Source organism: Thermophilibacter sp. ZX-H3 (assembly GCF_052599055.1).
The window spans coordinates 1-57,260 of the sequence record NZ_JBQXES010000019.1 but is presented as its reverse complement, the minus strand read 5'-3'; the positions used below and the strand labels follow the sequence as shown (position 1 = coordinate 57,260).

Annotated in this window: 52 protein-coding genes, 5 tRNA genes and 1 pseudogene; 30 read left to right on the top strand and 28 right to left on the bottom strand. The window is 64.9% G+C overall.

The annotated features are described in order from the left end of the window. The first annotated feature begins 108 nt into the window (after window positions 1-108). Complete coding sequence (locus ACULPM_RS08875; protein ID WP_445331693.1) at window positions 109-411, top strand: hypothetical protein; 303 nt, start codon at window positions 109-111, stop codon at window positions 409-411. Continuing rightward, window positions 404-901 carry a type II toxin-antitoxin system VapC family toxin gene (locus ACULPM_RS08870; RefSeq protein WP_445331694.1) on the top strand — a complete coding sequence of 166 codons (498 nt, stop codon included), beginning with the start codon at window positions 404-406 and terminating at the stop codon, window positions 899-901. Before ACULPM_RS08875 ends, ACULPM_RS08870 begins: the two co-directional genes overlap by 8 nt. On the opposite strand, the gene ACULPM_RS08865 is transcribed toward ACULPM_RS08870, so the two are convergent. The 7 genes from ACULPM_RS08865 to ACULPM_RS08835 all read right to left on the bottom strand — a co-directional run bounded on the left by ACULPM_RS08865 (window position 898) and on the right by ACULPM_RS08835 (window position 6,532). Then, window positions 898-1,812: a TIGR02452 family protein gene (locus tag ACULPM_RS08865; RefSeq protein WP_445331695.1), complete on the bottom strand. Its 915-nt coding sequence runs from the start codon at window positions 1,810-1,812 to the stop codon at window positions 898-900. The genes ACULPM_RS08870 and ACULPM_RS08865 overlap by 4 nt on opposite strands. 143 nt (window positions 1,813-1,955) lie before the next feature. Then, window positions 1,956-3,590: a DNA repair protein RecN gene (gene recN / locus ACULPM_RS08860; RefSeq protein ID WP_445331696.1), complete on the bottom strand. Its 1,635-nt coding sequence runs from the start codon at window positions 3,588-3,590 to the stop codon at window positions 1,956-1,958. Between the two features lie 52 nt (window positions 3,591-3,642). Beyond that, a complete protein-coding gene (locus tag ACULPM_RS08855; RefSeq protein WP_445331697.1) occupies window positions 3,643-4,500 on the bottom strand; it encodes an NAD(+)/NADH kinase in 858 nt (285 codons plus the stop codon). Window positions 4,501-4,572: 72 nt separating this feature from the next. Beyond that, window positions 4,573-5,304, bottom strand: a complete 732-nt coding sequence (locus tag ACULPM_RS08850) for a TlyA family RNA methyltransferase (protein WP_445331698.1) — start codon at window positions 5,302-5,304, stop codon at window positions 4,573-4,575. A gap of 1 nt (window position 5,305) precedes the next feature. Further along, window positions 5,306-5,608, bottom strand: a complete 303-nt coding sequence (locus ACULPM_RS08845; RefSeq protein ID WP_445331699.1) for an exodeoxyribonuclease VII small subunit — start codon at window positions 5,606-5,608, stop codon at window positions 5,306-5,308. Next, the gene (nusB, locus tag ACULPM_RS08840; RefSeq protein WP_445331700.1) at window positions 5,608-6,168 is read right to left on the bottom strand and encodes a transcription antitermination factor NusB; all 561 of its coding nucleotides are present in this window, start codon (window positions 6,166-6,168) and stop codon (window positions 5,608-5,610) included. Before nusB ends, ACULPM_RS08845 begins: the two co-directional genes overlap by 1 nt. A gap of 1 nt (window position 6,169) precedes the next feature. Continuing rightward, the gene (locus tag ACULPM_RS08835) at window positions 6,170-6,532 is read right to left on the bottom strand and encodes an Asp23/Gls24 family envelope stress response protein (RefSeq protein WP_445331701.1); all 363 of its coding nucleotides are present in this window, start codon (window positions 6,530-6,532) and stop codon (window positions 6,170-6,172) included. 418 nt (window positions 6,533-6,950) lie between these two features. Here ACULPM_RS08835 and ACULPM_RS08830 point away from each other — a divergent pair, with 418 nt between their 5' ends. Together ACULPM_RS08830 and ACULPM_RS08825 are read left to right on the top strand one after the other, a co-directional pair. Then, window positions 6,951-7,415 (top strand): hypothetical protein, encoded by a 465-nt coding sequence (locus tag ACULPM_RS08830; protein ID WP_445331702.1) that lies wholly within the window; start codon window positions 6,951-6,953, stop codon window positions 7,413-7,415. A 103-nt stretch (window positions 7,416-7,518) separates the two neighbouring features. Further along, window positions 7,519-7,845 carry an HIRAN domain-containing protein gene (locus tag ACULPM_RS08825; RefSeq protein ID WP_075279910.1) on the top strand — a complete coding sequence of 109 codons (327 nt, stop codon included), beginning with the start codon at window positions 7,519-7,521 and terminating at the stop codon, window positions 7,843-7,845. A 50-nt stretch (window positions 7,846-7,895) separates the two neighbouring features. Here the strand turns inward: ACULPM_RS08825 and ACULPM_RS08820 are convergent. Beyond that, a pseudogene (locus ACULPM_RS08820) lies at window positions 7,896-8,201 on the bottom strand (peptide chain release factor-like protein); the annotation flags it as partial. A 168-nt stretch (window positions 8,202-8,369) separates the two neighbouring features. Here ACULPM_RS08820 and ACULPM_RS08815 point away from each other — a divergent pair. The 9 genes from ACULPM_RS08815 to ACULPM_RS08775 all read left to right on the top strand — a co-directional run bounded on the left by ACULPM_RS08815 (window position 8,370) and on the right by ACULPM_RS08775 (window position 20,294). After that, the gene (locus ACULPM_RS08815) at window positions 8,370-10,484 is read left to right on the top strand and encodes an LTA synthase family protein (RefSeq protein WP_445331703.1); all 2,115 of its coding nucleotides are present in this window, start codon (window positions 8,370-8,372) and stop codon (window positions 10,482-10,484) included. 624 nt (window positions 10,485-11,108) lie between these two features. Next, window positions 11,109-12,329: a tyrosine-type recombinase/integrase gene (locus ACULPM_RS08810; protein ID WP_445331704.1), complete on the top strand. Its 1,221-nt coding sequence runs from the start codon at window positions 11,109-11,111 to the stop codon at window positions 12,327-12,329. A 70-nt stretch (window positions 12,330-12,399) separates the two neighbouring features. Further along, complete coding sequence (locus ACULPM_RS08805; RefSeq protein WP_445331705.1) at window positions 12,400-13,497, top strand: hypothetical protein; 1,098 nt, start codon at window positions 12,400-12,402, stop codon at window positions 13,495-13,497. Further along, window positions 13,497-14,507, top strand: coding sequence for a helix-turn-helix domain-containing protein (locus ACULPM_RS08800; protein ID WP_445331706.1), 1,011 nt, complete (start codon window positions 13,497-13,499; stop codon window positions 14,505-14,507). The genes ACULPM_RS08805 and ACULPM_RS08800 overlap by 1 nt, the downstream gene beginning before the upstream one ends. Before the next feature lie 339 nt (window positions 14,508-14,846). After that, entirely contained in the window at window positions 14,847-15,089 is a 243-nt protein-coding gene (locus tag ACULPM_RS08795; RefSeq protein WP_445331707.1) for a hypothetical protein, read from the top strand. A 96-nt stretch (window positions 15,090-15,185) separates the two neighbouring features. Continuing rightward, window positions 15,186-17,834 (top strand): phage/plasmid primase, P4 family, encoded by a 2,649-nt coding sequence (locus ACULPM_RS08790; RefSeq protein WP_445331708.1) that lies wholly within the window; start codon window positions 15,186-15,188, stop codon window positions 17,832-17,834. A gap of 320 nt (window positions 17,835-18,154) precedes the next feature. Continuing rightward, entirely contained in the window at window positions 18,155-18,565 is a 411-nt protein-coding gene (locus tag ACULPM_RS08785; RefSeq protein ID WP_445331709.1) for a hypothetical protein, read from the top strand. A 60-nt stretch (window positions 18,566-18,625) separates the two neighbouring features. Further along, entirely contained in the window at window positions 18,626-19,024 is a 399-nt protein-coding gene (locus ACULPM_RS08780; protein ID WP_445331710.1) for a hypothetical protein, read from the top strand. Next, on the top strand, window positions 19,011-20,294 hold the full coding sequence (locus ACULPM_RS08775) for a PBSX family phage terminase large subunit (protein ID WP_445331711.1): 1,284 nt from the start codon (window positions 19,011-19,013) through the stop codon (window positions 20,292-20,294). Before ACULPM_RS08780 ends, ACULPM_RS08775 begins: the two co-directional genes overlap by 14 nt. 2 nt (window positions 20,295-20,296) lie before the next feature. Here the strand turns inward: ACULPM_RS08775 and ACULPM_RS08770 are convergent, their stop codons facing one another. Continuing rightward, complete coding sequence (locus ACULPM_RS08770) at window positions 20,297-20,908, bottom strand: hypothetical protein (protein WP_445331712.1); 612 nt, start codon at window positions 20,906-20,908, stop codon at window positions 20,297-20,299. Window positions 20,909-21,164: 256 nt separating this feature from the next. Between ACULPM_RS08770 and ACULPM_RS08765 the strand changes: the two genes are divergently transcribed. The 8 genes from ACULPM_RS08765 to ACULPM_RS08730 all read left to right on the top strand — a co-directional run bounded on the left by ACULPM_RS08765 (window position 21,165) and on the right by ACULPM_RS08730 (window position 33,648). Beyond that, window positions 21,165-22,511, top strand: coding sequence for a hypothetical protein (locus ACULPM_RS08765; protein WP_445331713.1), 1,347 nt, complete (start codon window positions 21,165-21,167; stop codon window positions 22,509-22,511). Between the two features lie 3 nt (window positions 22,512-22,514). Beyond that, window positions 22,515-22,646 carry a hypothetical protein gene (locus tag ACULPM_RS08760; protein WP_445331714.1) on the top strand — a complete coding sequence of 44 codons (132 nt, stop codon included), beginning with the start codon at window positions 22,515-22,517 and terminating at the stop codon, window positions 22,644-22,646. A gap of 398 nt (window positions 22,647-23,044) precedes the next feature. Beyond that, a complete protein-coding gene (locus ACULPM_RS08755) occupies window positions 23,045-24,778 on the top strand; it encodes an N-6 DNA methylase (RefSeq protein WP_445331715.1) in 1,734 nt (577 codons plus the stop codon). Between the two features lie 2 nt (window positions 24,779-24,780). After that, complete coding sequence (locus tag ACULPM_RS08750; RefSeq protein ID WP_445331716.1) at window positions 24,781-25,299, top strand: hypothetical protein; 519 nt, start codon at window positions 24,781-24,783, stop codon at window positions 25,297-25,299. A 54-nt stretch (window positions 25,300-25,353) separates the two neighbouring features. After that, a complete protein-coding gene (locus ACULPM_RS08745) occupies window positions 25,354-27,189 on the top strand; it encodes a type I restriction-modification system subunit M (protein ID WP_445331717.1) in 1,836 nt (611 codons plus the stop codon). After that, on the top strand, window positions 27,186-28,394 hold the full coding sequence (locus tag ACULPM_RS08740) for a restriction endonuclease subunit S (RefSeq protein ID WP_445331718.1): 1,209 nt from the start codon (window positions 27,186-27,188) through the stop codon (window positions 28,392-28,394). The genes ACULPM_RS08745 and ACULPM_RS08740 overlap by 4 nt, the downstream gene beginning before the upstream one ends. A 6-nt stretch (window positions 28,395-28,400) precedes the next feature. After that, window positions 28,401-31,517 (top strand): type I restriction endonuclease subunit R, encoded by a 3,117-nt coding sequence (locus ACULPM_RS08735; RefSeq protein ID WP_445331719.1) that lies wholly within the window; start codon window positions 28,401-28,403, stop codon window positions 31,515-31,517. 28 nt (window positions 31,518-31,545) lie between these two features. Next, window positions 31,546-33,648 carry a GmrSD restriction endonuclease domain-containing protein gene (locus ACULPM_RS08730; protein WP_445331720.1) on the top strand — a complete coding sequence of 701 codons (2,103 nt, stop codon included), beginning with the start codon at window positions 31,546-31,548 and terminating at the stop codon, window positions 33,646-33,648. Window positions 33,649-33,959: 311 nt separating this feature from the next. On the opposite strand, the gene ACULPM_RS08725 is transcribed toward ACULPM_RS08730, so the two are convergent. Further along, a complete protein-coding gene (locus tag ACULPM_RS08725; protein ID WP_445331721.1) occupies window positions 33,960-35,036 on the bottom strand; it encodes a hypothetical protein in 1,077 nt (358 codons plus the stop codon). A gap of 193 nt (window positions 35,037-35,229) precedes the next feature. On the opposite strand from ACULPM_RS08725, the gene ACULPM_RS08720 reads away from it, so the two are divergent. From ACULPM_RS08720 to ACULPM_RS08680, 9 genes are all read left to right on the top strand, one after another. Further along, window positions 35,230-35,724 carry a hypothetical protein gene (locus tag ACULPM_RS08720; RefSeq protein ID WP_445331722.1) on the top strand — a complete coding sequence of 165 codons (495 nt, stop codon included), beginning with the start codon at window positions 35,230-35,232 and terminating at the stop codon, window positions 35,722-35,724. 12 nt (window positions 35,725-35,736) lie between these two features. Beyond that, complete coding sequence (locus ACULPM_RS08715; RefSeq protein ID WP_445331723.1) at window positions 35,737-36,750, top strand: hypothetical protein; 1,014 nt, start codon at window positions 35,737-35,739, stop codon at window positions 36,748-36,750. A 3-nt stretch (window positions 36,751-36,753) separates the two neighbouring features. Continuing rightward, a complete protein-coding gene (locus ACULPM_RS08710; protein ID WP_445331724.1) occupies window positions 36,754-37,095 on the top strand; it encodes a hypothetical protein in 342 nt (113 codons plus the stop codon). A 50-nt stretch (window positions 37,096-37,145) separates the two neighbouring features. Beyond that, window positions 37,146-37,421, top strand: coding sequence for a putative minor capsid protein (locus ACULPM_RS08705; protein WP_445331725.1), 276 nt, complete (start codon window positions 37,146-37,148; stop codon window positions 37,419-37,421). Continuing rightward, on the top strand, window positions 37,418-37,807 hold the full coding sequence (locus ACULPM_RS08700) for a hypothetical protein (protein ID WP_445331726.1): 390 nt from the start codon (window positions 37,418-37,420) through the stop codon (window positions 37,805-37,807). The genes ACULPM_RS08705 and ACULPM_RS08700 overlap by 4 nt, the downstream gene beginning before the upstream one ends. A 160-nt stretch (window positions 37,808-37,967) precedes the next feature. Beyond that, on the top strand, window positions 37,968-38,681 hold the full coding sequence (locus ACULPM_RS08695; RefSeq protein ID WP_445331727.1) for a phage distal tail protein: 714 nt from the start codon (window positions 37,968-37,970) through the stop codon (window positions 38,679-38,681). Next, a complete protein-coding gene (locus ACULPM_RS08690; protein WP_445331728.1) occupies window positions 38,681-39,901 on the top strand; it encodes a phage tail spike protein in 1,221 nt (406 codons plus the stop codon). Before ACULPM_RS08695 ends, ACULPM_RS08690 begins: the two co-directional genes overlap by 1 nt. Window positions 39,902-39,954: 53 nt before the next feature. Beyond that, window positions 39,955-41,097 carry a BppU family phage baseplate upper protein gene (locus tag ACULPM_RS08685; protein WP_445331729.1) on the top strand — a complete coding sequence of 381 codons (1,143 nt, stop codon included), beginning with the start codon at window positions 39,955-39,957 and terminating at the stop codon, window positions 41,095-41,097. Between the two features lie 101 nt (window positions 41,098-41,198). Next, window positions 41,199-42,590, top strand: coding sequence for a hypothetical protein (locus ACULPM_RS08680; RefSeq protein WP_445331730.1), 1,392 nt, complete (start codon window positions 41,199-41,201; stop codon window positions 42,588-42,590). A 64-nt stretch (window positions 42,591-42,654) separates the two neighbouring features. Here ACULPM_RS08680 and ACULPM_RS08675 read toward each other — a convergent pair whose 3' ends face one another. From ACULPM_RS08675 to gap, 18 genes are all read right to left on the bottom strand, one after another. Continuing rightward, a complete protein-coding gene (locus ACULPM_RS08675) occupies window positions 42,655-43,074 on the bottom strand; it encodes a hypothetical protein (protein WP_445331731.1) in 420 nt (139 codons plus the stop codon). Continuing rightward, on the bottom strand, window positions 43,071-43,382 hold the full coding sequence (locus ACULPM_RS08670; protein WP_445331732.1) for a hypothetical protein: 312 nt from the start codon (window positions 43,380-43,382) through the stop codon (window positions 43,071-43,073). The genes ACULPM_RS08675 and ACULPM_RS08670 overlap by 4 nt, the downstream gene beginning before the upstream one ends. Before the next feature lie 271 nt (window positions 43,383-43,653). Next, window positions 43,654-43,728: transfer RNA gene (locus ACULPM_RS08665), tRNA-Val, on the bottom strand. Between the two features lie 150 nt (window positions 43,729-43,878). Then, the gene (locus tag ACULPM_RS08660; protein WP_445331733.1) at window positions 43,879-45,372 is read right to left on the bottom strand and encodes a lysylphosphatidylglycerol synthase transmembrane domain-containing protein; all 1,494 of its coding nucleotides are present in this window, start codon (window positions 45,370-45,372) and stop codon (window positions 43,879-43,881) included. A gap of 123 nt (window positions 45,373-45,495) precedes the next feature. Further along, window positions 45,496-45,975 carry a YbaK/EbsC family protein gene (locus tag ACULPM_RS08655; protein ID WP_167929697.1) on the bottom strand — a complete coding sequence of 160 codons (480 nt, stop codon included), beginning with the start codon at window positions 45,973-45,975 and terminating at the stop codon, window positions 45,496-45,498. A gap of 86 nt (window positions 45,976-46,061) precedes the next feature. Then, window positions 46,062-47,141, bottom strand: a complete 1,080-nt coding sequence (mnmA, locus tag ACULPM_RS08650) for a tRNA 2-thiouridine(34) synthase MnmA (protein WP_167929698.1) — start codon at window positions 47,139-47,141, stop codon at window positions 46,062-46,064. Then, on the bottom strand, window positions 47,141-48,376 hold the full coding sequence (locus tag ACULPM_RS08645) for a cysteine desulfurase family protein (RefSeq protein ID WP_445331734.1): 1,236 nt from the start codon (window positions 48,374-48,376) through the stop codon (window positions 47,141-47,143). Before ACULPM_RS08645 ends, mnmA begins: the two co-directional genes overlap by 1 nt. Further along, window positions 48,373-49,353: a putative ABC transporter permease gene (locus ACULPM_RS08640; protein ID WP_445331735.1), complete on the bottom strand. Its 981-nt coding sequence runs from the start codon at window positions 49,351-49,353 to the stop codon at window positions 48,373-48,375. The genes ACULPM_RS08645 and ACULPM_RS08640 overlap by 4 nt, the downstream gene beginning before the upstream one ends. A gap of 81 nt (window positions 49,354-49,434) precedes the next feature. After that, window positions 49,435-49,510 (bottom strand) — tRNA-Gly (locus ACULPM_RS08635). A gap of 150 nt (window positions 49,511-49,660) precedes the next feature. Next, window positions 49,661-49,734 (bottom strand) — tRNA-Cys (locus ACULPM_RS08630). Window positions 49,735-49,775: 41 nt separating this feature from the next. Beyond that, window positions 49,776-49,851: transfer RNA gene (locus ACULPM_RS08625), tRNA-Gly, on the bottom strand. Between the two features lie 102 nt (window positions 49,852-49,953). Next, window positions 49,954-50,727, bottom strand: a complete 774-nt coding sequence (locus ACULPM_RS08620; RefSeq protein WP_445331736.1) for an anti-sigma factor antagonist — start codon at window positions 50,725-50,727, stop codon at window positions 49,954-49,956. 29 nt (window positions 50,728-50,756) lie between these two features. Continuing rightward, window positions 50,757-53,045: a SpoIIE family protein phosphatase gene (locus tag ACULPM_RS08615; protein ID WP_445331737.1), complete on the bottom strand. Its 2,289-nt coding sequence runs from the start codon at window positions 53,043-53,045 to the stop codon at window positions 50,757-50,759. A 100-nt stretch (window positions 53,046-53,145) separates the two neighbouring features. Beyond that, window positions 53,146-53,236, bottom strand: a tRNA-Leu gene (locus ACULPM_RS08610). Between the two features lie 341 nt (window positions 53,237-53,577). Then, window positions 53,578-53,829, bottom strand: coding sequence for a preprotein translocase subunit SecG (gene secG / locus ACULPM_RS08605; RefSeq protein ID WP_075279900.1), 252 nt, complete (start codon window positions 53,827-53,829; stop codon window positions 53,578-53,580). A 104-nt stretch (window positions 53,830-53,933) separates the two neighbouring features. Next, on the bottom strand, window positions 53,934-54,701 hold the full coding sequence (tpiA, locus tag ACULPM_RS08600) for a triose-phosphate isomerase (RefSeq protein WP_445331738.1): 768 nt from the start codon (window positions 54,699-54,701) through the stop codon (window positions 53,934-53,936). Continuing rightward, window positions 54,694-55,884, bottom strand: a complete 1,191-nt coding sequence (locus tag ACULPM_RS08595) for a phosphoglycerate kinase (protein ID WP_167929704.1) — start codon at window positions 55,882-55,884, stop codon at window positions 54,694-54,696. Before ACULPM_RS08595 ends, tpiA begins: the two co-directional genes overlap by 8 nt. Before the next feature lie 96 nt (window positions 55,885-55,980). Continuing rightward, window positions 55,981-57,006 carry a type I glyceraldehyde-3-phosphate dehydrogenase gene (gap, locus tag ACULPM_RS08590; RefSeq protein ID WP_075279897.1) on the bottom strand — a complete coding sequence of 342 codons (1,026 nt, stop codon included), beginning with the start codon at window positions 57,004-57,006 and terminating at the stop codon, window positions 55,981-55,983. Window positions 57,007-57,260 lie beyond the last annotated feature (254 nt).

Sequence of the window (57,260 nt, the reverse complement as noted above, 5' to 3'; positions counted from 1 at the left end):
CATGCGCGAAACAAAGGGACACGGGGAAGAAACGTGGGGGGTGTGACTCGATGGCGGCGGCGTGATGGTAACACGCGTGTTATACTCTTGAGGACGGAGGGAGGAGAGATGGCCGAGATGCTGACCAGGAGCGTCAGGGTAAGCGAGCCTGCGCTGAGGCTTGCCGAGAGGGTGATCGCCGAGAGGGGCACCACGTTCTCCCGGCTCGTCAGGGACGTCGTGGACTTCGTGGCCCGGACGGGCACGCTGCCCACGCTTGACGCCGCGCCGACGCTCTCCCCCGACGAGCGGATGCTCGAGTTCGAGGCGTGGGCCGACGAGCTCACCCTCTCGCGGCGGGCGGAGGGCGCCTATGCGAGCGCGAGCGCCCGGGACCTCCTCGAGGGCGCGCTGGAGGAGCACTATGCCTAGCAAGGGAGGGAGCATGACCGTGCACGTCGGCGCCCAGGCTTCCGAGGGGGATGCCCTCCTTGAGCCACGGCGCGTCCTTCTCGACATGAACATACTGCTCGACTATCTCGACGCGCGCCGCTCTGAGCACGACACCGCGCGCGGACTCGTGCGCGCCATTCTGTCGCGCGGCGGCGCTCCCGTTGCGCCGGCGTCGTCATACAAGGACGTCTACTACATCCTCCGCCGGTCGCTGGGAGGCGAGAAGGACGCGCGGGCCCTCGTCAGGGGCCTTGTGGAATGCGTGCCCATCTCCCCCATCGAGCTGCGCGGGGCGGACCTCGCCCCGGCGGTCGCAAGCGACGAGCCGGACTTCGAGGACGGCCTCGTGAGGCAGCTCGCCGAGCGCGAGCGCCTCGCCGCGATCGTCACGAGGGACGCGTCGGTCTTTCGCTCGTCGCTCGTCCCCGTCTTCACCCCGCAGGAGATGCTGGGGCTGCTGTCCGGCTAGAGGTAGCGCCTCCAGTCGTCCTCGCCCTCGTCCTCGACGGGCTCCGCGGCGCGAGCGCGCGCCGCCTCGGCGGCCCGCTCGGCGCGGGTGCGGTACGGCTCGGGGTTGGCCTCGGGGAAGGTGGCCAGCGCGTGCTGGAAGACCTCGAGGTTCTCGTCGGCGCGGCCGCGCGGGATCGCGAAGGTCACCTCGGAGGCGACGTGCGCCCCGCCGGCGAGCTCGGCGCGGAAGGCCTCCGCCACCGTCGCGGCGTCCCAGCCGAAGACCCCGCAGCCGAAGGCGCCCAGGACGAGCTTGTCGTGCCCGAGGTCGTCCGCGATGGCCATCACCAGGCGGACGCGGTCGCGCAGGGCGGAGAGAAGGGGCCCCTCCCCCACGTGGTACTCCTCGCGGGCGCGCCGGGCGTTGGGGGCCGCCGCCACGATGACGTCCGCGTACGAGTGGAAGCCGTCGCGCTCGAAGCGCACGCGCGGCACCACGAGCGCGCGGTTGCGATAGAGCTCGCAGTTGATCTTGCGGCGGCGGTTCTCGGCGTACCAGGCGCGCTTCTCGGTGAGCACGTTGTAGAGGAAGCTCTCGGCGCAGAGGGACTCCTCCTGTGCCATGGTCCCCCGGTCGTAGCCGCCGCCGGGATAGGTGAACGAGGCGAAGTCCAGGACGGCAAGGTCGCAGGCGGACGCCAGGCCGCGCCCGCGCGCGAGGACGGCGGCGACGGAGTCCTCCTCCACCACGGTGACGACGGGCACCCGCCCCTCGACGGACGCCCTCGGGGCGCCGTCGTAGGCGCGCGTGTCGGCGACGGCGCGCTCGATCTCCGACGCAAAGCGCCGGGCCATCTCGCTCGTGTGACGCCTCGCCTCCGCGGCGCGTCCGCCCCCGCGGGCGTCGCGCCGGGCGTTCCTCTCGGCCATGGGTGCTCCTTTCGTCGCTTCGGGCCATTCTCGCACAACGCGCGACGCGCGGCCCGGCTGTGCGCCCCCCGAGGCCCAAGCGGGCACAAAGACGAAACATAGCGCGCCCTTGGGCGCAAGGCGAGAGGCGCCGGCGATGGCGACTACGAGGCGCGACGCGCCAGCATCTCCCGCGCGAGGTCGCGGCTGGCCTCGCCCGTGTCCCCGGAGAGCATGCGGGCCACCTCGGCCACGCGGTCCTCGCCGGAGATCTCGACGAGCGAGGTCTCGGGCACGCCCGACTCGCCCTCGGACTTCCGCACGAGGTAGTGCCGCTCGGCCGCGACGGCGACCTGGGCGAGGTGGGTGACCACGATGACCTGGTGGGTGGCCGCGAGGCGGGCGAGCACGCTCGCGAGCGCCACGGCCGTGGCGCCGCCCACGCCGGCGTCCACCTCGTCGAAGACGAGCGTCTCGCAGTCGTCGGCCTCGCCGAGGACCACCTTGCAGGCGAGCATCACGCGGCTGACCTCGCCGCCCGAGGCGATCTTGCGCAGCGGCCGCGCCGTGAGGCCCGCGCCCGGCCGGTAGAGGAACTCCACGCGGGAGGCCCCGGCGTGCGTCCACTCGGCGCGCGGCAGGCGCTCCTGGGACACCACGAGCTCGGCTGACCCCATCTCGAGAAACGCCATCTGCTCGGAGACGGCCCGCGCCAGGCGCGGGGCGGCCTCGGCGCGCACGGCGTCGAGGGCGTCGGCGGCCTTGGCGAGCGCGGCCTCCCTGCGGCGGAGCTCCTCGGCGGCGCGGCGCTCGAGCTCGCCGCCGTCGCTCGCCGCCTCGACGACCTCGCGCGCCTCGTCGCGGCGGCGCAGCACGTCGGCCATGCTCGGGCCGTACGCGCGGCGAAGCCCCTCGAGGCGGGCGAGCCGCTCCTGCAGCCGCTCCAGCTCCTCGGGGTCGAAGTCCACCCCGTCGGCGTAGTCGCGCAGCTCGGAGGCGACGTCCTCGATGTCGATGAGGGAGCTCTCGAGGGCCTTCGCCCACGAGCCGAGCGCCGGGTCGAAGCGCGCGGCGTCCACAAGCGCGCTCACGGCGTCCCCGAGCGCGTCGCAGGCCCCACCGTCGCCGGAGAGGAGCTCGCGCGCCCCGGAGGCGGCCGACATGAGGGCCTCGCCGTGCTCCGCGCGCGGAAGCTGGGCCTCGAGCTCCTCGAGCTCGCCCTCCCGCGGGTCCACCTCGTCGATGCGGCGCAGCACGAAGGCCGCCTCGTCAAGCCGCTCGCCCGTGGCGCGGCCCATCTCGCGGACGCGCTCGAGCTCGGAGGCGGCGGCCTCGGCGGCGGCGAGCGCATCGCGATAGGCACCGAGGGCGTCGGCCGCCGGGCCGCCCGCCCACGAGTCGAGCATGTCGACGTGCGTCTGCACGGAGAGCAGGCGCTGGTGCTCGTGCTGGCCGCAGAGGTCAACCGTCGCGCCCACGCGCTGGGCGAGCTCGCGCACGCTCGCCATGTGCCCGTCCACGTCCACGCGGCCGCGGCCGTCCGCGCCCACGCGCCGGCGCACCACGGTGCCGTCCTCGTCGTCTCCCGGGAGGAAGAGCCTGCCCTCGACCTCGAGCGCGGGCGCGCCCTCGCGGACCATGCCCGCGTCCGCGCGCTCGCCCACGAGGAGCTTGATCGACGAGAGCAGCGCGGTCTTGCCCGCGCCCGTCTCGCCGGTGAGGACCGTGAGCCCGGCCGCCGGCTCTATGGAGGCGTCGCGGATGAGCGCGACGTTGCGAACGTGGAGCTCGTCGATCATCTTGCCGCCTGCCCGCCCTTCTCGCCGCGCGCCGGGCCGCCCCAGCGGGGCCTCACTTCCCCACCTGCCCGTAGAACACACGCGAGACCGAGTCGTAGAAGCTCTGCGTGCTGCGGTCGAGCAGGATGACGTCGCCCCGGCCGCGCCGCACCGTGGCGCGCACGCCGCGGCTGTGCTTCTCGCGCGCGATGGGCTGGCCGTCGACGAAGAAGTGGCGCATGGACGGCCGCTCGGGGCTCATCTCTATCTCGACCACGTCCGAGGGCGACGTGAGGAAGGCCCGCGCCATGATGGTGTGCGGCGCGATAGGCACGCACACCATGCCGGTGAACTCGGGCGTCACGATGGGCCCGCCGGAGGCGAGCGCGTAGCCGGTGGAGCCCGTGGCCGTGGAGACCACGAAGCCGTCCCCGCGCAGCCGGTCGATGTGCTTTCCGGAGACGGAGACGTCGAACTCGATCATGTTGCCGGCGCCGCCGCGCGCGACGGCGAGGTCGTTCAGGGCAAAGCCGTGGCGCACGTAGGTGCTCCCGTCCGCGCGCTCGAACTCGCACTCGACGTCGAGCGTCGCCCGGCGCGAGACGTGGAGCTCGCCCGCGAGCGCGTCCTCGACCGTCGCCACGAGGTCCTCCGGGCCCGCGGCCGTGAGGAAGCCGAGGTGGCCGTAGGAGATGCCCACGATGGGGATGCCCTCGTACCCGACGATCCGCGCGGCGCGCAGGAGGGTGCCGTCGCCGCCGAGGGAGACCACGAGGTCGCAGCCCTCGGCCGAGTCGTCGACCCCCGGGAAGAGCTTCTTGTCGTGCGCCCAGAGCACGTCCACGCCCTGGTCGAGCAGCCACCCCTCGAGCGAGCGGGCGCCCTCGAGGGCGTCCGCGCGAGAGAAGTTGGGAACGATGAGGACCTTCACGCGCCTGTCTCCTCCTTCTTGGTCGACGACTCAGAGTGTAGCATCACCCGGAGCCCGCCCGGCGGCGCGCCCCTAGGCGAGCGAGCCGCAGAGGAGGTACTCCACGTTGCCCTTGTGGCCAGTGATGGGGCTCTCGCACGAGCCGCGCACCGCGAGGCCCGCCTCCTCGAACGCCGCGCGCACCCGCTCGAGCGCCGCGAGCCGGACGGCCTCGTCGCGCACGACGCCGCCCTCACCCACGTCGTCGCGCGGGGCCTCGAACTGGGGCTTCACCAGCGTGAGGAAGGTCGCGCCCGGGCGCAGGAGCTCGAGCACGGCCGGCAGCACGGCGAGGACCGAGGTGAACGAGACGTCGCAGACGGCAAGGTCGACCGCCGCCGCGCCCACGATGGCGGGCACGTCCACGATGTTGGTCCGCTCGAGCAGGCGGACCCGGGGGTCCTGGCGGAGGTCCCACGAGAACTGCGCGTACCCCACGTCGACGGCGATGACCGACGCGGCGCCGCGCTTGAGCAGGCAGTCCGTGAAGCCGCCCGTCGAGCATCCCACGTCCAGGCAGGCGAGGCCCGCGGGGTCGACGCGGAAGGCCTCGAGGCCGCGCTCGAGCTTGAGGCCGCCGCGGCTCACGTAGCGCGACCTGCCGCGCACGTGCAGGGGGATGCCGGGGCGCACGCGCTCGCCGGCCGACGTCATGCGCCGGTCGCTCGTGGAGACCTCGCCCGCCATCACGGCGCGCAGGGCCTCGTCGGTCGTTGAGAAGAACCCCTGCTCGACGAGCTCCTCGTCGAGGCGACGGCGCGGCACGCTACTCCCCGTCGGGGGCGGTGGCCTCGGGGTCGCCGTCCTTCTCGGCCTCGCCCGTCTCGGCGCCATCGGCGCCGCCCTGCGCGGAGCGGTGCTCCTCGACGAGGCGCGCCTCCTCCTCGGGGGAGAAGTCGGTGGCGTCGACGAGGCTCACGGCCTTGGAGCCGAGCGCGATGGCCTCGTCGAAGAGGTCGAGCGAGTGCTCGAGGGAGACGTCCTTGTCGCGCACCTGCGCGACGATGTCGTCCAGGCGCTCGGTGATGTCGCCGAACGTCTGGTAGCGGGAGACGTCCACGCGGGCCATTACGCGTCCCCCGCGGGGGCGTCAGCCTCGTCCGAGGGTTCGGGGGCGGCGGCTGCGGGCTCGTCCTCGGCGGCTGCGGCCTGCGCGGCGCGGGCCTCCTCCTCGCGGCGCTCCATCTCGGCGCGGGCTGCCGCGACGACGTCCACGCCGGCCTCGAGGTCGTCGGCCACGCGGCCGAGGAGGCCGTTCACGAAGCGCGAGGACTCGTCGGTCCCGTACGCCTTGGCGAGCTCGACGCACTCGTCGATCGTGATGGCCACGTCGACCTCGTCGACGTAGAGCATCTCGTAGATCGCGAGGCGCAGGAGGTTCCTGTCCACGCCGTTCATGCGGCTGATCGACCAGCTCGCGGAGCGGGTCGAGATGACGGCGTCGATCTCGGGGCGCGCCTCGTCGGCGCCGAGGGCGAGCCGACGGGCGTAGTCGTCGAGCGGGCCCTCGGAGAGGGCGTAGTCGCCGTCGAGGACCGAGAGGACCGCGCGAGAGTTGGCCTCCGCCTGGAACAGCAGCTGGAGGGCCTGGCTGCGGGCGAGGGTGCGCCCGCCGAAGTGAGTGCTCAAGTTACTCCTTGGGGAAGACGAGGCTGTCAATGCACACGTCGACGGCGGAGACGCCGACGCCGATCTGCTCGGTCACCGCGTCGGCGACCGCCTGGCGGACGTCGGCGGCGAGCTTGGTGAAGGGGTAGCCGTAGAACACGGCGAGGTGCACGGTGAGGTGCAGCTCGTCGCCCTCGACCGTCGACTCGACGGCCTTCTCGGGAGCCACGCTCCGGCTGGTGAAGACGGAGATGAGGCTCGAGGCGATGTCGTTGCCCCCCACGGAGGCGACGCCCTCGACGCGGCGGGCGGCGATGGAGACGATGGTGGAGACGACATCCTTGGAGATGCCGATGCCAGAGACGTGAAGCTCGCTTTCGGCCATTGATGACCCCCTTGTCGAACGGTTGCGTCCCAAACAGTATACCCTCTGGCCGCGACGGAGCGGGCCGCGACCGGCCCGCTGCGCGAAAGCGTGACACTCGGTCGCCCGGGCGCTGCGGGCGACGCCCCCGGCGCTGCGGAATCGGGGCCTGTGGCAGCCGCGGCCCGGCCCGCGTTGCGCCGATTGGGGTTGTGGCAGCCCGCACTTCTCGCCACCTGCGGCTCTTCTCGGCACCGTTGCGCAATCCGGGGTCATGGCAGGGCCGATCCTGCCATGACCCCATTTCCGGCAACGGCCGGGCGGCGCGCCCTGCCACGAGGCCCGATTTCGCAACGTCCGCCGGAGCCCGGCGCGTCGCCGCCCCCGGAAGTGAGATACTCTGGGGCGCGGGCGAGAAGGACGGGAGGTCGTGGGTCCCATGGAGCAGTCAAGGTCGTTCTGGGCGGCGTTCGCCCTCCTCTGCGGCGCGTGCGCGCTCGGCGCGGCAAACCCGTGCGTCGGCGTCTTTGCCCTCGTCTACCTGGCCATCGCGCTCGTCGCCTGCGCGGCCTACCTCGTCATGCGGGCAGACGTCCGCAGGGTCTCGGACGCCTCCCACGAGGCGTCGCGCGACGAGGCGGGCCGGAGGGCCGACGCCATGAGCCGCGCCGCCCTCGGGTTCTGCTCGGTCTTCGCGGTCTTTGCCGCCGTCGGCACCTGCGTGCTCACGATGCTCGGGCTGGACCCCGAGCGCGGCGGGCGGGCGCTCCTCCCCGTGCAGCTCGCCCCCTTCGACGCGGCCCTCGACCTCTGGGCGCTCTCCGCCGTCATGGCCGTCGCGGCCGCCGTGCTGCTCGTGTCGGCCGGCGCGGACGTCCGCCGCTGGCTCCGGCGCGCCCGATAGCCGCGACCGCCCCGGTCCCATTATTGTCCGGTCCCTCCCCTACTCTGGTCCCAGCAGCCGGCGGGGGCGCCGCCGGCAGGAGAAGAGAGGCTGGGAGGCCACCATGTACGAGCCGTCACGTCATGTCTCAACGTTCTACGTCGCAGGGTTCCAGTATTGGGACGGGGCAAGCGTCATAGGCGAGCTCTCCTCCGGGATGGGGCTCGACCTCGCGCCGGAGCGCGACAACCCGCACGACCCCGAGGCCGTGGCCATCAGCTGGAGGGGCACCAAGCTGGGCTACGTCCCCGCCGACGAGAGCGGCCTCGTCTCCACGCTCGCCTATTACGGCCACGCGGACGTGCTCGAGTGCCGCGTCCTCAAGGCCGACCCCACGCGCAGCCCCTGGCACCAGCTCATGGTGGGCATCTACGTGCGCGACGCGAGATAGGGGCGGGGCTCCGGCACCCGGCGCAAGCGGGGGGGGCGAGACGCGGCCGGCTACTCCCCCTCCACGCGGCGGCGCAGCTGCTTCACCTGCCCGCGGGCGCGCTTTGCCTCCAGGCGGCGCCGCTTCTGCGCGGCGGAGACGCGCGTCTTCTTGCGCGGGCGCGGCGGGCGGGAGCGCCGGCGGCAGACCTCGATGATCTTCTCGACGCAGCGGCGGCGGTTCTGAAGCTGGCTGCGCTCCTCGCGGGACACCACGACGATCCCGGTGGGCCGGTGGCGCATCCGCACGGCGGAGTCGGCGGTGTTGACGCCCTGCCCGCCCGGGCCCGAGGCATGGAAGACCTGGACCTCGCAGTCGCGCGCGATCTCGTCGGCCGTCTGCCGCGCGAAGGCGGCGTAGTCGCGGTATGTGAGCCCGTTCGTCTCCATGGGAGCATGGTAGCAGAGCCCGGGGGCATCACAGGACGCACAGGCGCATGCCGTATCATGATGGCCGTGTAAGCGTCGCGTCATGAAAGGGTCAGGATGTCCCTCGCTCTCATCCCGCTCGTCGCCCTCTGCGCCCTCACGGCCGGGTCGGTGCTCTTCGTCCGTCGCTCCCTCGCGAGAGGCGGCCTCCCCCGCCCGAGCGCCTTCTGCTGGCTCGCCGTGCCCGCGCTCACCCTCATCGCCGCGATCGTCTGGTGCGGGAGCGGCCTCTACCTGGGCGGCGCGCCGGAGCTTCTCGCCCTCTGCGCGGCGGCGCTCGTCGCCGGGGCGACCGCGCTCCTGCGAGACCCGCTCCTCGCCGCGCTCGACGTGCGCGCCGCCGCGGCCGGCCTCCCCCGCCGGGCGCCGCGCGCCCTTCTCGCCGTCCTGGCGATAGCGGCCGGCGTGGCGCTCGGGTTTCTTGCCATGGAGCTCCCGTACGCCGAGGGCGGGATCGCCGTGGAGCCGAGGTTCGCGCTCATCGAGGCGCTGCTCGTCCTGGGCGCGCTCACGTTCCTGTACTTCCTCTTCCAGAGGCGGGGGTCGGGCATCGCGCTCGGCGTGGGAACGTGCGCGTTCATCGGCCTCACGCAGTTCTTCGTCGCGGGCTTCAAGGCCTCGGCGATCCTCCCCAACGACCTCTTCGTGCTGGGGACCGCCGCCGCCGTGAGCGGCAACTACGTCTATGCTGTCGACGGCAGGGTCCTTCTCGGCCTCTCGTGCCTGCTCGTCTCGCTCGCGCTCTGCGCGCTCGTGCTCCCCGTCCCGGCCGAGGGGCGCGCCGGGCGCGCCCGCTCAGCCGCCGCCAACCTCGCCGCGGCGTGCCTCGCCTTCGTCGCGCTCTGGGCGGGCGCCACGGTCCCGAGCTACTTCGACGACCTTGGCGTGGGCATGGAGTACTGGTACACGCTCACCTACTACCGCAGGCAGGGCTTCCTCACGTCCTTCGTCGCCGTGGCCCAGGACCTGCCCGTCGAGGAGCCCGAGGGATACTCCGCCTCGGCCGCCGAGGCCCTCGAGGCGTCCTACGCCGCGGAGTACGACGAGACGCGGGGCACCGAGGGCGGGCGCTCGGCCGCCGCGGCGCAGTTCGACGAGAGCCGCCCGACCGTCATCTGCATCATGAACGAGACCTTCGCCGACCTCTCGTGCCTGGACGGGGCCAGCTGGGGCTACGAGGGGCTCGACTACCTGGGCCAGCTTCCGGGACGCGTCCTCTCGGGAGACCTCTCCGTCTCCGTCCTGGGCGGCGGGACCTGCAACTCAGAGTTCGAGTTCCTCACGGGCATCCCGCTCGCCTACGTGGGAGACGGCAAGTACCCGTACTCGCTCTACGACCTCTCCGAGGCGCCGAGCCTCGCCAGGCAGTTCTCCGGGCTCGGCTACCGCACCACGGCGATGCACCCCAACTACGCCACCAACTGGAACCGCGACCGCGTCTACGAGGCCCTCGGCTTCGACGAGTTCCTGACCATCGACGACTTCCCCGGCGCGGAGTGGTACCACAGTGGCGTGTCCGACGCCGAGACCTACGACCGCATCCTGCGCCTGCTCGACGAGGACGCGGGCCCGCAGTTCATCTTCGACGTGACCATGCAGAACCACTCGAGCTACGACCAGAACAACATCGGAGACGTGGAGCAGTACCACGTCGACGGCGTGAGCGACTACGACAACGGGCGCCTCTCCGAGTACCTGGGCTGCATCGCCGAGTCCGAGCGGGCGCTCGAGGGGCTTCTCTCCGCGCTGGAGGAGCTCGACCGCCCCGTGGTCGTGCTGTTCTTCGGCGACCACCAGCCGGCGCTCTCCTCCATCGTGAACGACGCGGCGTACCCTAACGAGTCCGACGAGCTGGCCCACAACCTCAGGGTCCACGAGACGACGTACTTCGTCTGGGCCAACTACGACATCGCCGGAGCGGGAGGGCTTGACGAGGAGGCGACGAGCGTCTGCTACCTGGGGGCCCTTCTCGCCGAGAAGATCGGCGCGCCCCTCACGGACTATCAGAAGGCCCAGCTCGTCTCCTGGGAGGAGATGCCCGCCCTGAGCCTGCTCGGCGCGTGCGACGCGAGCGGCACGTGGACCCCGCTCGACGAGACCGACGCGCTCCCGAGCGTCTACGACGACCTCGCGAAGATGAGCTACCTGGAGTTCGCCAGCAAGCTGGAGTAGCGCGTGCGCGCGGCCATGCCGCCGCCGGCCGGCGTTGCGGAATCTGGGGTCGTGGCAATCCGGACCCCCGCGGCGCTGCGGAATCTGGGGTCGTGGCAGAATTCGCCCTGCCACGACCCCAGATTCCGCAACAGGGCGAGAAGAACGCCCAGTTGAGGCCAAGCCACGACTGCCACAACCCCCAACGGGACAACGCCACGGGACCGGGAATTGCCACGACCCCCGATTCGACAACGCGCAGCCATGCCGCCTGCCTGTCGCCCCCCGCAGAAGCATCCGACCGCTCCCCCGGCGCGTCTGTTGTCCAGCAAGCCCCCGATCCCTGAGTCCCTGCCGCGGCGAGCGCTCGGGGCAGACATGAAAACAGCTCAGAGCCGACATGCTCTGAGCTGCGAGAATTTGGTGGGCGTTACAAGATTTGAACTTGTGACCTCTTCCGTGTCAGTTATCTAACTTGCAAGACAGGCAGAATCAACAAGGACATAATAGCACATACTAGCCATGTTTACCTGCACATTTAGGACAATCTAGAATCCAATAAGCCACGGTGGTAGAATGGGGACAACAACTTTTGGTGTCCGTTTGGTGTCCTGATTTGGTGTCCCAGAGTGGAGGTATCGAATCATGAAGTTCACGCATTACACGAGTGCAAGCATCCGCAAACGCAAGGGCAAGGGCTGGCAGGGCATCCTCAAGTACAAGGACGAGGACAACAAGTGGAAGTCCAAGTACAAGACCTTCCCCGACGCCGAGCTCAAGCGCGAGGCCACTGCCGCCCTGGCCGAATGGCGGGAGCAGGAAGAGCGTGCCTGGCACGAGACGCGCGGCGACGTGAGGGTCCTCGCGTCGACCGTCGCCGAGTACGTCGAGCATCACATCGAGACGCTTGAGAAGACGGAGTCGGCCGCGAAGTCGACCACCACCGGCTACAGGTTCATGCTCGCCCACATAAAGTCAGACCCCATCGGCAACGTCTCCATCGACGAGCTGACGGCTGAGGACGCCGAACGATGGATCGGCAACATGCTCTCGAGCGGCAAATCCGCAGCAACGGTGCGCAAGGCATTCAACGTGCTTCACGTTGCCGTTCGCCATGCGGTCGAGGTTCATCGCCTTCCCTACGATCCCCTCTCGGCGGTCAAGCGTCCGAAGCTCCCCAAGAAGGAACCGAACTCGCTGGACACCATGCAGCGGGCTCGTTTGGTGTCCTATCTCGATGCGACGGGGTGCTCACCCGTGAACGTCGCCATTTCGCTCGCCCTCTATACTGGCATGCGCGAGGGCGAGGTGTGCGGGCTCCGCTGGGCCGACGTCAACTTCAAGACGAAGACCCTGCACATCCGGCGCACCATCGCGCGGGACGGCTCCCGTACATATGTAAAGGAACCCAAGACGGCACGCTCGATGCGCAACATCCCCATCGACCAATCGCTCTCGGATCTGCTCACCACCCGTAAGGAAACCGTGAACGCCGAGTGCACGGTGGCGGGCATCAAGTTCTCCGAGGACATGTACGTGGTCGGCGGCATCGGTGACGGCGTCGCCTACGCCTACATGGACCCGCACTTCCTCTGGCAGTCCTGGAAGGCCATCGCCAAGTCCCTCGACCTAAAGGGCACGCAGGGCAAGGTGCCCACCTTCCACGACCTTCGCCACACGTACGCGACCGCCGCAATCGCCAACGGCGCAGACGTGAAGAGTGTGCAGGGCCTTCTTGGCCACGCTTCCGCCAAGACCACGCTCGACATCTACGCTGGAAACGATGACGAGGCTATGCGCAAGGCGGCGGAGAGCACGGCTGCGGCCATGCGCGAAGTACCGGAGGGTGCAAAGACGTTCAAATAGCCGGTTTCAACATACTGCTGGCCGCCTTTGTCATCGAAGGGCGGCCAGCTTGGCGGAAAGCGAGGATGGTATGAACAGCAAGCAGACCGATATATGTACCGATGAGGTCATCGAGGAGAACCTGACCGAGGAAGAAGAGAACGAGCGCGTTGAAGCCGCCATGAGAAAGGTAGCACGCAGACGGGGTGCTGCAAAACCAGTCGGCGCATTTGCGCGCAGCGATTGGTTCTGGACTTGGAGCAAGGGCGTGGATCTTCTCGATGCCGTCTACATCGAGTCCCCTGAAGACCCAGAGGGCGAAGATACCGAGCCCAAACCTTATGACGCCCTCGGCATCGCGAGGGCGAGACTCAACAGCGAGGTAAACGAAATCTGCGATGCGGCGGCTTGGAACATAAATGAGTACCGCAAAATCTTCCACGTAACACTGGCAGAGCTGGCCTTGGCCATAGACGTAAGCGAATCGACGCTGAGAAAGAAGATGAAGGACGGCACTCTTACGCTCAAGGAGTTTCTGACCCTCTGCGCTGTATGTCTTACCGACCCTTGCGTTATCCTCGGTTACGTCGACAGCGAGGACATCAAATTCGTTCAAGCACTTCACTACCTGGACAAAGCGAGCGACCATCGCGCAGTTGGCGAGCTGGTTGAGGTGCTTGCCAACAAGCAGAACGGTCGAAACATGATACGCCGGTCGGTGTCGCCCATTGTCGAGCAGGACCTTGGCTGGGATGACGATGAGACGATCGAGGATGGAGACGTTATATCGGACAACGCTTCCAATCTTAACTGGAGCAGGGTGCTTCGGGAGATGCTTCCCTCCTGGCCGCTTTGGTGGAGGACCGATTTCGACTATACCGAGTTCAACTTGCTCGTAGACGCGTATCTGCAGATTGCAAATCACGGTCAGCCCTGGGTGGCGGGATATGAGGCCAAGGCTGAAGCTGCCGCAAAAGTAGTCAAGGCGCTCAAAGCTCGGCCCGAGATCAGGAGTAAATTCGACCAGTGCAAACGCATTAAGGAAACGATCACCGAGCTTGAGTTCGATGGCAACGAGCAGCAGGCAAATAGCCTGAAGGGATTGGCGCACGAGCTCGGTGCAGAGTTCGCCCGAATGCTTTACAACGCAGCAAATGACATTGACGACGCTGAGGAGGATGAGGGCTGATGGCGAAAGGACGCACGCGCGGCCCCAACAGGCCGTCTGGCAAGTTTGTACGGCATGACTGGATGTGGCTGTGGATGGCCGGGTCCAAGTTGAAAGACGAGATTCTTTTCAAAAGCACCCACGGTGCACCCGGCGCTACGCCGAATGCAAAGGTTCAGTTCTTCAGCCACGACAACGCCATCAAGACAACGGTCGAAAACGTGGAGCGTGCCGCCGGAACGACCGACGCGCCAGCATACGACGAGCCGTACGACTTCGATGCCGAGATAGAAGCAGCCCGCGCCAACCTCGACGAAGAAGTGAAGGACGCCTGTTCCGTCGCCGCCGAGAACCTTGAGGAGTACAGGCGCTTGCGCCAGATAACGGCGGCACAGGCCGGAGAAGCCATAGGTGTGAACGAGTCGACCTTCCGCTCCAAGATGCGGGCGGTCGAGAACATGAAGCTGGGAGAATTCCTCGCCTTGTGCGCGACCTTGGAGGTCGATCCCGGCGTGGCCCTCGGCTTCATCGACGGCGAGGATGCCTCTGCTGTAAGAGGCATGCACCGGCTGGGAGACGTCGAGGACCATAGGTACATTGGAGAGATGGCAGAGTTCCTCACTGGGAAGTCTGGCACATATATTCCAAGACATGCCGTCATCCCCCATGCGCTCGCAGACGCAGAGCACACAATCAGTGGTGACAAGACGGACGAGGACGATCGGTGGCCGAGATGGTACGAGACCGACGAATCCTACAGCGACTACGGTCCCTATTTCCATGGTGAGTGGCGCGACGACGAGGACGAATACGGCCCGAAGGTCTCGGACATCACCGGTTACTTCATGGAAGCCGACGGAAGCATCTATGACCCCGAGCAGGAAGAGGCCGACGCAAGAGCTGCCGACGAGCTCATGGAATACTTAACTGAACAAGGATTTGCGGTTCAGCGTGTTGGGTCCAACAAGATATCAATGGGTCTCCGAAACGAAGAAGATGGAGATAATGTGGAGACCGAATCCGAGGAGTGATGGAGCAAACCGTCTACCAGCGAACGGTTTGCTTTTAGGCTGACTCGACACCTTCCCGAAAGCAAACCGCTCGCCAGATAACGCTTTGCCCGCCGATGTAAGCGCCGCCCCAAGGCATTCCGCCGACAGGGTGGCGCTTTGCTTTTTGGTCTATCCAAGAACAATGAGATTTGATACAGGGCAAACCGTTTCCATGCGCGCGGTTTGCTGGTCATACATGCCTGTTTACCTGCGGTTTCTTCGATTGCACCATTTGTGACAGCGCCGTATATTCGAGTTGCTAGCAGACAAGAAGGACGTGCACGATCCGGCCATTGCATCACGAGAACGGAGTCAATAATGACCGCGATCAAACAGAAGAACGACCAGGCGCAGGCGATTGTCGTGGGTTACACCCAGAGCGAGATTGACGCCCTTCCCGCCATCATCGGCAAGAGGGAGGTTGCCCGCATCGCGTGTGTCTCCGAGCGCACCGTTACGCGCGAAGCGTGCAAGGGCAATCTTCACGGCAGTTTCCGCATCGGCAACCAATGGCGCTTCAACACGAGCGCCATCTGTGCCCAGTTCGGCCAGGTTCGCTAGGCGGCGATACCTATGAATCAGATGGAAAGCGCCACCGGTGGCCGTATGCTTGCAGGCCAGACCACCGGCAGCGAGATGGCAGACCAGGGGCCTACCGTGGTTGCATCATACACCGATGTCACGAACCCCGATAGTTTTGGCACCGCCGAGCAGGAGCTTCAGGCGGAGGCCAACCGCAGGAACCGGAATGACGGGACACGCGACGAGCTCACCTACGCCGCCTTCCCTCAGGCTCTCAAGGACAGGCCCCAGTGGGTCTGCTGGAAGTGGGCCATCCGGACGGGCAAGAACGGAAACGCGCCCGAGCTGACCAAGGAGCCCTATGCTCCCGGCGGTATGCGTAAGGCTAGGGCTGGCGACCCTTCGACCTGGGGGACGTACGACGAGGCCGTGCGCACGTGGCTGTCTCAGGACGTGGCTGGCATCGGCTTTGAGTTCTCCGACGAGCGCGACGTAACGGGCGTCGACTTCGACCATGTGGTCGCCGACGGAACCATCGTTGACGAAGAGCTCGCAACCATCATCGACTGCTGCGAGACCTACGTGGAGTACTCCCCGTCCTGGGATGGCCTGCACATGTTCTCGCTGTGCGGCAAGCCGGAAGGCAAAAACCGCTGCAAACGTGGCGGGTACGAGATGTACGACCATGGGCGCTTCTTCACCGTAACCGGTGCCGTGTACGGCAACCACTCAGAGATCAACGCCGTGCCCGACGCGCTCTTGTACATATACGAAGTGTATCTTGGCGACAGCGAGCCCCAGCCAGCGCAAGGGGCTGCTGGAGGTACGCAGGGCTCGTTCGCCGACCATGACCCCGGCGAGGATCGCGCGGACGACCCCAGCGTGATTTACGGGAAGCTCATCGACACCAACAACGCAAAGCTGCAGGCCCTGCTGTCTGGCGACATATCGGGGTACCCGAGCCATAGCGAAGCCGACCTGGCGATGTGCAACTACATCATCTTCTATGCGGGCAACGATGCGGTTCTCGTCGATGCCGTTTTCAAGATGACCGCGCTCTACCGGCCTGACAAGTGGGACCGCGCCGACAGCGGCAGCACTCATGGCATGCGCACGATCGGGAAGGCTCTGTCGAACTACAGCGGGGACTACTACTGCTGGAGCCGCAAGCCCCTCGACTGGAACGACCAGACGCCCGCGAATGGTGCGGCTCCGTCAGGTGCTGACCTGAAGCCCGGCAAGAAGGAGCCCTTCTCGATGCCCGACATCATCCCCGAGGGCGAGGAGAAGAGCACGCTCTTTCGCTACTGCTGCCATCTGCGCGCCAAGGGCTATTACGCCGAGGACATTCTGACCGCCGCCCTCGATGCGAACTCGGCACGCTGCCAGAAGCCCCTGACGGAAGCCGCCACCGCTGACATCGTTAAGCGTTCGACCAAGTACCAGCGTGGTGGCCGCAGCTCCGCCATTGCCGAACGGGACTGGTCCGCCGGCATGTCGTGGCAGAGCAGCTACTTCGACCCCAGCACCAACCGCTTCATGCACGAGTGTCTGGCTGAGGACATGGCACGCGAGGCCCATGCTTCGCTCATCGACGGCTCGCCAGCGATATTCGCAGGCGGTCTCTGGCGCTTTGGGTACGGAGCCATGGAAAGGCTCTGCAGCGACGTGCAACCCCGCCTGACCAGCAGCCAGCGCAACGAGGTGATCAAGGACATCAACCTGCGCCCGCACGTGACCACCGCCGAGGACTTCGACGGCAAGTGCTACATAGCCTTCGCCAATGGGGTGCTCTGCGTTGAGACCGGCGAGTTCGTCGAGCCGGGACCGGAGATGTACGTGATGGGGATGATCTCCATCGAGTTTGACCCGGACGCACCCGCAGGGCTTGCAGACGAGTTTCTCGATGCGGTTACGGACGGGGACGCCGAGGCACGGCTCGTTCTCGAGGAATTCGTCGGGCAGTCCATGTGCGCTCGACAGGTTATCAGGCAGTCGCTCATGCTTACCGGCGACATCTCGGACGACAAGCGCAACGCATCGACCGGCAAGTCCACCTTCCTAGGGTTCGTCACCGCCCTGCTCGGCGACGACAACGTCTCGAGCCTCAAGCCCTCTATCCTCGGCGATCGCTTCCAGGCAGTGCAGCTGGTCGGCAAGCTCGCCAACATCGCCGCAGACATCCCGGCCGACGAGCTTTCGGGCAAGGCGCTCGCCATGTTCAAGTGCATGGTCACCGGCGACATGATCTACACCGACGTCAAGAACAAGCAGGGTTTCGGGTTCCGCTCCCATGCAACGCTCGCCTTCGCCATGAACATCGTTCCGCACTTTGCCGATACGACGGACGGCGTCTGGCGCAGGCTTTGCTTCATCCCCTTCACGCATCGCTTCACGCCTGGCACCGAGGGCTACGACCCCAACATGGACAAGAAGCTCGCAAAGCCCGAGAACCTGCAGAGGCTGGCACTGCTCGGAGTCAACGCCCTTCGCGGGGTAATCGAACGTGCGACCGATACCTATTCACGCTGCGGGGCCGGAGAGCTGGTCAAGCAGCGCGTCATCACCGAGAACGACACGGTACTCATGTGGCTTCACGTCGAGCGCATGGAGGTCATAGGCTGGCGGCCCGCAGTCTGCTACAGCAACTACCGAGAATGGTGCCGCAGGATCGGCATCGAGCCAGTGACCCCGAACCAGTTCACCCGCAAAGTGAACGAGCACTGCCACACGAAGACCCAGGCGGACAGCGATGGCAAGCGGATCTTCATTCTCAAGACTTAGGCGGTGATGAGGATGCTAGACAACGTAAACGCTGAGCGCATCATCGCCACAATCTGCGCGAGCATACTGGCGCGTATTGAAAAGGCGGTACATCTACACTTCCGTATGATCTGTTTACAAGTAGCGGACGGGAAGTACGCCCAGCTCACAAGGCCCTTCTACACTTTCTACACCATTCTGGGCAATAGGAACCTCGACCGTGTGGAATCTGAGAGAAAAGAACGATACAGGTTTAGTGACCTCGAAAGCGTAGAAAGCGTAGAAACCCAAGTAGACAGTCATGTATTGAGTCGCCAGGCACGTGTTGGGATGTGTAGACGATGAGCGCGTGGACGACGGGACAGAACGACGTTATCCGCGAGCTCGGCTACCAAGGGGTCCAGGTGGTTCACGATGTCATCGTGGAGAGGTTTGGCGTGGAGCATACGCTGAGGGCCATAGAGATTCAAGCGTCGCGCATCCATGCAAGCCTCAAGGTGCTCGACGAATGCCCGGAATGTCATGCTGTTGGAGTCCGCGTCAACCGGCAGTCCGGCTTGTGCAGGCGTTGCACCGAAGCAGCCCATGTGGCCGAGGAGGAAGCCTTCAACCAGCTTCTGGAAGCCGAGGCTGCCGGATGCGACGGCGGCCCCGAGTATGAGGAGCTCCATCGACGCTGGGCGCAGCTCAGGCAGAAGAACTCAAGGCTGATGCGCAAGCACGGCCTGAAAGGCAAGCGGGAGCGCCTGTAGGTTTGTGACGGCGTGGGACGATTTCTCCTGAACAAGAAGCCGGGAAGGAGGAATTGCCCCATGCGCAAGCCGAAGCTCACGTACAAGATGGTCGAGCAGGCCATCGAGATGAAGTCGCACGGCATGAGCAACGCCGACATATGCCGTGGACTGGGCGTCTCCGAGACCGCCTGGTACAAGTGGCTCAAGGACCCCGACAGCAAGGTGAAAGTTGCGTTAGTTGAGGGCATCAAAAAGGCGGAAAGCCAGTACAAGGAGACGCTGCTGCAGTCCATCATGGCGACAGCCACCCGCGAGAAGAACCCGCAGTGGACGGCTGCCGCCTGGCTGCTGGAGCGCAAGTACCCAGACGAGTACGCGCAGACGACCCGCAGGGTCGAGTCCGAGGGCGAGGACGCCCCGCAGATCACGCTCGGCGTGGAGCTCAAGGTTGCGAGGTCTTCCGATGGCGACGACTAGCGCGGCCGACCTCTGCATCGAACGCTTCCGCCCCGTGCTCGGCGACGTGATGATGCACGGGCATACGCACTACTGGCTCCATGGCGGGCGAGGCAGCACGAAGAGCTCGTTCATCTCGCTTTGCCTCGTTCTACTCACCGTGGCCAACCCCGAGGTGAACGTGGTCGTGGTGCGGAGGTTCGGCAACACGCTTCGCGACTCAGTGTACACGCAGGTGCTGTGGGCCGTCGATGCGCTGGGGCTGAGCGAGTACTTCAAGGCGAAGATATCTCCGTTGGAGATCGTGTACCTGCCGACCGGGCAGCGAATCGTCTTCCGCGGCTGCGACGACCCGCTGAAGCTGAAGTCGACCAAGTTCGCCAAGGGGTATTGCGCCTGCATATGGTTCGAGGAGCTGGACCAGCATGGCAGCATCGAGGACGTGAGGTCCGTTCTCAACTCGCTTCGGCGCGGCGGGAGCAGGTTCTGGGTCTTTTATTCCTTCAATCCGCCAAAGACGGCTATAAGCTGGGTGAACAAGGAGACCTTGGCGAGGAAGCAGCGCGAGGACACGCTCGTCTGGAAGACTTCTTACCTCGACGTGGTCGCTTCCCATCCCGAATGGCTGGGCGGGCCGTTCATCGAGGAGGCGGAGTACCTTCGCGAGGCCAACGAGACGGCGTGGCGGTGGGAGTTTCTCGGCGATGTGGTGGGAACTGGCGGCAACGTCTTCTCCAACATCGTGGAGCGCGAGGTGACCGATGAGGAGATCCGCACGTTCGAGCGTGTGCGCAACGGGCTGGACTGGGGCTGGTGGCCCGACCCGTGGCGGTTCGTGAGGTGCGAATGGCAACCAGGGTCCAGGCGGCTCATCATCTTCGAAGAACATACCGCCAACAAGATGACGCCCGAGGAGACCGGGCGCATCGTTCTCGATTCCCTCACCTATGCCGACGAGCCCAGCGAGGAACCCTATTACCATGACCAGGTGGTGTGGGTGGATGACACGCCAGATGGCAAGGTGCAGACGAGCGTTTATCGGCGCGACCTCGGCATTCGGGCGAGACCTGCCCGCAAGGGGCGGATGCGCAAGCTTTCCTACGAGTGGCTGGCGGGGCTTCGGGAGGTCGTGATTGACCCTGTGCGCTGTCCGCTCACCTTCGAGGAGTTCGCCATGAAGGAGTACGAGCGCGACCGTGACGGGAACTGGCTCGACATCATCCCGGACGGCGACGACCATTCCATAGATGCGGTGCACTATGCGGTGATGGACGACGTGCTTCGCGGTTGATTTCACAGCAGATGGAAATGCTTGCCCCAGGCTGACGAGAGCATCTGACCTACGGCATACTCAATCGTTTCCCCATGACGCGGCTGGATGACAAACATGTAATACCGCTGCGAGGTTGTCTTGAACTTCAATGCGAGACCGGAAGCGCCTTCAAAATCTGGGCTTTTCAATAGCTCGCCGAGCTGCCGAGCGTAATGATCGTCCTTATATCTCGCCTTGTGCTGGTAATAGATGACGGTAGAGCCTTGGGCGTAGTATCTGGCGAGCTCGGAGGGCAGGACGTACTTATTCTCCTTCGGTTTCCCCTTGGCAGAAGGCACCACTAGGCCGTTGTCGGGGTCAACGCAGACAATGTCTTTTTCCGCCAGCATGGCGAGCGACCTTCCGAACCATTCGCTGCGGAGCTCGTTTCTCTCGGCCTTTGGCTTGTGCCTATGCTTTTCGCCTTCTTCGTTTGCGGAGAAATCTATGCATTCCGAGAAGAACTTTGCCTTGAGGACGCGGTCGTTCTCCATGTAGCGCACTTTCCGCCTGTCCTCCTTGACGATGGCCCTTAGCTCCAACCATAGCTCCTCATCGCATTCGCGGTATTCGTCCTGGTCGAGGTAGCTCACGTGGCGACCGTCGCTGTTGTGCGTCTCGTCTGGGGTTAGGTACCAGTTGAGCCCGATTGACAGGCCGGCGTTTCGCAATGCACGCAGGAGCCCGAGCTTGCTGAAGTCTCCGATGTCGCCTGTGTATCGGTTTTGCATTCTCTTTTTCCGCGGCCTTTCTTCACGATCTTTTTCCCGAATTCTAAAGCACGGGCGAGGTTGTGACGATGTCGGAAACTTCACCGTGAACATCAGCGTGGTTTACGGAGGTGTCCGCATGAGCGTGAATAGCTTGGACGAATACTGGGTGCCTGAGCACGTGAAGGAGTATCTGCGGGGGTTGGGGTTTGTCCTTCCTCTGGATGACATGGAGCCGTGGATTCGGTCGTGGGACGACTGGATGGGGGCTCGCGGGGACTTCTACAACTATCGCGACAAGGATGGGCTCGGGCGGGTGTACGAGGTTCACCGTCGCAGCATTCACCCGGCAATGAGGGTCTGCAAGGAATGGGGTTCTCTTCTCCTCAACGAAGATGTCAAGGTCGTTTGCGACGACCAGAAGGCGACCGACTGGATCGGCTCGTTCTTCTCCTCAACAAACTTCATGGCACAGGCGCAGGCGACCGTGGTAAGGGCCTTCGGGCTCGGGACCGGTGCCTGGGCTTTGTGGGTGGACCTCGACAGGAAGAAGGTTCGCATCCGGCACTACGACGCCCGGATGGTGATACCGCTCACGCGGGACGAGGACGGCGTCACGGAATGTGCGTTTGTCACCAGAGCCTTCTACCGTGGGAAGGCCGTCGACCAGCTGCAGATGCACCTCAAGGGTGGTGCGGGTTTCTCGGCAGACTCTTCTTCACCCTCCAAATCTTCGCCTGAACACTCGGACGGTCTTCTCAACATGGAAAGCGATGGCACGTACAGGATCGTCACCGTTTGCTTCGACAAGGACGGGAATGAGCTCGCGCCTGTGGGCGTTGCACCAGCCTTCGACACAGGCTGTCCTTTCCCCACCTTCGGCATCGTGAAGCCTGCAGTGACGAACACGCGCGTGGACATGTCGCCGTACGGACAGAGCGTCTTTGCCGATGCGGTGGACGCCGTGCAGGCGGTGGACCTCACCTTCGACGCGCTCGTTTCGGAGATTGATGTTAGCAAGATGCGCGTGTTTCTCTCTGATGTGCTCTTCGACCGGGAGAAGAGCGGGGACAAGACCATCGCCATCCCCTTCGGCAAATCCGATTGCACCGTGTTTCGCAAGGTGATGTCTACCGAGGACACGATCCAGGAGTTCGCGCCGGCGCTGCGTACTGCCTCGCAGTCAGAGGCTTTCCGCATCGCCCTGCAGATGCTCGGGGATCTCTGCGGCTTCGGTCTGGGCTATTTCGACTTCGACGAGACGCGCGGGTATGTGCGCACGGCCACCGAGGTGTCCTCGGACAACTCCGCCCTGATGCGCAACATCCGCAGGCGCGAGAACGCGCTGGAGGGGGCCATCACGGGCATCGCCGGGGCCGTCATGGCCGCGTCGCGCGGCTTCGGGGAGAACGTTCCCGATGAGGGCTGTATGCGCGTGCAGTACGACGACTCCATCATCCAGGACGTCGCAGCCGAGAAGGAGTAGGACATGCGCGAGGTGGGCGTCACCATGGCAGCCTGGGAGTACCGTGCCAAGTGGTACGGCGAGGAGGAGTCGGTGGCCCGTGCTCGGGCGTCAGAGGTCGGCCCGGGTGACGCTACGAACGGCGGCGGTCGGTAGGCGCTGGTGGGACGCCAAGAGCTCGCAGATGCTCTCTGGTGGAGGCAGGGGCTACAGGGTTGCGAGCGGGGCCGTCGCGGCTCTGGCGCGGCTTCTGGTGGGCGCTACGGGGCGCCGGCTGCTGGTGGAGCGGCTGGGAAACGGTCTCCCGGGCTGCGGACAACCCGAGGTTGGTAGCGCACGGCCAGGCCAGCAGCCAGGGATGGCGGCAAATAAGTCTTAACGTCGCAAGCGTGGTGAAGCTGTGCGTGAGCATGAAATAGAGCGTCTGGCATGCCTCATAGACGATGTGGTGAATCAGATTTACTCGAAACCCTCTTGCCTTTCTTCGTAAACAGAGTTATAAATAACTCGACGACAGAAACAGAGTTATTCATAACTGCGAGAAAGGAACTGGATTGCTGGACCGTAAGCAGAAGATCGAATACGTCAACCTCGCGAACCGACTCTGGGTGGTATACGAATCGTATAGGCCGAACCTGCCCTCTTATCCGTGGGATTTGCGCGTCTATCCCCTGGCTCTCATCGGCCTGCTGGTCAAGCGTTCTGACAAGGGCGTTGAGGAGGCTATCATCGGCGCTGACGTAAGCGTTGAGACGCGCAAGTACCTGCTCGACATTCTCAAGGACGCCGGAGACGAGATGGTCGAGGCATTCGTTGAAGAGTTCACGGAAGCGGAGCTCGAGGTCTTCATGCGCATGGACCCGAGTTATAGGGCGGACCTGCTGGGCAAGGTCGGTGGCAACTTCTTCACGCCCGTCAACGTAAACGAGCTCGCTTTCCGGGTTCTCGATGTCAAAGCAGAGGACCGGGTTGCAGACTTCGGCTGTGGGCCGGGCGGCTTCCTCGGTTATGCCGTGGAGCGATACCCAGAGATCCACGCTACTGGTGTGGAGTTCAGTCACGAAGTAGCGTGTGTCGCACGGCTTCGCATGGAGCATCTGGGTGTTAACGCTGTGGTTGAGGAGCGTAGCCTTTTCGACTGCGACAAGCCCAGTGCATTCGACAGAATCTTCTCGAACTTTCCCTTCGGCCAGCGTGTAGCAGACCTGAACGCAAGCGGCGAGTATGCGCAGAAGCTTGTCAAGGGTGAGATGCCTTATGGGCGCTCCAGGAACGCCGACTGGGCATACTGCCAGCTAATTGTCGATTCCCTCACAGTGGACGGGCGGGCCGTCGCCATACTCACGCCGTCGGCGCTCTACAACATGGTGGACAGGCGCGTACGCGAACACTTCGTGGAGAACGGTCTCATTGAGGCGGTGGTTGCTCTCCCGAAGGGCCTTTTCATCGGTACGGGCATCCCCACCGAGCTGGTCGTGTTCTCGCATGGAAATGAGAGCGTGCGCTTCGTAGACGCTCGCGACCTCGGCAGCAAGGGGCGTCCTTGCTTCCTCGGCGCCGACGATGTGGATGAGATTCTCTCCAGGCTTTCCTGCGACGGCGATGCGAGTATCTTGGTTGAGATTTCTGCAATCGCCGAGCGTGACTTCAACCTGCAGCCGGAACGCTACCTGTGGAGCGACATCAAGGTGAGCAACGGCATGCGGCTCAGCGACATAAGCAAGACTATCGCGAGGGGTTACAACGTGCGCTCGGATGCGCTCGCCGACGAGTCCGAGGACAATGAGGGCAACCCGTCCTACCTCTCCATCACCGACATCGAGGACGGCGAGGTGAGAAGGCCGCTCAAGAAGATCGAAAAGGACTCGGATGTGCTGGCCAACCACCTGCTGCAAGACGGCGACATCGTGATAGCACGCATGGCGCTTGAGGGCGGCAGCTTCAAGGTGGCAGCAGTGGATGTCGAAGGCGACGAGCGTATCGTCCCGAGTCAAAACTTCTATGTGGTGACCGTCGACAAGAAGAAGGTCTCCCCGGTGTTTGTCGTGGGATTCCTGAACAGCGACGTTGGCCAGGAGCTGCTGAGCCGCACCACGGCCGGCGAGACGGTGAGGAACATCACCACCGACGGGCTGCGCGACCTCGTCGTCCCCGTTCCGGCGATGTCGGACCAGCAAGACATGGCCGAACGCTACCAGGCGAAGCTGGACGAGATATCCGTGCTCAAGCTAAGGCTCGAGAGGGCCAGGATGGAGGCGGCCAGCTTCTTCGAGAGCGAGGTGGAGTAGCCTTGGCTCTCTCGCAGTACGAGCTCATGGACTTGTGCGACGCCGTGGAAGCACGCATCGCAGACGCCATTGTTCCAGCCATCATGAGGGCCAACAGGACCGATGAGCTGAATGACCTCCTCGAGCTACTGGGGATGGGAGACTTGGTTGCCCAGGACGGACGTCGGCCGCGCGGGAAGATCATCGTTCTCGGCGCGAGCGAGGTGAAGGAACGTAAGCTGCGCAGCATCGCCAAGGCACACGGCATAAGCGGCGACAGGATTGAGTTCTACTTAGAGTACGAGCGGTTCAAGCACTACCGGTTCGACCGACTGCGGAACAACCCCGCCTTCGAGGCGGTGCTCGTGGGACCCATGCCTCACAGCACGCCCGGCAAGCGCGATGCGAGCAGCGCGATAACCGAGATGGAGAACCGGCCGGACATCTATCCGCCCGTCATACGGATGGAAGACGCGCACGGGCCGAAGATCACCAACAACAGTTTCACCCAGGCGCTCGATATGTTGGAGGCAATTACCTAGCAAACGCTCGACATATAAAATGTACGTTAGGCGATTCAAGAAGAGGTAATGACATTGGCAGACATTCAAAAGCTTGAGAAGGAGCTCTGGGAGGCGGCGGACAACCTTCGCGCCAACTCAAAGCTCACGAGCCAGCAGTACTGCATGCCCGTCTTAGGGCTCATCTTCCTGCGCTATGCTTGGGGACGCTTCAAGATGGTGGACGAGCAGATCAAGGCTAAGCGCGCCCAGTCTACCGGCAGGCAGATTCCCATCGAGCCCGATGACTACGCGAAACGTGGGGCGATGTATCTACCCGAAGAATCGCGCTACGACTACCTCGTGAATCTTCCCGAGGACGAGGCGAACATCGGCAAGAGGGTCAACGACGCCATGGCGGCCATCGAGAAGGTTAGCCCACAGCTTACCGGAGTCCTTCCACACGACTACACGGAGCTCGGCAACGACCTTCTGCGCGAGACGCTTCGCATCTTCAACAACCCGGCTCTCGACGAGGGCGGCGACGACATCCTCGGTCGCATCTACGAGTACTTCCTCGGCAAGTTCGCCCCCGCCGTGGCATCCGACGACGGCGTGTTCTTCACACCGAAATCGCTCGTGCGCATGATCATGAACGTCATCGAACCTGAGCGCGGCGTCATGCTCGACCCGGCGTGCGGCTCGGGCGGCATGTTCGTTTCCGCCAGCGACTACGTGCGCGAACACGGCGGCAAGCCGTCGGAGGCCATGACCTTCTACGGGCAGGAGAAGGTCGAGTACAACGCGAAGCTTTGCCTGATGAACATGGCCGTGCACGGCATGAACGGCTCCATCCTCTCCGGCGACCAAGCCAACAGCTTCTACCACGACGCGCACTCGCTCGACAGCTCCTGCGACTACGTGGCGGCCAACCCGCCTTTCAACGTGAACAAGGTGAAGGCCGAGGAAGCCCAGGAGGCAGGGCGCATGCCGCTCGGCATCTCCGGAATCAACAAAGCCGGCGAGTTCAGCAACGCCAACTACCTGTGGATCAACTACTTCTACAGCTACCTCAACCCGACCGGCCGCGCTGGCTTCGTCATGGCGTCATCCGCTACCGACAGCTCCGGCAAGGACCGCGCCCTTCGCGAGAAGCTGGTGAAGAGTGGCCACGTTGACGCGATGCTCTACGTGGGCAACAACTTCTTCTACACCAAGAGCCTGCCGTGCACACTGTGGTTCCTGGACAAGGGCAAGCCGCAGGAGCTTCGCGACAAGGTGCTGTTCATCGACGCGCAGAGCTACCACACCGTGCTCGACACGACGCACAACGAGTGGAGCCCGTGGCAGCTCAAGAACCTCTCCGCCATCGTGTGGCTCTACCGTGGCGAGGCGGACAAGTATGCGAAGCTGCTCGACGAGTATTGCGACGCGATCCGCGGCATGGTTGAGCTCGTGGACGGCGACGTCAAGGACGTCTTGGTGGGCGTTACGACGTTGGGGGATTTCGCATCCGCCCGCGACGCGCTTGCCGCATGCGTTGAGAGCCGCAAGGCCAAAGCCAAGGCCGAAGTGGAAGCGGCCAAGCCGCGCGAGCGCAAGCGTCTTCGCGATACATACGACGAGGAAATCGCAAAACTCGAGGACGCGCTCACCGTCGTGGACGAGGCCCTCTGGCTGACCGACAAGTTTGGCTCCGGCGAGTACGCCGACGTCCCTGGCCTCTGCAAGATTGCCACGCGTAAGGAGATCGAGGAGAAGAACTGGAGCCTGACGCCCGGTGCGCACGTTGGCGTGCCGGCCCAGGAGGACGACGGCGTCGACTTCCACGAGCGCATGGGCGAGATTCACGAGGAGCTGCTTCGCCTGCAAGCGGAGAGCAACGAGCTCATGGCGACCATCTCCCACAACTTCGAGGAGCTGGGGCTATGAGCACACCGCTGAATAAGCTGTGCGAGCTGATAGTCGACTGCCCGCACTCCACGGCACCGGACGAGGGCGAAGGCTATCCCCTCATTCGCACGCCAAACATCGGTCCAGGCTATCTTGATTTAACCGACGTGCATCGGGTGTCGAAGGAGGCCTACGACATACGAAATGCTCGTGCGGTGCCTCAACCGATGGACCTGATTCTTGCCCGTGAGGCGCCTGCTGGAAACGTCGGAATCATTCGGGAGGGGCAATGGGTGTGCCTCGGACAGAGGACTGTGCTCATACGCCCAGACCAGAAGAAGGTAGACCCCTGGTTCCTCAATTACTACCTGAACGCGCCAAGGCAGCGCCACCGCCTTCTGAGCAACGCGAATGGCGCAACGGTCTCCCACGTGAACATGCCCATCATCAGGAACTTGCCGGTTGACTTGCCGAGCATGGAAGCCCAACAACACATCGCATCCATCCTGATGACCTACGACAACCTCATCGAGAACAACCGCAGGCAGATCGCGCTGCTCGAGGAGGCAGCCCAGCGCCTCTACAAGGAATGGTTCGTTGACCTGCGCTTCCCTAACGGCAAGACAAGTGCAGATACGGCCGGTTGGACTCAGCTGCCACTAACCGAATGCGCCAATGTAATTCGTGGAAGGTCCTACACAAGTGCCGAGATCGATTGCGACGAAGGTGTTGCCTTAGTCAACCTCAAGAATCTTCGTTCGTTTGGAGGGTGGAACGATGGGGCCGAGAAGACCTATTCCGGCGCCTTCAAGGAAGAGCAGCGTGTAAGTTCCGGTGACATCATTATGGGCGTTACCGACATGACCAAGGAGCGGCGGCTTGTTGGTCATGTCGCGCTGGTGCCCGATCTTGAGCGCGAGGCAATCATATCGATGGATCTTATTAAGCTCGTGCCTGTGCAAGTCGAAAGCCTTTATCTCTATGCGCACTTACGCTTTAGCGGAATAGCCGAAAACATTGCGTTGCTGGCTAATGGTACGAACGTATTGCACCTGAAGCCGCAGATTCTTTCAAGTGTGCAAGTACCAATCCCGAGAAAAGGCCTTCAATCGGATTTTGCCAGGCATATGGCACCGATGGTTGACGAGATAAACCTTTGTTCAAAGCGTATCGCCTCTTTGCAGGAGGCTCGTGATCGGCTGCTTCCCAAACTCATGTCTGGCGAAATCGAGGTCGAGGGGTGATGGTCTGTGTCTAGCCGCTATTCGGAAGAAGAAGCCGTGCAGAAGCCCGCTGGCGAGCTGCTACACAAGATGGGCTGGGATCTCGTCTATGCGTACAACGAGGAGGAGCTAGGCCAATACGGAACCCTCGGGCGTAAGAGCTATCACGAGGTCGTGCTGCGCCGCTACCTGATTGATGCCCTCGTGGAGCTAAACGAGTGGCTTGAGGTCGAGGAGTGCGAGCAGGCAGCGGACACGCTCATGGCCGCACTCGCCACAGACACGCTGCTGCAGACCAACGAGAAGAAGTATGCCATGCTTCGTGACGGCATTCCCGTGGAGAAGCGGCGCGCCGACGGCACCAAGTACACCGAGTACGCACAGGTTTTCGACTTCGAGCACCCCGAGTACAACCGCTTCATCGCCGTCGAGGAGATGTGGGTGGAAGGCCCTCTCTACAAGCGCCGACCTGACCTCATGGGCTTTGTCAACGGCATACCCCTGCTGTTCGTGGAGTTCAAGCGCCACGACAAGGACGTGCGCCGTGCCTACGAGGACAACTACACCGACTACCAGGACACCATACCTCAGCTCTTCCACTTCAACGCGTTCGTCATGCTCTCCAACGGGCTCGAGGCTAAGGTCGGCACGCTCGGCAGCAAGTACGAGTTCTTCCACGAGTGGAAGCGACTAGCCGAGGGGATGCCCGGCTCGGTGGACCTGGAGACCATGCTGCGCGGCATGTGCGGCAAGCGGGCATTCATGGACCTTTTCGAGAACTTCATCCTGTTCGACCACTCGGGGCCGACCGTGGCGAAGATCCTCGCGCGCAACCACCAGTACCTCGGCGTGAACGAGGCTGTAGCTTCCTACGTGAACCGCGACATCCGCGAGGGCAAGCTCGGCGTGTTCTGGCATACGCAGGGATCGGGCAAGAGCTACTCGATGGTGCTCCTCGCCCGCAAGATCAAGCGCAAGTTCGAGGGTTCGCCCACCTTCCTGGTTGTCACCGACCGCGAGGAGCTGAACAAGCAGATTGCGGCAACGTTCGCCGGGTGCGGCTGCATGCCCGCCACCGATGCTTCGGCCTACATCGCGAAAAGCGGGGCCGACCTCGCGCAGCGCCTGAAAGGCAACCCGAGCTTCGTGTTCACGCTCATCCAGAAATTCAACGACGCCCGCGCCGAGCCCATTCACGTCGACCACGACGTCATCATCTTCTGCGACGAGGCCCATCGGACCAACAACGGCCTGCTCGCCGACAACATGACGCGCATGCTGCCGGAGGCATCGCGCCTGGGCTTTACGGGAACGCCGCTCTTCAGCTACGACAACATAACCGAGCGCACTTTCGGCAGCTACGTTTCGGTCTACGACTTCGCTACCGCCGTTGAGGACGGGGCCACGGTGCCGCTCTTCTACGAGAACCGCGCTGACATCTTGGAGATAGACAACCCAGACATCAATGACGAGCTGGCCGAGGCGGTGGAGACCGCCGACCTCGACGAGAACCAACGCGACAAGCTCGAGCGCGACCTCGCCCGTGAGTACCACGTAGTGACTGCCGAGTCGCGCCTTGACATCATCGCGCGGGACTTCGTGGAGCACTACTCCGGCATCTGGGAGTGCGGAAAGGCTATGTTTATCTGCATCGACAAGGTGACCGCCGCGCGCATGCACGATCTCGTGCGCAAGTACTGGGACAAGGCGATAGAGCGTGAGGAGGCCGAGCTTGCCCACGACGGTCAGCAGGAGGCTCTGGAGCGCCAGCGCAAGATAGCGTGGATGCGCGAGACTGAGATGTGCGTGGTGGTGAGCCAGGAGCAGAACGAGGTGGCAACCTTCGCCAAGTGGGACATAGACATCAAGCCCCACCGCAAGAAGATGGTCGAGCGCGAGCTGGACAAGGAATTCCGCGACCCCGACAACCCCTTCCGCATCGTGTTCGTGTGCGCCATGTGGCTCACCGGCTTCGACGTGAAGCCGCTCTCGGCCATGTACTTCGACAAGCCCATGAAGGCGCACAGCCTGATGCAGGCGATCGCACGCGCAAACCGTGTGGCGGAGGGCAAGAGCAACGGCCTCATCGTGGACTACATCGGCGTAGTGAAGGCGCTGCGCAAGGCGCTGGCAGACTATACGCGCGATCCTGGGGAGGGACCGGGTGATGAGCCTGTCTTCGACAAGGAGGAGCTGCTGGCTCGCGTGGCCGAGCTGCTGGAGACCATCGAGGGCTTCCTCGACGGGTGTGGGTTCGACCTGAACGAACTGCTGCATGCGAGCGATTTCGAGAGGCTCGCCAAGGTTAAGGACGGCGCGGACGCAGCCAGCGGAAGCGACGAGACCAAGAAGCGGTTTGGCATCATGGCCCGCGAGCTATTCAAGCTGTTCAAGTTCGTCGAGAAAGGCGACGTGGACCGCGGCGCTTGGGCCAGCAGGGACGCGATCGACGCCATATACAAGCAGCTGATGAAGCGGCGCGACGTGGCGGACACCGGCGACATCATGGCGCAGCTGCAGCGCATCGTGGACGCCCACGTGACGGTGGACGAGACGCAGGACAAGGGCACGGCCCGGTTCGACATCTCGAAGATCGACTTCGACCTATTGCACCGCGAGTTCGAAAAGGCACCGCACAAGAACCTGCTGATGGACGACCTGCGCGACGCCATCGAGCACAGGCTTGAGGCGGCGCTTCGGGACAACCCGAGGCGGGCGGACTACTACGAGCGATACCAGAGGATCATCGACGAGTACAACCGCGAGCAAGACCGCGCGACCATCGAGGCGACCTTCGAGGCCCTGATGAAGCTCTCCGAGGAGCTGTCCGATGAGGAGCAGCGTTTCGTGCGCGAGGGGTTCACCAACGAGCGGCAGCTGGCCGTCTTCGACATGCTGTACAAGGATGACCTCACCAAGGGCGAAATAGAGCAGATCAAGCAGCTCTCGCGTGAACTTGTTGATAAGATCCAGGAACGGTTGAGCCATATGGTCCGCTGGACTGAGAAGCCTGAGACACGCTCGGATGTGAAGACGCTCATACGCGACGAGCTGTATCAGCTTCTACCTATGAGCTACCCGGACGAGTCGATTGCTGCTTACCGCGACGAGATATACGAGTACTTCTACTCGCGGGCCGCATAAGCCAAATGAACGATATGGAGCAAGGCAGATGAACGCGAACGACGCACAATTCCTACCCTTCCTGGGCACGGCGAACGCCCAGTTCGTCATACCCGTATACCAGCGTCTCTACTCTTGGACGACCAAAGACTGCGAAACGCTCTGGGTCGACATCATGCGTGCTGGCAAGTTCGGGCACACGCACTTCATCGGCTCCATGCTCTACGCACCGGAGGCTGGCGGCACCCTGACCGGCGTGAACAGGTATCTGCTCATCGACGGTCAGCAGCGCATGACGACGCTCACGCTGCTGCTCTCCGCCTTCATCGAGTATCTGAAGGAAGACGAGTCGCGCGCCGACTTCCTTGAGACGACCATCGGTGGCATCCGGCGCATGTACCTGTTCAACGATGAGCAGAAGGGCGACGCTCGCTACAAGCTGGTCCTCTCGCAGGACGACCAGACTACGCTTTTCAGCATCGTGGGCGACGTGGCACAACCCGAGCAGCCCTCACAGCTCATCGTGGACAACTACCAGTACTTCAAGGACAAGATGCACGAGAAGGGCTTCGACGCCCAGCAGTTGTGGGTCGGCCTCAAGATGTTGCTCATCGTGGACACCAAGCTCGGCGAGGGCGACAACGCGCAGCTCATCTTCGAGTCGATGAACTCCAAGGGAAAGCCGCTCACCGCTATCGACCTCATCCGCAACTTCATGCTCATGTCGCTGCCCAGCAAGGAGCAGACGCGACTGTACGAGTCCTACTGGCATCCCATGGAGCAGATGTTTGGCATGGGCAACGAACGCATCATCAACGAATTCTTCTGGAACTGGCTCTGGCTTAAGATCCCCAACAGGCAGCCCAAGTTCGATGAAGTGTACGACGAATTCAAGCTCTATATCGGCGACAACCCGCAGCTCAAGGTCGAAGAGGTGCTCATCGACCTCAAGGACGGGGCCGACCACTACACAAAGATTTTCCTCGACCGCGAGAAAGACCCAGAGCTGGCGGCGGCCTTCCGTAGCTTCAACAGGTTGGGCATCAACGCCGCACGACTCCTGCTGATGGAGCTCTACGCTCAATACGAGGCCAACAACCTGACGAAGGACGATTACATCGGGCTCATAAGGATGCTCGAATCGTTCCTTTTCAGGCGCTCCGTCTGCGGAAGGCTCACGACTGGCCTCAACCACTATTTCTCGAACCTCGCGAAGCAACTGGAATCCCAGGACATCGTGGAGTACATCACGGCGAACTTGCTGCTCCAGGACGAGAATAAGACTGCTTATTTTCCGACTGACGAATACTTCGAGGAGCAGTTCAAGGCGCGCGACTGCTACAACCGCTTTCGCGACAAGTGTGTCTACTACCTCGAGCGCATCGAGAACTGGCACCACCCGAAGGAGCCCATCTCGGGCTACTCGTATCAGGTCGAGCACGTTCTTCCGCAGACCATCGACAGCGTACCTGAGTGGCAAGCTGCTCTTGGGGACAACTGGGAACAGCTTCATGAGCGGTACTGCAACTCACTCGGCAACCTGACGCTCACCGGATACAACCAGGAGTACTCGAACAAACCCTACGACGAGAAGCTTCATAAGGAGGATGACGGCCTGCTCTGCAGCCCGCTCTACCTGAACAGCGTATTCGCCTCCGAGCCCGTTTGGAACGTCGAGGCAATTGAGCGCCGAGCCGCCAAGCTCATGGCAGATGCTCTGAAGATCTGGCCGAGGCCGCAGTTGGATGAGTCGACTCTGGCCAAGTACACGCCCTCCAAGCGCAAGGATGGGACAGAGTGGACCATCGAGGAGCACCACACCTGGCTCGCAAGCGGCGGTCCGGCTCATGACCTCTTCGAGACTCTTCGCGCTCGCATTGCCGAGGAATTCCCCTCATGGACCGAATACGTCAAGAAGTACTACGTTGGTTACAGGGTCGGCAAGAGGAGGCAAACACTCAGCATCCAAGCGAGGAAGAGCGGTCACCTCGTGCTTGGCATACGCAAGCATGTTGATGAGCTGAAAGATCCAAAGAAGTTGTGCGTCGATAAGCGTGCAACGGGCGGAATCGGCCCTGGCATGCCGACGATGGTTGTGCTCGAAGGCGCAAGCGATATTGATGACGCAATGGAGATACTCAGGCAGGTATAGGCTATGAATTCTCTTTGCTCCGTCGAGAAAACTGGCCACTGACGGTTAGAAGCTGCTCGTATTGCTGCCTATCAAGCGTACATTCTGCAAGCTCTTTGAATTGCTGCGTGGTGAGGCGGCACTGTCTTGCCATGGCTGAAACAAGACCTGTAGTAATGTCTCCCTTTGAGCCGTGGCTTACCTTCGTGCGGATTGATGTCTTCAACCCGTCAGAGCGGACATAGCACAAGTAGAGGTGATCCCTCTCGTCTTTCTCAAAACCCTTTTTGGTGAGATTTCGGACAACCATGTCCTTCTTAAGCGACGGCATACTACTCAACCACTAAGTCGAGGAATGTGCGGCGAACTGCGACAGCATCAGGAGCTAATTCCTCCTCGGATGCCATTGCGATGGCCGACCATCTCCATGCAAGGTCGTCAAGGATCTCTTGCCTCATCTCATCTTGATGCTCAGCATACACGCAAAGATCAAGTTCGTCGAAGACGCCCAAATAGACTTGACCGGTCTCATCGAGTTCGACAGTAACGGTTATCGGGTACTTAAACGAATGCTCAACACCACCAGCAACGAACGACTTGATTTCCACTGGGCGAAGTTCGAGCTCTTCGATACCATCTGCATCAATGATTTCGGCTATGTCGCCATTGATGTTGTACTTCACCTTGCACATGACCGTCATTAGCTTATAGCGCGTTTCCATAAGACGGTCTTCGATTTCCGGATCGTATTGAACCGGGAACCGTCGCGTGGAACCATTCGGGCGTAGCTGCAATTTCTTGCTCTCAAAATCGACGAGGGCAATCTTGCCTATGACTTCGGCGTCAACAAACTCGTCTTCGACAGGGCGTAGCTGCTCGAAGGGGATGATGTTTGCCTGCTTTAGCTCCGTTGTATGCTCGCCTTGGAGTCCGGAGGTAACGGTTATCCTTTCCGCAGGTTGAGGGCTCACTTTCTTGAGTCCTTCTATTACGCGAAGGCGTGCAAGCTTGCTTGGGACGGCCTCAGCGAACTTTTCCGTATCACCGCTGGCGGCACAATCAATGACTCTAAACACACGTGCGAAGCCTTGGTCCTCCCATGGAAGAGCTGGCTGAACCTCGTCAGAGTCATCGTAGAGACGCGCCTCAACCTGATATGAGCCTTCTGTTGCAGGGGACAAATAAAGCTTGTGGCTAAGCTTCATTTCAGCAGATTCTTGCTGCTGCGTACGAGTATCGTTAGGGTTGTAGGTACGGTTATCCTCCAAGGTGCCTAACAAGGTTTCATAGCCGTCGAGAATCTCGCGAAAGCGATCGTATGAGATTTCATGGCCGAGTTCGTCGGTATCAACGTGAATGACCATCTTATCGACTAGGCGATGGTTCTTCATCTTGACTTCCTCTGCCATAAACTCACCTCCCCGGAATGTCAAATCTTACACCCAAAACGGCAAATGGCATAACTGCGAGAACCAGCGGCTAGGCGAATGAGCAAAAACGATTCGCACATGGCCTACATCGGGTTTGTGACACACACGGATACTTGGCCTGGTTAGGAAGCCGACCCAATTATGTCGGCACGTCACAGAAAGGCAGGCCGACATGGCGGGTGATGCACATGGCGACAAGACGCAGGAAGGGCCGAAAGCCGCGCAAGACGACGGGCAGCAGCAGGCGGCGCAAGACCAGCCGCAAGTGAGCGGCACCGACTGGGAGAAGGCCGTCGCCGAGCGCGATGAGAAGATCGCGGCGCTTGAGGCTCAGGTGGCCGAGGCTGCAAAGAACGCCGAGACAGCCGAGCAGCTGCGCTGCGAGATCGCGGAGCTGAAGGCCCAGGGCGAGTCCGATCGAATCGACTTCAAGCTGCAGCTCGCAGGCGTGCGCAACGTGAAGGCAGCGCGTGCAATCCTTGCCGACCACGGCGGCGACGTCGACGCGCTCAAGGAGGCCGAGCCGTGGCTGTTCGCTGAAGCTCCTGCCAAGCAGCCTGGCGGAAAGACCGGACTCCCCAACGCCGGCACCAGCACGGATGCCGGCAAGACCATGAGACGCTGGCGCAAGCTCGCCGGCCTTGACGATTCCACCGACAACGCTTAGGAGGGCTGACAGATGGCCAACAGCATCGAGTTCGCTAAGAACTACACCGGCATTTTGGACGAGGTCTACCAGAGGGCGGCGGTGTCGCGCTGCCTGAACAGCGGCGGGCGCATGGTCCGCGCGGGCCGCAACGCCAAGGAGATCCTCATCCCGAAGATCTCCGTCACGGGGCTCGGGGACTACACCCGCAACGTGGGCTACAAGACGGGCTCCATCACCTACGAGTACGAGACGCACAGCTTCGGCTACGACCGGGCCATACGGCTCTTTGCCGACGTGATGGACGTGGAGGAGAGCGGCGTGCTCGACTGCTTCGTCGAGGCGGGCGCGGAGTTGCAGCGCACGCAGGTGGCCCCTGAGGGCGACGCCTACACGTTCAGCCAGATCGCGTCGGCGGACGGCGTTACCGTGAGGGCCGAGGACCTCTCCGAGGCGTCCGCCGTGGACGTGCTCGCCGCCCTGCGCGCCGTCACCAACGGCATGGACGAGAGGCAGGTATCCACAGGCAGCCGTATCCTCTTCATCACTCCCACGTTGCGCGGCGTCCTGGACGACTTCTCGTTGGCGAACCCGACGCGATTGAACCGCGTGCTCGAGCGGTTCAGCCGCATTGTGGAGGTGCCGCAGGTGCGCTTCTACACGGCCATCGACTTGCTCAGCGGCGATGACGACCAGTTCGGCTACCAGAAGGCAACCGGCACCTACGTGGCCACCACGGACACCGAGGTCGACAGCACGAAGACCTACTACACGAAGAGCGGCGACGAGTACACGGCGGTGGCGTCCCCCACGAAGAGCGGGCTCTCGAGCTACTACGAGCTCAAGGGTGCTGGTGCCGACATCAACTTCATGGTCGTGGAGAAGTCGGCCGTGATCAAGTACGACAAGCACGTGGCGTCGCGCGTGTTCAGCCCCGACGAGCTGGAGGCGCTGGACTCCTGCATGCTCAAGTACCGCAAGTACGGCATCGTGAGCGTGCTGGAGAACAAGCTCGACGGCGTTTACGTGAGCGCAGGCACGGAGTAGCCCGTGGCCGATGCGGTGACATACCAGTTCTATTCGCAGGTTTACGGGGGCGGGCTTTCGGAGTCCGCCTTCGGACTTGCGCTGCCGGCGGCATCGCGCCACGTGCAGTGGCTGGTGGGCGGACGCGAGCCTACCGAGGACGAGCTTGAGAGCTACCAACGGGCAGTCTGCGCTGCCGTGGACGCCTTCGCGGAGTTCGGCGAGGGGCAGGTCGGCGGGTTCTCGCTCGGGGACTTCAAGGTGACCCACTATGAAGACGAGGGCACGACCGGCGAGGAGATCGCCACGCAAGAGGCGCTCAAGGAGCTCGTGGGGACCTCGCTCGCGTTCTGCGGGGTGCGATGATGCGGGGCCTTCGGCCTATACCGTTGCGGCTGCTGGCCGATGACGCCGTGGTGCGGGTGCCGGACGGCGACGGCGGGTATGCCGAGGGCGTGGCCGTTTCGCACGTGCGGTTCGCGCGGGCGCAGTCGATCGTGGACGACGAACACCGTTCGGCTGACGCGGGCGCGGGCAAGGTCTACGTCGATGCCGTGAACTCCGGCGGCGCTTTCGAGGTTCCCGCTGGCTCTCGCATCGACATCGGCGGGCATTCGTACTACGTGGCCGAGTGCAGGCGGTGCGAGGACTTCAACGGGCGCGTGCACCACTGGGAGCTGGTGGTGAGATGAGCTGCGCGGACTCGATTACGAAACTGCTGGTAGATGCCCACTTCACAAGTTGCTTCACAAAAGTTTGCCCATCGGCGCTCGACTGCGCGGAGCCCATCGCTGTGGTCGAGGGCGCGTATTCGCGCGATGCCCGGATAGCCGAGGAGGAGCGCGGGACCGTTGCCGTGACGGTGATGGTGGTGCGCGAGGTCGCGGCCGATGCGGAGGCCGTCGCCGTTGCCGCCGAGCTTGCGGTGCGCAGGGCCGACTGGGAGCCTTATACGGATGCTGGCGGATGTCGGATCGTGAGCATCGACACCGCGGCACCTGCCTTCAAGGAGCGCGATTCGAGCGGGCGGTACGTGTGGGCGTTCGACGTGGCGTGCACGGTGGTGAGGTTGCTGTGAAAAAGAAGGATGCAAGCAAGTGCGAGGATGGCCGTTGCGACGAGCTGCGGCTTCTCGCCAAATCGATTGGGCAGAAACCCAGGAAGGGCGGCTCAGTGGACGAGATGAGCCTTGAGTCGCACCGTAGGGCCATCGCATACGGGCGGGCAAGGGGCAACGCATGAGGTCGTTCGTCTACAACGGGGTCGACCTCTCGGAATGGTGCAGCGCAGAGGTCATCGAGAAGGTCGCGGTGCCCGTAGTGCCCGACACGATGGTGGTGCCGGGACGTGCGGGCGCTCTCCCCGTCTCCGGGCATATACCGCCAAGGCTTGTGCGTGTGCGGCTGTTCATGGATGCGGGTTTCAGGCCGGGGACCAACGGGCTGGCTGACATACGGCACAGGGTCTATGCGGCACTGTGCTCAACCTCCGGCGGGACGCTGCGGCTGCCCGACGAGCCGGAGTTCGAGTACCGCGACGTCATCTGCACCGATACGGGCTCGTGGTCGTCGCTATTCGAGGACGGGCAAGGCGAGGTAACGTTCGATTTGCTCGATCCCGTTGCCTACGGGAGAGCTCGCTCGAAGACGAGCTCGGAGTTCGAAGTCGGGGGGTCGTGGTCCACGTGGCCGACGTTCGAGCTGGTAGCCTCTGCTGGCGCTGCCGTGCAGGTCGGCTGCAGCGATGCCATCGTGCGCGTGGAGCATGCCTTCTCCGGTGGCGAAGTGGTGCGCATCGACTGCGAGGGCGAGGGCGCGACCATCGATGGTATTGATGCCCGCGCCGACGTGACGCTGGCGAGCGACTTCTTCTCGCTTTCTCCTGGTAGCTGCGAGCTGAGCTTCACGGGATGCTCCTCCCATGCGACCAGCTTCCGCGAGAGGTGGCTGTGATGGCGAGCTCCGTTCCCACGATCTTCTGGTTCGACCGGTTCGACGAGCGCATCGGCATCCTGCCCGTCGTCGGCGAGCTCGTCCACACCGAGGAGCTGAACGGCGAGGACACGCTGGAGTTCGAGCGCCGCGAGGTGCCCACCAAGGGCGACCGGCTGCTGTGGCAGGACGGCGGCGTGTGGCGTGAGCACGTGGTGGTGCGGACCGACGAGCCGCTTGAGTGCTTGTGTTCGGTCTACGCGGAGTCATCATTGTGCGAGCTTCTGGACGACTTCATCGAGGAGCAGCATCTGGTCTCTCGGACTGCGCGGCAGGCACTGGCGGTCGTACTGGTACCCACGCGCTGGTCGATCGCGTCGTGCGACGTGGCTGGCACTGCGGGCTGCGTGCTCTACCACGTGAACGCGCTCTGTGCGCTGCGGAGAATAGCCGAGGTCTGGGACGGCGAGGTCGAGCCCGTGATAACGGCTGCTGGCGGGCGCGTGGTCTCAAGGGGCGTCCGTTTCAAGAGCCAGCTTGGGAGTTGGAAGGGCCTTCGCTTCACCTACGGCAAGAACATGGCGGGATGCACGCGCACGGTTCTGGAGCAGGACGTGTACACGGCGCTCTACGGCTTCGGCGCGGGGCTTCCCGTGACCGACGAGGACGGGCGCTACACGGGCGGCTACCGCAAGAAGCTCACCTTCGGCGAGGTCAACGGCGGCGTGAACTGGGTCGGCGACGAGGACGCGCGGCTCGTGTGGGGCCGCTGGAACGCTGACAGGACGGCGAAGGTCCACAGCTTCGGGCAGGTGACCTTCTCGGAGTGCGACGACCCTGCAAAGCTGTTGGCGCTCACCAGGAAGGCGCTCGTGGATGCCGTTCAGCCCAAGGTGTCGTACGAGATCGACGTGGCGGCCCTGGACGGCGGCGAGTGCGGCTTGGGCGACGAGGTGGCCGTGATCGACTCGACACGGACTCCCGAGTGGCGGCTCAAGGCGCGAGTCGTGAAGCGCGTGCGCACGTTCGGTGATGCGGTGATCTGCCGCGTGACAATCGGCACGGTGCAGCAGGTCGACTACGCGGTGACGAGCTCGCTTGCCGCCGACGTTGCCGCGCTGCAGAACGACGTCGCGGGCATTGACGGCAACCTGAGCGTGGCGACCTCGGTGCAGGTCGTGGAGAGCACGGTGACAACCGCCACCGATGACCTGGACGAGCTGGCGGACCTCGACTTCTGACGGCGGGGTTGTGACGCGGGCATACCCTGAGCGGAGACTCTAGGAGGTGCTTCGTGCTCGACGGATGCGGACTTCATAGGCTGGTTTGGGACGCCTGCGACGAGCGTTTCGGCGACGTGCTGGTGGCTCCCCCCGCCGACGCTGGCGGGCGCGGGATCTCGCTTGCCGTGAGGGAGGACGGCTCTGCAGCCGACCTGACGGGGGCTGCCGTCTACTTCTTGTGGCGGCACAAGGTGACTGGCGAGCGCGGGACCGAGCCCTTCTCGGCCGTCGACGCGTCTGTCGGGGCGTTCGAGGTCTACTACCCGGCGGCGATGCAGGAGGCCGAGGGTGCCGTGCAGGCCCAGGTCATGGTCTCGCGTGGTGACGATACGTACATCTCTTCCCGCGTGTTCACGATACGGGTGGAGCCCGTGGTCGTCGGCGGCGAGGGGCACGAGGACGGGTTCACGCTGTTCGTGGACGCCATCAACGCCTACGAGCACGCGACCGAGATCACGACCGACGCCGCCACGGCTGCGAACGCTGCGGCCGCGCTGGCCGACACTGCGCGGGAGAACCTGACGGCGGCGGCCGAGCGCGGCGACTTCGACGGTGCCGACGGCCAGGATGGCGTCGACGGTTTCAGTCCCACGGCCACCGTGACTGCCACCGAGGGCGGCTGCACCATCACGATCACCGACAAGAACGGCACCACCACGGCCGACGTGGCCAAGGGCGTTAAGGGCGACAAAGGTGACACCGGCGAGACCGGTCCCCAGGGACCGAAGGGTGACACCGGTGACACGGGGCCGCGGGGTGCGACAGGCCCCGCTGGAGCCGATGGCGCCTCTTGCACGCACTCATGGAGCGGCTCGGTGCTGTCCGTCACGAGCGCGTCGGGTACGAGCTCGGCCGACCTTCGCGGACCGCAGGGCATCCAGGGAATCCAGGGTGAGACCGGCCCGCAAGGCGAGACGGGACCGAAGGGCGATACCGGCGAGACCGGTGCAACGGGGCCGCAGGGGCCGAAGGGCGACACGGGCGATGACGGCGCAGACGCGACCATCACCGGCGCGAGCGCGACGGTTGACGCGAGCACGGGCACGCCTTCCGTCAACGTCACGCTGGGCGGCACGGCGTCTGCCAGGACGTTCGTATTCGCCTTCCACAACCTCAAAGGCGAGACTGGTGCGACCGGGCCGCAAGGACCATAGGGGCCGGCGGGAACGACGCCCGACCTCTCGGCCTACGCGACCAAGCAGTACGTGGACGACGCCATCGCCTCGCTCGCCAACCTCGAAGAGGAGGAGTTCTGATGGCCGTAGGCACCGTTTCCACGAGCATACTCACTGACATAGCCAACGCGATCCGCTACCAAGCGGGCGTCGCCACGCTGTACAAGCCCCGCGAGATGGCCGCTGCCGTGGCGGCTCTCGACGGCACGGACGCTGGCCACTATCAGGAGCAGCCCTACATGGCGCTGGAGTCGGGCGTGCTTCCCGAGTCTGTGTTCTCGGACATCGCCGACGCCATACGCGGGCAGAACGGCGAGAGCACGCTCTACGCGCCGGGCGACATGGCAGCCGCCATCCTGGCGCTCGAATGGGACGTGGGCTACAAGATCCGCGCCTTGCTCCTGGACGACGGCACGCTGGAGATCAACTACTACGAGCGGCGCACCTCCGTCACCGGCGGGCGCATCGTGCAGGTCTTCGAGATCGACCCGGCGGGTTACTCGTCCGCGAGCGCACGCTCCTACGACTCGATAAAGCTGCTGGTGAAGAAGGTCTACATCGACAGCACCATCGGGAGCCTGGGCCTGACGAACTGCAACTACTGGTTCAACGCGTTCTCGAACTGCACCGAGGTGAGGGGCTTCGAGAACCTGTCCGGCATGACGAGCGCGAACCAGATGTTCACGAGCTGCGGGAGCCTGGAGACGATCTACGCCACGAGCTTCAGCAACTCGGGGCTCTCGGGCTCGCTCATGTTCAACAGCTGCAACCGCCTTGTGGGCGGCACCGACGGCTTCGTGCCCTCCACCACGAGCGGCGCGAGCGTGTGCAAGCTGGGCGCGGGCGGCGTGCTCACGGACCCGAACGACGATAGGCGCACCTGGTTCTGGACGCATTTCTACGCGGACGGCGAGGGCGTTCTCACGGCCGCGTCGACGCCCGACGCCACGCGCGAGCTCGTCGCCTCCGGGCGGATCTGCGCAATCGGCAAGTACGTGGGGCTCGGCTTCACGCCCTGGGACGGCGTCACCGGGCCGACGCACCGCCAGCACCTCACGAGCGCGACGTTCGCTGCCGACATGGCGGGCTTCTCGTATTTGAACTTCAACTACCTGTTTTACAGCTGCACGAACCTTGCGAGCGTGAACGGTCTGGGCAACCTCTCGGGCGTGCGCTCGATGCGCTACACGTTCAGCTCCTGCGCCTTCGCGACGATCGACTTCCGTGGGTTCGACCCGTCGACGCTCACGGACCTTTTCTACACGTTCTCGGGGTGCAGCAGGCTCACGACCATCCTGGCCGACGCAAGCTGGGCGCTGCCGACGAGCGGGATCACGGGCTCGCAGTGCTTCTACTCATGCTCGGCTTCTCTTGTTGGCGGCAACGGCACCGCATGGGCCAGTAACAAGACGGCGTACACGTACTTCCGCATCGACACGGCGAGCACGCCGGGGTACATCACGGTGTTATAAGGAATCCGAGAAAAGAGGGCGCACGGCCTAACCGAGAGCCATGCGCCTTTCTGCCCGCCCTAAACTAACCGACCTTTCCGCTCTGCACGTCAAAGACAGCCATGAACTTCTGTTTGGGCACGTACCAGCGATTGTTCTCAAGCTTGACAGCCGGAAGCGCCTGATTCTTGAACATCGTGCGCACACGGCCGATGCTTAGGCCAGTAATCTCCGCTATGTGCTTAGCAGTAAGCATGACGGGATAATCTGCGAGATAGTCTGACGGCTGCGTTTGAATCTTGCCGGCCTCGGCGTCATCTCGCGTCGTTGAGCGCACATATGGCGGCCTGACAGCATAAGAGCCGTCTTTCCGCCTGATAACGCGATAACCGACCGCCTCAAGGGCTTCTACTGCGCTCTCAAGCCCCATTCGCTTACGCTCGAGCAGGCGCTCAGCCGCCTGGGCAAGGGCGTCATCGACGTTCGCAGGCTCACGGGCCGTCATCGTGCATCCTCTCCCATAAGCTGTGTCGGAGAGTCCGGCATTTCGCCGAGCAACAGGTCTTTCCAGAACTCCTCCGACTCGCAGCCAGACGAGCACAACATGTCTAGGAGTTTGACTCGGAATTCGGGGGGCAGCGACTCAAAATCGGCCTTCATGGCGTCCTCAATCGCTTTGTTCGTGCACTCCATCTGCTCGCAGATCTCGCGCCTCTCGTCCAAGCTGAAGCTCTCGGGGCTTCCCAGGCAGACGTCGGCCCTGAAATAGGCCATAGCCTCGTCTTCGATGAGTTCTTGCATGTTCTCGATCATCTTTGCGGCTCCTTTCCAAACAGCGACCTTCCGGACACAATGGCTTATCCCGAAGGACACCACGCGGAACACCACGCCCAACGTGGACACCAAAGCTCCGGCTTCAGGGTTTATGATTCAACCTATCGATTGTTTGGCCAGGTAACCGGCCGAAAGAGGAAAACACCCGACTTTTGACGAGACTCCCGTTTTTGGTGTCCTATTTGGTGTCCCGTTTAGTGTCCTAAACAAAAGCAGGTAGACGGTTTATGCCATCTACCTGCGTCTTTTGTGGTGGGCGTTACAAGATTTGAACTTGTGACCTCTTCCGTGTCAGGGAAGCGCTCTCCCCCTGAGCTAAACGCCCTTATGTGATGCACTGCTGGGGACCGCAGCGCGAGGGATATATTAGCAAGGAACGCAGTCGGAGCGCAACCCCCATTTTTGACTTTTTTCGTCTGAGCCGAATGTTCCTATCGTGCCCCGCCCGGACAGCCGCATGCGAGATGCGACGATCCTACTTCTTCGCCGCCGGCCTGCGCTTGATCTTGACGGTGATCTCGGAGCCCGCGCTCGCGGGAGCGGCCTTCTTGGCGTCGCCCTTCTCGGCGGCGCGGCGGCGCGCGGCGGCCGCCTTGCCGGCGGCGATGCGTGCCTCTATGTCGGAGCCCGCCGCGGCGGCCGAGGGCCCGCCGGAGACGACGGCCTTCTTGGTTCCCGGCCTCACGGTGACGCCGCCGCGCGCGGCGCGCTTGCCGCCCGCACCCGGCTTGCCGCCCACGAACCCGCGGAGGCGCTTCCAGGCGCGCGTCCAGCGCCGGTTGATGGACTCGCCGCTCGTGGAGCGCATGCCCATGCACGGGGCGGCGATGAGGACCGGGAGCAGGTACTCGACGGCACGCCAGATGACGAAGCCGGCCGTGGTGTGCACCCCGTACATCCCCTGGAAGAGGATGGCGAAGCCCACCTCGGCGCCGCCCGCGCCGCCCGGGAGCGGCACGGCGTTGATGAGGAGCTCGAGCATCGAGCCCGAGGCGAGGCAGATCAGGAAGTCCGCCGGCTCGCCGAAGGAGCGCAGAACGAACCACGGCAGCGCGTACATGCAGCCGAGCTGAAGGAGCGTCACGAGCATCGTGAGCAGCATCTCGCGCACGTTCCTGGCGGAGCGCTTGAAGGCGGCCGAGAACTTGACCACCTGGGTGTTGACCATCTCGTACCACTGCTCGTACTTCTCGTCCTTGAGCCAGCCGCGGCGGTTGGCGAAGCGCAGCGCCCAGTTGCCGATGGCCACCACCGGCTTGGGGAACAGGCACAGGAAGAGCATCGCACCGACCTGCACCACCTTGAAGCCGAAGAGGAAGACGCCGATGAGGGTGACGTCGCCGAAGGTCTCGTAGAAGTAGGTGCCGCAGAAGAGGAGCATGATGGCGGCGAAGACGCCCTCGCCCGCCTCGTAGAGCACGGTGCGCGTGAAGTTGAGGGCGCTCGCCTCGCCGACCGAGAGGCCAGCTCGCGTGAGGCGATAGATCTGGGCCGGAGGGGCACCCGCGCTGTTGGGCGTGAGGCGCATGAAGAAGACGCCGGAGGCCTCGACGCTCATGAGGTCGCGGATGCCCACGGGGTTGTCCGGGTCGGCGATGATGGAGAGGACGTAGGCGAGCACGCCGAAGACGTAGTAGAACATGAAGCAGGCCACGCCCGCCGCGATCCAGGCGAGGTCCACGCCCGCGAGAGACGTCACGAACTCGTCGACCTGCCCGCTGAGGACGAGGTAGAGCGCGTACGCGATGGCGACGAAGCCCAGGAAGACGACGGTCTTTCGGACCTGGCCCAGCGACTTCTTGTCCGCCTCGCGGTCCTCCGCCGCCACGGTGCGAACGGCCGAGACCTTCATGGAGACCCGCTTGGCCGCCCCCTTCGCGCCCTTGGGGGCCGAGGTCGGAGCCGCCTTGGGCTCGGCCGCGGGGGCCGGCACGCGCGCGGTCTCGGCGTTGTTCTGATCTTCTGCCACTCGGAAGCTCCCCACGGGCCGGCGGACGGTTCGTCAGTCTAGTGTAACGCGGCGGCGAGAAGGACGACCGCTCGCCGGCCGGCGGGCGGCAGACAACAGAGAACTGCTACGCGCCGCGTCGACCTACTCCCCCTCGCGCCAGCCCTTCGCGACGTCGACCCAGCCGCGTGCGCCGGAGAAGCGCTCGAGCTCGTCGAGCGTGAGCTCGATGGCGGAGTTTGAGCTGCCGGCCGCGGGCCACACGGTCTCGAAGCGCCTGAGCGACTCGTCGAGGAACACGTCGACGCCCGGCTCAACGCCGAAGGGGCACACGCCGCCAACCTCGTGCCCGACGAGCTCTGCGGCCTGGTCGCGCGAGAGCATCTTGGGCTTGGTGTGGAACGCGGCCTTGAACGCCTGGTTGTTGACGCGGGCGTCCCCCGCGAAGAGGATGAGCGTGGGCGTCTCCCCCACCATGAAGCTGAGCGTCTTGGCGATGCGCGCGGGCTCCGTGCCCACCGCCGCCGCGGCGAGCTCGACCGTGGCGCTCGACTCCTCGAACTCCCGGATGCGCCCCTCGGCGCCGAACTGCGCGAGATGCGCGCGGGCCCTCTCTATGGACATGGCTCCCCCTCCGAGTGAGACAAAGGGGACAGGTTCGTTTGTCTCATTAGTTTTTGAATGAGACAAACGAACCTGTCCCCTTTGTCTCACTTCCGCACGATGCCGCCGCCGAGGCAGCGAAGACCATCGTAGAGCACCGCGGACTGGCCGGGGGCCACGCGGCGCACCGGTTCTTCGAAGCGCAACACGTCGCCCGCGAGCTCCGCCTCGCGAAGCTCGCCCGTGTGGCGCGTGCGCACGAGGTAGCGCCCCGGGGCGGGGCGCTCGCCGGAGATCCAGCGGACGTCGTCGAGCTCGATCTCGCGGCAGAAGAGCGCCGGGCTGTCGTGGTCCGCCGTCACGTACACCACGTTCTTCTCGACGTCCGTGCCCACCACGTAGCGGGCCGGCCCGCCCCCGAGGTCGAGCCCGCGCCGCTGCCCCACGGTGAAGAGGAACGCCCCGTCGTGGCGGCCGAGCACGCGCCCGGTCTCCCACTCCACCACGTCCCCGGCGCGCCGCTCCAGCGCGTCGAGCAGGAACGTGCGGATGCCCACCGGACCCACGAAGCAGATGCCGTCTGAGTCCGGCTTGTTCTCCACCCCCAGGCCGCGCTCGGCGCACATGCGGCGCACCTCGGCCTTGTCGCGAATCTCGCCAACGGGGAGCAGCGTGCGCGCGAGGGCCTCCTCCCCCACGCGCCACAGGAAGTACGTCTGGTCCTTGTGCTCGTCGAGCGCGCGCAGCAGGCGCACGCGGCCGTCCTCGCCGCGCTCAACGCGGCCGTAGTGCCCGGTGGCGACGAAGTCGGCGCCCTCGGCGAGGGCGCGCTCGAGGAACGTCCCGAACTTGATCGTCTGGTTGCACATGACGTCCGGGTTGGGCGTGCGGCCGTGCGCGTAGGCGTCCACGAGGTAGTCCACCACGGTGGCCCTGTACTCGGCCTCGCAGTCCCAGACCTCGAGGTCGATCCCCAGCGTCACCGCCACGCGCTCCGCGTCGGCGAGCTCCTGGGCCCAGGGGCACCTGAAGCCGGGCAGGTCGCGCGACCAGTTGCGCATGTAGACGGCCGTGACGTCGTAGCCGGCCTCCACGAGCAGCGCCGCGGCGAGCGCGGAGTCGACGCCGCCGGAGAGGCCGCAGCAGACGCGGGTGCCGGGCCCGGGCGCCGGGAGCGCGCGCCCCATCAGCGCCACCCCGCCACGAGCTCGGCCGCGCGAGCGGCCTGGCCGGCGTCTTCAAGCCCGAGGCGGGCCATCTCCGAGCGCACCGCGCGCTCGATGGCGAGCACGGCGTAGTCGACCTCGCCCTCCGTGGTGGGGAGGCCGAGCGTCAGGCGCAGGCTCCCCTCGGCGAGCGGCCGCGGCATCCCGATGGCCTCGAGCACGTGCGAGACGCGCATGCGGCTCGCGGCGCACGCCGAGCCCGTTCCCACCGAGACGCCCTCCCGCTCGAGGGCGATCACGAGGCGGCGCGCCTCGATGCCCGCGAAGGCCACGTGCAGGAGGCCCGGCAGGCGCCTCTTGGGGCTGCGCGGGCCGGAGACCACCGTCCACGGCAGGCGCTCGAGCAGGCCCGCGCGCAGCCGCTCGCGCAGGGCGGCGAGGCGGCGCGCCTCCTGCGCTCGGCGCTCGCAGGCGAGCTCCATCGCCCGCGCGAGGCCCACGACGCCCGCGACGTTCTCCGTGCCGGAGCGCACGCCGCCCTCCTGCCCGCCCCCGTAGACGAGCGGGCGCAGCCGGACGTCGTCCGCGGCCCAGAGCGCGCCCACCTGCTTGGGGCCATAGATCTTCGCCGCGGAGAGCGTGAGCAGGTCGACGCCGAGCGAGCTCACGTTGACCGAGAGGCACCCCGCCGCCTGGGACGCGTCGGTGTGCAGGTAGATGGGCGTTCGCTCGCCGGCCTCGAGGCGTCGCGCGCGCTCGTCGGCCACGACGCGGGAGATGTCGCGCACCGGCTGCACGCAGCCGATCTCCCCGTTCGCGAGCTCTATCGAGACGAGCTCGGTGTCCGGCCTGATCGCGCGCGCGACGGCGGAGGGGTCCACGAGGCCGTCGCGCCCCACGCGCACGGTGCGGCGCGCGTGGGTCCCGGCGCAGGCGAGCACGCTCTCGTGCTCGATTGCGTCCACGACCACGTGCCCCTCGACCGCCGCGAACGCGAGGTTGTTGGCCTCCGTCGCGCCCGCCGTGAAGACGAGGTTGTCGGGGCGCGCCCCGATGAGGCGCGCCACGGCGCCGCGGGCACTCTCGACGTCGTCGCGCACCCCGCGCGCGAGCTCATAGGGCGCAGACGGGTTGTAGAAGCGCCCCGTGAGGTAGGGCGCCATGGCCTCGAGCACCTCGGGGTCGAGCGGCGTCGCCGCCGCGTAGTCGAGATAGGCGCCACGCACGGGGCCGCGCTCGTTTGGTCCTGGCGTCATCGGGCGCTCCCCTCCGCCTCGGTCATGGTGTTGCCGTCCTCGTCGAGCACCAGGTTGCCGTCCTCGTCCACGAGGTCGCGCTCGCCGCCGATCTTGAGGTTCTGGAAGCGCGCCGAGATGAACTCGTCCGAGTAGTTGGTGTCCACCCACTGCTCGAAGGCGTTGGCAGGCGGCACGCCGGCGTCACGCTCCGTCTTGCGGTCGAAGCACACGAGCGTCATCGCGATGTCGGCGACGAGGTAGACCGCCACGAGCGCGACGAACACCACCTGCCGGCGCGCGACGGGCATGCCGATCTGGTAGAGCAGGCGGGGCATGACGGCGCGCGACCACACGAGCCCGAGCAGGCCCCACATGGCGACGAAGCGCCACGCCACCCACTGCGTGATGTGGTCGGGCAGGTGGAGGTACGTCCAGGACTCGGCGTCGAAGAGCTCGGACATGGCCCAGCCGGTCAGCTGCTCGAGCACGCCGCCCACGAGCGCGGAGACGAGAAACACCTGCCACGCGCGCGCCCCGCGACGGCGCATGTGGAAGCAGAGCGCGGTGAGCAGGACCGCCCCCACCCCGTAGAGCGGCGAGAAGGGCCCCCACACGAGCCCCACGCGGCTCTCGGTGAGGCCTGCCGTGAGGAGCATGAACGCCTCCTCGATGAGCAGGCCCGCCATGCTGCCCACGAAGAAGATGAAGATGATCTGGTACCAGCCGAGCTGCAGGTGGTCGAGGTACTCGTCGACCGCGGCGCCGGAGGCGCGCCACCGCGCGAAGACGCGGCCGAGCCCGCGCTGGCGGGACGCCCGGGCGAGCTCGCGCTCGAGCGCGTCCTCGGACTCCTCGAGCGCCTCCTCGGCGAGCTCGACCTCCTCGTCGCCCAGCTTGCGACCGCGCGACAGCCACTCCCAGAAGTACACGATCGTCCGCACGAAGCCCTGGGCGACGGCGAACAGGAAGATGAGAAGCGCGATGGTGAAGAGCATGCAGGGGTCCCCTCAGGCTTAGGCGTCCGAGTGAACAGGATAGCAAAAGGGCCGGTCACATGACCGGCCCTCTCATACCCATGGAGCGGGCTACGGGGTTCGAACCCGCGACCTCCACCTTGGCAAGGTGGCGCGCTACCAACTGCGCTAAGCCCGCGACGCGAGGAGTAATGATATTCCTCCGCCCCGCAGATTGCAAGGGCCATCCCAGAAAAGTTTTTCGGCCGCCCGTCCTTCTCGCCCGCGCGAAGAGAGGGCGGGGGGCCTGCATACGAAAAGGGCACCCCGTAGGGTGCCCGTCACGTCCTGGAGGCGAAGCCCGGATTCGAACCGGGGGTCAGGGCTTTGCAGGCCCGTGCCTTACCACTTGGCCACTTCGCCGTATGAAAAAGGCCGATCAAGACCGGCCTTCTGAGCTCGCATGGAGCGGGCTACGGGGTTCGAACCCGCGACCTCCACCTTGGCAAGGTGGCGCGCTACCAACTGCGCTAAGCCCGCAAGCGCAGGGATTACTATACGGGGCCGGGCCAGCTGACGCAAGGGGTTAGATTTCGATTCGTGGAGGAACTGTGAACCCCTATGGTCGTCACGGCCGGCAGGTCACCCCGCGAGGGGCGGCGCGCCCTCAGGCGAGGAGCCCGAGGAGTCGAGCAGCTTGACGAGCCGCACGACCGTCCCCTCCCCCGTCCGCTTGCGCGTGATGCTCACGGAGTCGGCAAGCATCCGCATGAGCCGTATGCCGCGCCCGCGCTCGTCCTCGGGGGCGGCGTCGGGAGGCTCGTCCCCGTCCGCCAGCTCGAAGCCGCAGCCGCAGTCGCTCACCTCCACGCACACGCGGTCCGGGTAGGCCGCGACCGTGGCGAGCACCCCGTCGGCGCAGGTGTGGTCGACCGCGTTGCCGAGCGCCTCCCCGCAGGCGAGCCTCATGTCGAAGAGGGCGTCTCCCGTGAGCGGGAGGCGCGAGAGGAGCTCGCCGAGGCGCTCGCGGGCGGCGGAGAGCTCGTCGGGGCCCACGCGGAAGGTCGTGCGCCATCGCGGCAGCACCGACGGATCGAGCGCCGCGACCTCGCGGCGCGCGCCCGCGCGCGAGACGGGCATGAACTCGACGATCCTCATGAGGCTGAGCGCGCGATAGAGCTGGGGCGAGACGTTGGAGAGCGAGAGCAGGCCGCCCATGCGGCGAATGCGCCGCAGCTCGCCCAGGATGAAGCCCATCCCCGCCGAGTCGACGTAGCTGACGTCGCCCATGTTCATGAAGATGCGCCTCGTACCCTGGGCGACGAGGGCGTCGAGGCGGCGGCGCGCGGCAGGGACCGACCTCACGTCAAGGTCGCCCTCCACGTTGAAGACGGCTATGTCCACAGGAGCACCCATGCCGGGATTATTCCCCGCTCAGGCGCGTCCTAACGCCCCGCGCCCGAGCGGTCGGCAGAAGCGCCCTCCCGGGGCGAGGCCGACCCGGCGCGCGCGCCGAGCCCGTCGAAGCGAAGCGCGAGCATCGCGACGTCGTCCTCCAGGTTCTGGCCCGTGAACCCCTCGAGGTCCGCGAGCAGGCGGGCCACGAAGCCGTCGTAGGGCTTCTCGGGAGAGGACTCGCGCATGACTGCCTCGCGCAGCCCGTCCTCGCCGAAGAAGGCCCCCCGCGGGTCGCGCGCCTCCGTCGTGCCGTCGGTGTAGAGCAGAAGGACGTCCCCGGGGACGAGGTCGACGAGACCGTCCTGGTAGTTGATGTCATGGAACGCGCCCACCACGCCGGACTGCACGTCGAGGATCGAGATCTCGTCCGCGCCCGCGTGCACGAGCACGGCGGGGGGATGGCCGGCCGAGCAGTACCTGATCGTCGCCTCGTCGAGGTCCACGATGCCCACGAAGAGCGTGGCGAAGGTCTCGAGGCGCGAGAAGCCGAGCAGGAACTCGTTCAGCGAGCGCACCATCCGCGCAGGCGCGAGGCCCTCCCACGCGTAGGCGCCGAGCGCGGTCTTGACCGCGGCGGAGACCGAGGCGGCCTCGACCCCCTTGCCCGAGACGTCGCCCATGATGACACAGGCGCGGTGCCCCGGGAGGCGGATGAGGTCGTAGAAGTCGCCGCCGACCGAGGCCGCCTTGGTCGCGGAGGAGTAGACGGCCTGCGAGGTGAGGCCCTCGACCGACTGAAGCTCGTTTCTCATGCCGGTCTGGAGCGCCTGCGAGATGCGCTTGTCCTGCTCGCGCGCCTCCTCCCCCCGGGCGATGTCGCGGGCGTCGGCGGCGAGGCCCGCGAGGAAGTCGAGCTCGGTCTCGTCGAGGGGCTCCGCGCCGTCCGGGCGGAGCACGAGCAGGCACCTCCGAACGCCCGAGAGCTCGCCGAGGTCGACGAGGGCCCCGACGCACGGCTCCCCCATGTCGCGCAGCAGCGAGAAGAGCTCGGAGTCGGGGCGCACCGGCACCACGGCAACGTCCCCCGCGCGGTAGGGCTCGGCGAGGGCGTCGAGGTCGACGGGGAGCTCGCGCGAGCCCGTGAGCGGCAGGTCCGCCATCACGACGTGCTGGCGGTCGTTCTCGCGCACCGTCACCACCGCGGCGTCGAGCTCGTCTCCCGCCTCGGCGAAGACGTCGTTGATGCGGCCGAGCGCGCCCTCGCCCGAGCCCTCGGAGGCCGACGTGAGCAGCTCCTCGCGGAGCTCGGTCGCGAGCGAGGCGAGCCGGTCCGCCCGGCGCGCCCGCAGCGTGGCGAAGGCTCCCGCGAGCTGGATGGAGAGGTAGCGGGCCACCGAGTCGAGCAGGCGCGCGTCATCCTTGAGCAGCGGGTGCAGGCGACGCCACCCCACCTCGATGATCGAGATGACCCTGCCGCCGAACCACACGGGCACCACGATGAAGCTCGTGAAAGGCGGCACGGTGTCGACCCGCATCCGGAGCACCTCGCCCGTCTCCTCGTTCAGCACGTCGCGCTTCGTGAGCCTGCCCTGGCGCAGCGAGGCGTTGGTGGGGGCGCACACGCGCAGGCGCACCGCCCTCCCCTCGCGGATGGCGAGCCGCTCCACGCTCCGTCCGAACGGCATGAAGCGGGCGAGGCGCTCGCCGTGCAGCCCGCTCGAGATGCCGCGCAGGTGGAAGCCGTCCGCCTCCGAGAGGTACACGAGCGTGCCGTCCGCCTCCATGGTGTCGGTGAGCTCCTCGAGCGTGCGCTCGAAGAGGGTGGCGATGTCCCCGGAGTCGATCGTGTCGAGCACGATGTTGAGCGTGCCCGAGAGGCGGTGGTTGGCGCGGCGGAGGTCCGCCATCGCGCGGGCCCCCTCGCGGTCGGCGAGGGCATCGGCGTCCACGGGCATGGCGACGAGCAGGTAGGTCTCCCCCGGCGCCCGCACGGCGTCGCAGCGCACGCGCACGGCGTGCGGCCTGCCGTCCGCCGACCTGAGCGAGGCGAGCGCCACCGAGCCGTCCGCCGGGATGCCGAGCGCGCCGACCTCGAAGGGGCCCTCGGCACCCGGCCTCCCCTCCCGCTCAACGAGCGTGCGCACGTCGACCCCCACGAGCCCCTCTCCGGCCCCGAGGAGCTCCACGGCCTCGTCGTTGGCGAGAAGGACCCTTCCGGAGCCGTCAAAGACGAGCACGGCCTCGCACGTGAGCTGGAGGAGCTTCGAGAGGGCGCCGACGAGGCTCCCCTCGCCGATCCCCCCGACGCGCGTTGTGCTGAGCTCGCCCCTGGCCATGAGACCCCCTCCGTCACGACTCTCCGCATTAGCGTAGCACGCGGAAGCGACGCACGGCCGCATACGAAAACGGGCCCCTTTCGGGGCCCGTACACCTTCGTGGTGTCGGAGGCGGGACTTGAACCCGCACGACCTTTTAGTCAGTCACTAGCACCTCAAGCTAGCGCGTCTGCCAATTCCGCCACTCCGACTTGTCACTGCGCTTTCGCGCAAGGGATAGTATGCACGAGTCCCCCCGACGATGCAAGCCCCAATCTGAGATTTTTTTCGGAGCGGGATCGGCATGGGCCGGGACCCCCTCAGGCCGCACTCGCGAGTGCCCTCCGCGAGTGCGGCCTGAGGGGGGCGTCGATGGACGCACTCGCGGGTCCTTCTCGCCCAAGCGTCCGCACTCAACGCGTTTCCGCCGCGAGTGCGGCCGCACTTGCGGAACGCACTGCCCGACGGCGTGGCCCCGGGCTCCGTCGCACGAAAAAAGGCGGCGACCCGAAGGCCGCCGCCGAGAGGTGCTCCCTGCGCCGTGCGAGAAGGACTAGCCGAGCGTGCCCGTGGGGAACGTGAGCGCCATCACGAGGATGCTCACGATGAAGACGGTCGCGGTGATGACCGTCAGGCGATTGAGGTTCTTCTCGAGAACGCCCGAGCCGGTGCCGGAGTTGTAGAGCGAGGAGGCGATCATGTCGGAGACGCCCGTGCCCTTGCCTGAGTGCATGAGGACGAGGATGACGGTGAGGGCTCCGGAGAGGAACAGCAGGACGGTCAGGATGATGTTGAGCGGGTTCACTGAGGCTCCTTCAGGACAGATGCATAACAACTGGTCATGGTAACACAAAGGGGCCCGGACGAGGTCCGGGCCCCAGACTCCACATCTGTCGAGAAGAACGTGGCCTACGCCATCGCGCTCTTGACCATGGCCGCGAAGCTGTCGGCCTTGAGGGAGGCGCCGCCGACGAGCGCGCCGTCGACGTCCTCCTTCTCGAGGAAGCCGGCGATGTTCTCGGGCTTGGCGGAGCCGCCGTAGAGCACGCGGATGCCGGAGGCGACCTCCTCGCCGAAGACCTCGACGAGGGTGGCGCGGATGGCGCCGCAGACCTCCTGGGCGTCGTCGGCCGTGGCGGTCTTGCCGGTGCCGATGGCCCAGATGGGCTCGTAGGCGATCACGTACTTGGAGGGGTCGGAGATCTCCAGGCCCTCGGTGTCCTTCTTGATCTGGTCGACGACGAACTCGACGTGCTTGCCGGCCTCGCGGACCTCGAGGGACTCGCCGCAGCAGGAGATGGGCACGATGCCGTGGGCCATGAGGGCCTTGGCCTTCTTGTTCACGTCCTCGTCCGTCTCGCCGAAGTAGTCGCGGCGCTCGGAGTGGCCGATGATGCAGTAGGTGGCGCCCACGGCCTCGAGCATGTTGGGAGCGGTCTCGCCGGTGTAGGCGCCGGACTCCTCCCAGTAGACGTTCTGGCCGCCGAGGGCGAACGGGGCGGACGTCTGCTCGATGACCTCGGAGACGCCCTTGAGGTCGACGGCGGGCGGGCAGACGACGACGTCGACGTCGCCGGTGCCGTCCTTGAGCTCGTCGGCAAGGCCCTGGGCGAGGACGACGCCCTCGCTGTAGGTCTTGTTCATCTTCCAGTTGCCAGCGATCATCCTCTTACGCATCGAGAAGCGCCTCCACTCCAGGAAGGGCCTTGCCCTCGACGAGCTCCATGGAAGCGCCACCGCCGGTGGAGATCCAGCTCATCTTGTCGGCCAGGCCGAACTTGTTGATGGCCGCGACGGAGTCGCCGCCGCCGATGATCGAGGTGCAGTCGGAGTCCGCGATGGCGCGGGCGACGGCCTCGGTGCCGTGGGCGAAGTTGTCGAACTCGAAGACGCCCATCGGGCCGTTCCAGAAGACGGTCTTGGCGGCCTTGACGGCGTCGGCGTAGAGCTTCTCGGTCTCGGGGCCGATGTCCATGCCCTCGCGGTCGTCGGGGATGGCGTCGGAGGCGACGACCTCCGGCACGGCGTCCTCGCCGAAGTGGTCGGCGACGCGGTTGTCGATCGGGAGGAGGATCTTGACGCCCTTCTCCTCGGCCTTCTTCAGCATCTCGCCGGCGCGCTCGACCCAGTCCTCCTCCTTGAGGGACATGCCGACGGACATGCCCTGGGCGAGGAAGAAGGTGTAGGCCATGCCGCCGCCGATGATGAGGGTGTCGGCGGAGTCGATGAGGTGATCGAGGACGCCGATCTTGGAGGACACCTTGGAGCCGCCGACGATGGCGACGAAGGGGCGCTCGGGCTCGGCGAAGATGGAGGTCAGGGTGTCGACCTCCTTCTCGAGCAGGAAGCCGGCGTAGGCGGGGAGATACGCGGCGGGGCCCACAACGGAGCCCTGGGCGCGGTGCGCGGTGCCGAAGGCGTCAAGCACGAAGATGTCGCCGTAGGAGGCGAGGGTCTTGGCGATCTCGGGGTCGTTCTTCTTCTCGCGCTTGTCGAAGCGGACGTTCTCGAGGACGAGGATCTCGCCGTCCTGGAGGGCGTCGACGGCGGCCTTGGCCTTCTCGCCGTAGGTGTCGTCGACGAACTTCACGTCATAGCCGGTGAGCTCGGCGAGCTTGTCGGCGGCCGGCTTCAGGGAGAACGCGGGCTCGGGGCCGTCGCCCTTGGGGCGGCCGAGGTGGCTCATGAGGATGATCTTGGCGCCCTTGTCCTTGAGGTACTCGATCGTGGGGATGGCGGCGCGGACGCGGGTGTCGTCCGTGACGACGCCGTCCTTCAGGGGGACGTTGAAGTCAACGCGCATGAGGACGCGCTTGCCCGCGACGTCGGCGTCGCGGACGGTCTTCTTGGTGAAGGCCATGCTCACTCCTTTGTCTGGTTCCTACGAGAAAGGGGCGCGGCCGCGGCCCCGTGAGCTGCGACCGCACCCCTGCGAAAAGCCGATGCGAAGCGTTGACTACGCGACGAACTTCTCGAAGTACTTGATGGTGCGGACCATCTGGGAGGTGTAGGAGTTCTCGTTGTCGTACCAAGAGGTGACCTGAACGAGGCTCTGGCCGTTGCCGAGGTCCTGGACCATGGTCTGGGTGGCGTCGAAGATCGAGCCGTGGGTCTCGCCGATGATGTCGGAGGAGACGATGTCGTCCTCGTTGTAGGCGAAGGTCTCGGGGATGGTCTCGGCGTAGGCCTTCATGGCAGCGTTGACCTCGTCCTTGGTGACGACCTTGTCAACCACGCAGTAGAGGTTGGTGATGGAGCCGGTGGGCGTGGGAACGCGCTGGGCGGCGCCGATCAGCTTGCCGTTGAGCTCCGGGAGGACCAGGCCGATGGCCTTGGCGGCACCCGTGGAGTTGGGGACGATGTTCTGCGCGCAGGCGCGGGAACGACGCTTGTTGCCCTTGCGCTGCGGGCCGTCGAGCGGCATCTGGTCGCCGGTGTAGGCGTGGATGGTGGTCATGATGCCGGAGACGATCGGCGCGAAGTCGTTGAGGCCCTTGGCCATCGGGGCGAGGCAGTTGGTGGTGCAGGAGGCCGCGGAGATGATGTTGTCATCGGCGGTCAGCTGCTCGTGGTTGACGTTGTAGACGATCGTGGGGAGGTCGTTGCCCGCGGGAGCGGAGATGACGACCTTCTTGGCGCCGGCGTCGATGTGAGCCTGGGCCTTGGCCTTGGAGGTGTAGAAGCCGGTGCACTCGAGGACGACGTCAACGCCGAGCTCGCCCCAGGGGAGCTTGGAGGCGTCGGCCTCCTTGTAGATGGTGATCTTCTTGCCGTCGACGGTGATGGAGTCCTCGCCGGCCTCGACCTTGTGGTCGCGAGCGTAGTTGCCCTGCGTGGTGTCATACTTCAGAAGGTACGCGAGCATGTCGGGGGAGGTGAGGTCGTTGATGGCGACGATCTCGGAGCCCTCGTGACCGAACATCTGACGGAAAGCCAGACGGCCGATGCGACCAAAGCCGTTGATTGCAACCTTAACTGCCATGCTTTCTCCTTTCACGGGGCCGCCGGGGCTTCTCCTCGGCGGACCAAAGCACCAACATGGGCTGACGCCCCTGCCACCCGATAGTGTACCCCACACGCGACGGTGCGTTTCGCTAAAACTGGCACGGGGCTGAATTTAAGCCGCGGGCGCTCAGGTTTTCGCCGCCGACGTGGGATGGTTCCCGGCTCTCATCTGGGGACGGGTTATTTCGGCCGGAGATTCTGGGACGGGCCATGCCGCCGGCGGCATGGCCC

Coding starts and splice junctions, on each gene's coding strand:
- ACULPM_RS08875 (WP_445331693.1), top strand. CDS start 109: ATGGCCGAGATGCTGACCAGGAGCGTCAGGGTAAGCGAGCCTGCGCTG.
- ACULPM_RS08870 (WP_445331694.1), top strand. CDS start 404: ATGCCTAGCAAGGGAGGGAGCATGACCGTGCACGTCGGCGCCCAGGCT.
- ACULPM_RS08865 (WP_445331695.1), bottom strand. CDS start 1,812: ATGGCCGAGAGGAACGCCCGGCGCGACGCCCGCGGGGGCGGACGCGCC.
- recN (WP_445331696.1), bottom strand. CDS start 3,590: ATGATCGACGAGCTCCACGTTCGCAACGTCGCGCTCATCCGCGACGCC.
- ACULPM_RS08845 (WP_445331699.1), bottom strand. CDS start 5,608: ATGGCCCGCGTGGACGTCTCCCGCTACCAGACGTTCGGCGACATCACC.
- ACULPM_RS08835 (WP_445331701.1), bottom strand. CDS start 6,532: ATGGCCGAAAGCGAGCTTCACGTCTCTGGCATCGGCATCTCCAAGGAT.
- ACULPM_RS08830 (WP_445331702.1), top strand. CDS start 6,951: ATGGAGCAGTCAAGGTCGTTCTGGGCGGCGTTCGCCCTCCTCTGCGGC.
- ACULPM_RS08825 (WP_075279910.1), top strand. CDS start 7,519: ATGTACGAGCCGTCACGTCATGTCTCAACGTTCTACGTCGCAGGGTTC.
- ACULPM_RS08815 (WP_445331703.1), top strand. CDS start 8,370: ATGTCCCTCGCTCTCATCCCGCTCGTCGCCCTCTGCGCCCTCACGGCC.
- ACULPM_RS08810 (WP_445331704.1), top strand. CDS start 11,109: ATGAAGTTCACGCATTACACGAGTGCAAGCATCCGCAAACGCAAGGGC.
- ACULPM_RS08805 (WP_445331705.1), top strand. CDS start 12,400: ATGAACAGCAAGCAGACCGATATATGTACCGATGAGGTCATCGAGGAG.
- ACULPM_RS08800 (WP_445331706.1), top strand. CDS start 13,497: ATGGCGAAAGGACGCACGCGCGGCCCCAACAGGCCGTCTGGCAAGTTT.
- ACULPM_RS08795 (WP_445331707.1), top strand. CDS start 14,847: ATGACCGCGATCAAACAGAAGAACGACCAGGCGCAGGCGATTGTCGTG.
- ACULPM_RS08785 (WP_445331709.1), top strand. CDS start 18,155: ATGAGCGCGTGGACGACGGGACAGAACGACGTTATCCGCGAGCTCGGC.
- ACULPM_RS08780 (WP_445331710.1), top strand. CDS start 18,626: ATGCGCAAGCCGAAGCTCACGTACAAGATGGTCGAGCAGGCCATCGAG.
- ACULPM_RS08775 (WP_445331711.1), top strand. CDS start 19,011: ATGGCGACGACTAGCGCGGCCGACCTCTGCATCGAACGCTTCCGCCCC.
- ACULPM_RS08765 (WP_445331713.1), top strand. CDS start 21,165: ATGAGCGTGAATAGCTTGGACGAATACTGGGTGCCTGAGCACGTGAAG.
- ACULPM_RS08760 (WP_445331714.1), top strand. CDS start 22,515: ATGCGCGAGGTGGGCGTCACCATGGCAGCCTGGGAGTACCGTGCCAAG.
- ACULPM_RS08740 (WP_445331718.1), top strand. CDS start 27,186: ATGAGCACACCGCTGAATAAGCTGTGCGAGCTGATAGTCGACTGCCCG.
- ACULPM_RS08730 (WP_445331720.1), top strand. CDS start 31,546: ATGAACGCGAACGACGCACAATTCCTACCCTTCCTGGGCACGGCGAAC.
- ACULPM_RS08725 (WP_445331721.1), bottom strand. CDS start 35,036: ATGGCAGAGGAAGTCAAGATGAAGAACCATCGCCTAGTCGATAAGATG.
- ACULPM_RS08720 (WP_445331722.1), top strand. CDS start 35,230: ATGGCGGGTGATGCACATGGCGACAAGACGCAGGAAGGGCCGAAAGCC.
- ACULPM_RS08715 (WP_445331723.1), top strand. CDS start 35,737: ATGGCCAACAGCATCGAGTTCGCTAAGAACTACACCGGCATTTTGGAC.
- ACULPM_RS08700 (WP_445331726.1), top strand. CDS start 37,418: ATGAGCTGCGCGGACTCGATTACGAAACTGCTGGTAGATGCCCACTTC.
- ACULPM_RS08695 (WP_445331727.1), top strand. CDS start 37,968: ATGAGGTCGTTCGTCTACAACGGGGTCGACCTCTCGGAATGGTGCAGC.
- ACULPM_RS08690 (WP_445331728.1), top strand. CDS start 38,681: ATGGCGAGCTCCGTTCCCACGATCTTCTGGTTCGACCGGTTCGACGAG.
- ACULPM_RS08680 (WP_445331730.1), top strand. CDS start 41,199: ATGGCCGTAGGCACCGTTTCCACGAGCATACTCACTGACATAGCCAAC.
- ACULPM_RS08675 (WP_445331731.1), bottom strand. CDS start 43,074: ATGACGGCCCGTGAGCCTGCGAACGTCGATGACGCCCTTGCCCAGGCG.
- ACULPM_RS08670 (WP_445331732.1), bottom strand. CDS start 43,382: ATGATCGAGAACATGCAAGAACTCATCGAAGACGAGGCTATGGCCTAT.
- ACULPM_RS08655 (WP_167929697.1), bottom strand. CDS start 45,975: ATGTCCATAGAGAGGGCCCGCGCGCATCTCGCGCAGTTCGGCGCCGAG.
- mnmA (WP_167929698.1), bottom strand. CDS start 47,141: ATGGGGCGCGCGCTCCCGGCGCCCGGGCCCGGCACCCGCGTCTGCTGC.
- ACULPM_RS08645 (WP_445331734.1), bottom strand. CDS start 48,376: ATGACGCCAGGACCAAACGAGCGCGGCCCCGTGCGTGGCGCCTATCTC.
- ACULPM_RS08640 (WP_445331735.1), bottom strand. CDS start 49,353: ATGCTCTTCACCATCGCGCTTCTCATCTTCCTGTTCGCCGTCGCCCAG.
- ACULPM_RS08620 (WP_445331736.1), bottom strand. CDS start 50,727: ATGGGTGCTCCTGTGGACATAGCCGTCTTCAACGTGGAGGGCGACCTT.
- ACULPM_RS08615 (WP_445331737.1), bottom strand. CDS start 53,045: ATGGCCAGGGGCGAGCTCAGCACAACGCGCGTCGGGGGGATCGGCGAG.
- tpiA (WP_445331738.1), bottom strand. CDS start 54,701: ATGCGTAAGAGGATGATCGCTGGCAACTGGAAGATGAACAAGACCTAC.
- ACULPM_RS08595 (WP_167929704.1), bottom strand. CDS start 55,884: ATGGCCTTCACCAAGAAGACCGTCCGCGACGCCGACGTCGCGGGCAAG.
- gap (WP_075279897.1), bottom strand. CDS start 57,006: ATGGCAGTTAAGGTTGCAATCAACGGCTTTGGTCGCATCGGCCGTCTG.